This window comes from Candidatus Enterococcus courvalinii (assembly GCF_017315945.1).
Taxonomy (GTDB): Bacteria; Bacillota; Bacilli; order Lactobacillales; family Enterococcaceae; genus Enterococcus_B; species Enterococcus_B courvalinii.
Genome location: NZ_JAFLWI010000002.1, coordinates 115,344 through 173,014 on the forward strand (window position 1 = coordinate 115,344; position 57,671 = coordinate 173,014).

Consider the following 57,671-nt stretch of genomic DNA (forward strand, 5'->3'; position numbering starts at 1 on the left):
GAGATTTTTATTATTGGATTTGGTTACCCTTTTGAGGATTTAAAAACGTCTGAAATAAAAATTATCCATTATTCGTATAGAAAATAGTAAGTCTATATTGCAAAGAGTCTCGTTCTTGCCGTGCAATTGGGATGTTCAGACTCAATTTAATGGAATCCAAATTTGAACAAATAGCCCACATATCATTTTGATATACTGGGCTATTTTTGTTTACGCTAAAGTGTAGATAGAATGACATGCAATCAAGTATGAAAGTCTTCAATAGAAAATGAGTTGAATCTAGAAAATTTAATAAAAGAAAATATACTATTAACAGATTCTTCACTGAGTACTATATTTTATCTTCTATGAGTTATCATTTTTTAATTATCACCCATTTTTTCAAGGAATTTCTTTTGAATCAAGGTCATAAGATCGAGCCATCTACTTGAATTGTTAACTGAATCTAAGTAGAAAAGTATCTGATGTTCTGATTGCTTTTCTAAACTGTCTGTAATAATGATGTCTGCTTGAGAAAAATCATTCGTGAAAATGATATTTTTTGAGTTAAAAACCGCTTGGATACGTTTTTCTATTATATATACATTTGTAAAAACCTTAGACATTTGAATGTACAACTTTAAGGTGGTCTCTTTTTTAGAAGATGAAATAGTGTAAAGTAATCCAGCAATATATTTTTCTAACTCTTTATCCTCAAAAAGTAAATGAATTTCAGTTTTGATAATATTCATATAATCATCATTTTTAGTAATATTCAAGTAGGGAATAGGAAGCATCAAATCAAGAAAAAGCCGATATTTGTCTCCGATAATTGAATAAAGGACATTAAAAATAGTTAAGTAGTATAAATATATTTCCTTTTCTGTAGAACCAGCGGAATCACAAGAAACATTTGAAAATCTTGAATATATCTCGTTTGAAAATCGACAAGCAGGATGATTAAAATATTCAAATTTTCTCCCTAATCTTAACTTTGCCTCGGATGGAATTAAGTCGGAAAGAAAAATTCTTGTGAAAAAATTGAAATATATTTTTTCTGATTTCGCTATATTTTGTGGGAGGGATACAAAAAAATTCTTTTTTAATGTTTCTGATACATCGTAATTATCTTGAATTAATTCCATTAGGCTATAAAGGGAGGAATTCGGCTTAATAATTAGATATTTACTATTTGAAAAGCGTTGCTTTGTTATTTCACTTAGTAAGTAGAAGGCATGATTTTTAGTTAGAGAAACGGAAGATTCACTATTATCAAAATTTATCTTCGGAGTTTCTGAGTCAAAAGGCCACTCAATACCTTGGAAGAAATCTTGTAGGACTATATATGAAAATAATCGTAAACAGATTTCATCTCCTTCTAGTTTGAAGATTTGATTGGAACTGTGAACGGATAAATTGAACGGTGCAATACAATCATTCAATTGCGAGCATAACTTGAATAAATATGTTTCTGAGATGAAAAGATTATCGATAATTTGCTGCTTTGAAATACTATAATTTGTAAGGAATAACACGCAAAGCCTAAATAAACTTGAGTTATTAGAAAGGAACAACTTTAATTGATAAAAATAAGTAATAGCATTGTCTACAAATATTGAGTTTATTGTTATGAATCCTTGATTACTTGAAATGATGAGATCATTTTTATTATTCGTACACTCAAGAAAATAAGCATTTAGTTTAAGAATATCACCTTTAATTGTTAATTTTGGAATACCCATTTCATCTGACAGGATAGCTAGGGTAGTGGGATGGTTAGTAATTATTTGATGTAGTACATTTAGTTCTCTTTCATAGTGGTTTGAAATTATCATATTGTTTGAAACCTCTTTTCTAAGTTACTAAAGTATTGTTGATAAGTATAAATTATGGAATATATATATAAGAATAGATATATTTTGTATAGTGAAAAAATCGTTTATAAGTGATACCATGGCGATAAATTTCAAATGAGTATCTTTAAAATATCTGGTGCCAATCAGATAAATAATCTAAAATCTTAAAAATTATCAGTAGGATGTGAACTAAAATGTTTTTTAATATTTTTATTGGAGTTATTTTAACTATCTTAGTCTTTGTTTTCATTAAACCCATAATTTTTATAGTTCGGTGGATTTTGTATATATTGGAATTTTTGCTTTCTTTTTTATAGAATAGTAAAATCTTTAACTTTATTTCAAACGCTTGATGGGACATGGAAAAATGATTTATTTGCTTACCTTGTTAAGGGGTAATTGTGGAACTATCAGCTCAGAATTTAGCCTATCTAGGAGTTCATTTTGAATTGTTTTGACGAGTTCATACCATCTTTTTTTATTACTTATATTGTCTAGGTAAAAGAGAACTTGTTTATCTATCTTTTTTTCAAAACTGTCAGTTATGATTATGTCTGCTTCTGAGTAATCATCTGTAAATACAATATTTTTTTGATTAAAAATATCACGTAATCTTTCTTGTATTACATAAACTGAAGTAAATACCTTTGTCATTTGGATATATATTTTCAATTTAGAGGTTTTATGGAAATGGCATAGTGTGCAAAGAATAGTAACAATGTAGTTCAGCTCTTCCTTGTCAATATATAGATCATCAAGTTCGCGTTTTATAGAATTTAAATAAATGCTTTTTTCACTAATATCTAAATAAGTTGTGGGGACTAATAAACTTAAAAAATCAAAGTATTTATTGCCAATGGTCTGATATAAAATTAAACAGATATTAATATAGTATAAAAAAATATAATTAGTTTCAGTACATCCAGAAGCCGATAAGATTCTGGAAAATTTCTCATAGGTCTTACGGGATTTTATACAAGTTTGATGATTGTAAGATTCGAATATGCGCCCGAGTTCTACTTTCTTTTTTATGGGGATAATGTCTGAAAGAAAAATTCTTTCAAAAAAATTAACATATAGTCTTTCACTTTCCTTAGTCGAAGAATCTAAATTATCAAAAGAATCATTTTTTAGAAGCAAACTACCATCATAATTGTCCATTATCATTTTAAAGAGATCAAAGTTGGGATTTGTAGAATTAATTGAAAGAAACTTTTTATATTTAAAACGTTGTGTCAATATTTGATTAAAAAGTTGAATTGAAAAATCTTTTGTTAAAGAGTTTTTGCTGAATTCATCTTCTAAATTACTATTTGGTTTATATGAATCAAAAGGCCACTTAATTCCTTGAAATGAATCCTGTAATAATAGGTAGGTAAAAATCCGATAGCAAATTTCATTTCCCTCTATAGAATAGATGGAATTTTCTTTTTTTAAAAACAAATCAAAAACTGAAAGATACTTATTTAATTGCTGCCGAAGCTTTACCAAATAATGAGTAGATATATATAGACGTTCAATAAGATGATTTTGATGGATTTCTCCGTTGGTAACTAAAAGTATGCACAATTGGTAAAGAATTGATTCGTTTAAAAGATAAAACTTCAAATGATAATAATAAGAAATAGGATCATCTGAAAATGGAGAATTAATTTTAATAGAACCACTTGTATTAGTTAAAATTATTTTTCTTTTGTAATCAAATTGTTGATGGAAAATACTGTTTATTTTAGTAATGTCTTCTCCTATTGTTCTTTTTGATATCTTCATTTCTTTTGAGAGAATATCAAAAGAGGTTTTTTTACTAGTCATAATTAGATGAAGCAATGTTAATTCTCTTTTGGTTTTGTTTGAAATAAGCATCAGAAGTCACCTCGAATATTATTTGTCTTTGAGTATCATTACAATTCTATTCTCTGTGAACTCCTTGTCGATATACTATCTTTGTATAAATATATACGTTATCTGTACATTTACGAAAGTCATAGAAGAGTCTTCTCGTTTTTTTTTGAGAAAAAATAAATGGGAATTCATATTATATCGTTATTTTATTTGAATAAAATCTAACTTTTTTTATTTGAAAAGAATTAGAGAAAATATTGCTATTTGAAAAATTAATTGGTTCCAATTTTAGTCTACTAAGTAAAAATCCTTATGAATACTGACTTATTTATGGAATAAATCATAAAGTAAGGTAGAAAAACAATCATTTTGTCGCCATTTTATTCTAATGTTTATCTGTAACATAATGATACTCCAGTTTTACAGACATCGTCTAGCTAAAAAATAGTTTTATTATTTTTAAGATTCAATGATTTAAAAAATATTTGTCGGTATATTTTTGGCGGGAGGCAGAATATACAAATCTGGTATATTGCTATACCCAATTTGTATTGTCACATTGAATGAGAAAGATGCTAATATACTTTCTGCAACCAAAAAGTTACTTTCTGTGAAATAGTTAAATTCAGTCTAGAATTATTTGGAAGATAAATATTTGTACTGGTGGACTAATTTTGCAGAATAGTAATTTAAGTGGAAGCTGTAAAAACGAAAGAAAAGAGGAGATTCAAAATGATCAAAAAATTATTGGTAAGTGCAGTAGTTCTGGGAGGAGTTGTTGCGTTGGCTCCAACAAGTGCAAGTGCATGGACAGGTGGGGATGCTGATCCCAACGATACACCTCACACTGTAACAGGTTCTGAAACTGGAGATTTTGCTGTAAACGGGTGGATTGGGGAATGGGATGATACTGATCCTGGCTCACCTACTGATCCCATTGATCCATCAGTAATCGATATCACTATCCCATCAAAAGTTTTATATGCTAACAGTGTAGATGATACCGGAGCTCCTACAGCTAGTATTATTTCACCAGTCTATAAACTTGAGAATAATTCTTCAACAAATGGTATAAAGGTCGCAGTCGAAAAGTTTGCATTAAAAAATTCTGTATCAATTACACAAGATCTTTCTATTAAAAGCTCTACCGGAGTTGAAGTTCCATTACAAAAGAAAAGTGGTCAGATGTTATCAAGTCAAAAATATTTGACATCGATTGATCCTAGCTCAGTTGATACCTTTACATTAACAGGTTCAATTGACCCAAACGTTTTTCCGGCTTCTGGGGATGCAGCATTGCGTCCGGAGTATCAGGTGAATTTGCATTTTACCGCTGTAAAGTAAGAGTTCAAATGAATTTACATTTCACAACTATATAAATGAAATAGTTCCAAAAACGTATTTTCAGAAAGTTTAAATAAGAGGGGAAGGGAAAACCTCCCTTCCTTCTTTTATTCATCGTGTAAGGAGATCTATAAATGAATAGTATGGAAAGCCAAGAAGAAAAGAAAAAAAAGAAGAAGTTAATTATACTATTACTCTTACTACTACTTATTCTTGGATCAGGAGTAACGGCCTTTATTTTGAGAGATAAATTTTTCTCAGAACCTAAAGTAGTTAGTGGTCTTCCTGAATTGGAATCTGACTTGGAAGTTATGACTGATGAGCAGATGTTAAAATTCATGCAATCAGAAATTGATAAGGATAAAGTAAATATTAATCTGAAACATGAGATAGCAGTTTCTAAAGAAACAAATGTTGCTCAATTTGAAATAAAAAATAAGCCCACGAACGCATACAACATTCAAGTTCAGTACTTGTTAAAAAAGGGGAATAAGCAGATATATAAGTCTGGCTTAATTCCTCCAAATAGGCAATTAATGGAAGCAAAGCTAGAGAAAGAATTGTTAGAAGGCAGCTACGATATCAGTATTGTTTATACAGTTTTTGATAATGAAAAAGAAATAAATCAGGCAACGATTGATGGAGTGCTGTATGTTAGTTAAAAAAGTTCTATTTTGTATGCTTTAAGGATGGTGGGGTGAGCCTGAGAACAAGAGGATGAGGTAACTATGAAAAAAAAGTTTAAATTTATTGTCTGTCTAACTTTAGCATTGATGTTTTCTTCTGAAATTGCTCAGACATGTAGTGCTGGTCAACAAGTTGTCTGGGCACAAGAAGAATCAACAAGTAATAGTGAATTAACCATTCAAAGTAAGGAGTCAATATTTGATACAGAAGTTTCAGATAAGCAAGAAAGTATCGAGAATACTTCTGAGAATGATTCAAGTTCTCAGAACACAGTAGCATCTAGCACAGAGATTCAAGATACTTACGGAAGTGGTATTGATAATTCTTCTACGTCAAAAAATCAGATTGATGAAGTATCACCTACCCAAGTAACTGAAATAACGAATAATAGTCAAGCCTCTACATCAACAAGCACGCAGGACAAAGAGATACCTACTCCTCTCGCTTATGAAAATGATACACAAGCAAAAGCAGCAGCAGCGGCTATTACAGCGTATAAAAAGAAAATTGCAGAAGCCTATTCTAATGCACAGTCAAAAACGTTAGGGAATTATAAAGGAGCAAGTGTTTCTAGTAACTTAACAATAGCCAAAAACGCTGCTCCGTCAACTGAAGCAATTAATGGTAGTTATAAGTGGGTATATACTTCAAAAATAACAATAACAATGTTTGACTATAGTGGAAGTGTTGGAGATAACTCGTTTTCAACTTCTGTAAGTAATACATCAACAAATAATGTATTAACTATTGATATCTCTCGTGATAGAGCAAATCATGAAGTAGCACAATTAAATAAACAAATCCCATTGAGTTATACAATAGAATTGATAGAAACGGAATGGGCTAAGAACCCAATCACAGGTAACTGGGACGAAACTAGAGAGAAAAAATTTACTAACAATGTAGGTGGTGCCTATACCGGCACTTTTAAGTACAGCAATGTAGATGGTGATGGTATCCCTTCAAATTTTCAAAAGGAGTATGCTGTCTGGCGTCAAAAAGCAGCAACATCTCTTGTGCAATCAAGTGGTGCTGCTATTGCATCAGCTTATGAAAAATTAGGATCAGCAGTCGGGGATACCACGACTTTCACGGTTCCTCTACAAACAGAAGCAACCACTAGCGGTAGTACGGCGAATATCTTCAAAGGTCGCTATATTGCTGATGCTTCCAAGTTTTCTTTGGTTCTTTCTAATGATTTAGCTTCTTGTTTTTCAATTACAAAAACGGGTAACACAAGTGATACCATGACTTTTTCTATGAAACGATTAAAAAAGGAGGATCCGACTGGATCACCGTCAATTAGTCTTTCTGTTAGTCATGATAAAAGTGGTCAAACGATTACTGTTAGTTCATTTAAATATGCTCTACCAATGGAAGCCGCTAATATAAAAACTGATAAAGTTTCTACAAGTATAGGTATCGATAATAGAACAATTACTGCAACGCCCATTGAGCAAGATATTTTAATCGGTACTCAAGAAGAGGATCTTCCAGCTGCCAGCGACATGATTACGGATGTTCGCTTAAATGATGGAGTGACAGTAAATCCAAGTGGCTATACTGCTGAGATTATATCGGTTCCAACGTTCGATACCCTGGAAGTAACCGATACAATCGAAGTAAAGTTAACACGTCGAAAAACAGGCGTTAGTACAACAATAAAAGTACCCGTAAAAATGAAATGGAATGGGACAATTCAATTAAAGGGAAATGGAGATCGTTCTGCAGGAGCATACACCTTACACAAAGTGAACGGAAAGTATTTCATTCGTGCTTCTTATGGGTTTGCAGCAAGCAAAAGCGAGCTGATTCATTCTTACTATAATAGTACGTACTATTCTCTTGAAGTTTTAACGGGCGATGGTCGTCTTGATAATTTAGCAGTCGATTATACGTATAATGTGAAAGGAACGTCCAAAGTACCTGATGTAATCAAGGCCTTTGGGACAGGTGGAGAATACGAGGTTCAGCTCGGCGATATTGTCAAAATTTTTCACGAAGAACCCAAGAATCGTCATAAATATGTGGATGATACACAAAAAGAAATTACACCACCACTTGGAGATGATCAAACGGTTTACTATCTGGTGACTGCGGATGGTTTTGTTCCGTATCGTTTGAATGCCTTATCTGCTAATGAAATGTCAATTACTACGGCTACTTCCGATAAAGAGCTAGATGAATTAATCGATGAAATGATTAATTTTAATGGGTATACAGGAAATGGGTTAAGTGTTTCTAAAATAACTAAGTATCCTGATCGCTCAACAGCTGGAAAAACGACTGGAACTGTCGAAGTAAAAGAAACCATTGATGGGGTCACACATACATTTGAATATGAAGTTCCTTTTATTGTAGATCAAGAATGGGAAATTCAGGCAGATGTCATTGAGCAAGAAGTACTCCTTGGTACCAAAACCGATGAGCTTCCAGATGTTAACAAAATGTTTGAAAATGTAACGCTAAACGATCCGGACCAAACACCAGTAAATCCTGATGGTTATACCGCTGAGATTCTATCTGTTCCAACGTTTGATAACATGGAAGTAACCGATACAATCGAAGTAAAGTTAACACGTCGAAAAACAGGTCTAAGTACAACTTTACACGTCCCTGTAAAAATGAAATGGAATGGGACAATTCAATTAAAAGGAAACGGAGACCGATCTGCTGGAGCTTACACTTTACACAACGTGAACGGAAAATACTTCATTCGTACTTCATATGGTTTTAAAGTTAATGATTCCTATGCCATCCATGATTATTATCCCGGTACGTATTATTCCCTTGAACTTTTAACGGGTGATGGTCTTCTTGATAATTTAGCAGTTGACTATACGTATAACGTGAAAGGAACATCCAAAGTACCTGATGTAATCAATAACTTTGGGACAGGTGGGGAATATGAAGTTCAGCTTGGCGATATTGTCAAAATCTTTCACGAAGAACCCAAAAATCGTCATAAATATGTTGATGATACACAAAAAGAAATCACACCACCACTTGGAGATGATCAAACGGTTTACTATTTGGTGACTGCAGATGGGTTTGTTCCGTATCACTTGAACGTTCTATCGGCAAACAAAATGACTGTTGATATCTTAACGACGGAAAAAGAACTCGATCAATTAGCGAATGAAATGATTGATTTCAAAGGCTATACCGCAAATGATTTGAAAATTTCAAAAATTACTACGTATCCAGATTGTTCAGCAGTTGGAGAAGCTACAGGGAAAGTTTTAGTGGAAGAGACGATTGCAGGTGTTACGCACACAACTGAATATAGTGTGCCATTTACTATCGTGGATCAAAGAAAAGTACAAGCAGATCCTATTCCTCAAGATATCCTAATTGGTACTAAAGAATCGGAGCTGCCAGATGTTAGTGACATGTTTGAAAATGTTACTTTAGATGATGGAACAGCAATTAATCCTGATGGTTATACAGCAAAAATTACCTCAGTTCCCTCGTTTGATAGTTTAGCAGAAACCGATACAATCCAAGTGGAATTAACTCGTAGAAAAAATGGTAGTACTACTATTATTGAAGTTCCTGTGAATATGAAATGGAATGGAACGATTCAGTTAAAAGGCTTATCGGATAAAACTGCTGGAGCATATACACTGCACCACGTATCTAGTAAATATGTGATTCGATCATCTTTTGGAGTTTCAAAAGAATTGAACAAGGATATGCAAGTTCATAGTTCCTATGATAGTACGTATTATACCCTCTCAGTTTTATCAGGTACTGGTCAGTTAGATAAACTATCTGTTGATTATATGTATGATGTCAAAGGAACAGATAAGGTGTCTGATGTAATCAATAACTTTGGGACAGGTGGGGAATATGAAGTTCAGCTTGGCGATATTGTCAAAATCTTTCACGAAGAACCCAAAAATCGTCATAAATATGTTGATGATACACAAAAAGAAATCACACCACCACTTGGAGATGATCAAACGGTTTACTATTTGGTGACTGCAGATGGGTTCGTTCCGTATCATTTGAACGTTTTGTCATCCAACGATATGACCATAGCAGCTGCAACTACTGATAAAGAATTAGATGCATTAACAAATGAAATGATTAATTTCAAAGGTTATAACGAAAATAATTTAAAAGTAGCTAAAATTACTGAATATCCAGATCGCTCAGCAGCCGGAAAAACTTCAGGAAAAGTTTTAGTGGAAGAAACAATTAATGGAGAAACACATAATCTTGAATATGAAGTAGCATTTACTGTCGTAGATAATCTAAGTGCTACAGGAAAACAAATGGCAGACTTACCGCTTGGGATCACAATTTCGTCGAAACCAAGTGACTATGTTACGGTAGCTACTACTCCAGAAGATGAGGCTAAGTTAACTTTTGAATGGGTAGATACTCCGATTGAGACAACGGTTATTGGGAAACATCAAGCGACCGTTCGAATCACTAGTCAAACGTTTAACCAAACGATTGATGTTCCAATTGATTACACAGTAATCTATGGTAAGACTATTGTTTTAGGTGACACACCAATGGTTGGATTTAGCTTATTTGATAATTCAGGAACACCACGTCTTGTCAGTACAGGGTTGGATTTGACTCCAAATGTCAATCTTGCACTAAGACCGCAGACGTCAATCTACAGACAATCTACTTCAAATAAAATTTTCAACTTTACAACACAAACGGTATATCAAAGACCAAGTGCTTGGGCAAATGGGTGGAATGAATCTTTAGCACTTTCTACAACTGATTTAACTTATGGGGATGTTCTTGCTATTCAAACTTTTCATCAGGCATATCCGGGGACTTCCTTAAACGGTAGCCAAACCTACGTGGCTAGAAATGAAACCCTGGTTAAAGAAGCAGAAGGGTTTATGGAAGCAATGTACGAATTAACCCCGGCGGGATACAATCTATTGTCTGTTAATCGCTTAACACCTACACTTCAAGAAATTGAAAAAGGGACGACAAAAGAAGAACTTGCTAAACGTGTCGAAGACTTCTTGTCAGTAGAAAATCATCCAGAACTCAAGGTGAAAGAATTTGAAAGCTATCCAGATACCTCTAAAACTGGTCTTACTGAGGCCACTATTAGAGTTACCGAAACTCTAAGTAGCGGCAACACCTTTGATTATGATTATGTAGTTAAGTTTAATGTTATTGATCCGAAATTAGTACTAACAAGCGACTTAAAAGTTGCTAACTTATCTAGAAATGAAGAAGAAACAAATGTTGGCGATGAACTTTTGTATGTATATACGCTAACAAATAGTAGCCCATTAGGAAAACTCAAATCAGGAAGTTTATCCATTGAGCTACCAAAAGAGTTGAATCCTGTTGGAACATTTAAGCAAGATGTTACAGTTCCTCAATTAGGAATAGGTGAAACCTTTACTTATCAAGTAAAGGTCAAGGTAACCGAGCAAGCAATAAATCAAAATCCAGTGGTTAGAGTTACAGGCAAGGCAACTAATGAGTCTGATATTGAACAGGATATTCCTGAAGCAAAAATCGAAGTTCCTGGAGGAGTAGTTGGTAAAATTGATACTTCAGAAATAAATATAACGATTCCTAGCAAGATGAACTTTGGCGCTGATGAGGATACTATTATCTCACCTGTCTATAAAATAGAAAATAATTCTCAAGTTCCTGTGGAAGTCAAAGTTGATCAATTTGATGCAGATGTAAATCTAAAAGGAAAAGATTTGGTTCTTAATCTAGTATCGGATGATAAAAATGTAGTTTTATTTAAAGATGATAAAGGTCTACACCAAGCTGAGTCTTTAGGAATTCTAAATTATAATGAAGTAGAGATTATTGAGTTTTCTGGATCTGTAAAGAGCCAAAAAGAAGTATCGAAATCTTCATCAATAATGCGGTTTAGATTTAAACCTACTCCATGAGTTAATTATTGAATTCTAGGGTTGGTAAAGATTTTTCATTTCAGGAAAGTGAATTACATCCATTAGTAGCAAACCAAGAATTGGAAATTTTAAATTCTCAATCTGATGGTGGATTTAAAATTAAGGGAGCATGTTACGAAAAATATAAAATACAACATATAAATGACCTTCAAATTTGAAGCGATTTAATAGAGCTAACTAGGGTGGTCCCCTAGTTGGCTAATACATAGATTTCAAGAGTAATGAGGCGATGGATTATGCAAAAAAAATATGGTCATCTGATAATTTTGGATGAATTAATTCAAAATGGATATAAAATGTATCACTGTCTTTGTGATTGTGGACAAGAAACACTTGTTTACCATTCTAATTTAGTTTCCGGTCGAACAAAAAGTTGCGGGTGTGGAAATGTTAAAAACAGACATAAATATAAGGATTTATCCAACAAAAAATATGGTGAACTCCTTGCACTTACCCCAACAGAAAAACGTAGTGAAGGAACTGTTGTGTGGAAATGCCAGTGTTCATGTGGCAATGAAATATTAGCTTCGGCAAAACGATTGCAACGAGGAGAAATCAGGAGTTGTGGATGTCTTAAGGAAAAACAGTTTCACATTGAAACACAAATATTTGGTAAGCTGACCGTCATTGAACCATTAAATAAGAAGTTAGATTGGAAAACAAAATGGAGATGTAAGTGTAGCTGCGGTCAATTATGTGAAGTAAGCTATGGCAACTTATCATCTGGTCACACAAAAAGTTGTGGTTGTTTGAAAGGAGTTGAAAGTAGAACTTGTGTAAAAGGAACAATTGTCGAATGTTTGAAAGCTAAATTGGCAAAAAACAATACTAGTGGCGTAAAAGGGGTTTACCGTTGTCGGGGAATGTGGGTGGCCTATATTACTTTCCGTGGAAAACGACACTATCTGGGTATGTATGACGATTTAAGTGAAGCAGCGCTGGCGAGAAAAAGAGCCGAAGATAAATATTTTTTGCCGTTGTTAAAACAATTTTCGAGCTGATAGCCAAATTTCCTGATTGCTTTTATTTAAACCATTGAAAAAGGAAAAGAAATATAGATTTTAGTAATAGTAAATACTGAATGTGAGATTGTTAGAATCAACGATGAAAATAGGAGGATAGTATAATGTGGCAGGCCAGCCTTAGACATCTATTTAAGAAGAAAAGGTTTCAAGACGTTCGACTTCAAGAGTATTCAGAGAACATTTTGAGAGAGTTTGATTTTCTTATAGAAAATATTTCGCCAGATAATCTCAGAACAACAATCACAAAAATTAATGTAATACAGGAAAAAGCTAGTTTACTAATGTTTTTTCTAGAGATAAATGAGGAAGAACAATTAACGAGTGATAGAATTATTGAATTAATAGAAAAGGGGTATCGAGATACATTTCTGGAAAAGATATCTTTTGGAAATGATTTAACTAATAGGTATTCGTTACTCGAAATACTGGAGTGATAATTATGATGTATTTGTGGGATATAAATTTTGTGAAATATGCAATTGAAAAAAGAAAAATTTCAGAGAAAGAATTAAAGTCACAACACATTGTCGTTCTTGAACAATTCGAGCGTATAAAAAAACAGGCAGAACTGTTAGTAAAAGAAGTAAATAGTAGTAATTTTGAAAATATACTTATACAATTACAAGTTTTAGATTTGAAATGCCAAGCGATCTTGAATTATATTGGGATACCACAAAATGGGTATAAAACTGATGAAGACTTTTTACAACATTTAACAGAAGAGGCTTTGGGAACATTGAAGGATAAGTATATTAACGATGGACAAGACGTTTATTTTACCTCATTTATTAAGGAAGTTCTTATTAGAGAATTGCAAGATATTAAAAAGGAGTGGACCTTTCAAGAAGAAAAGGGAAATTAAATTTCAAAAATCAAATAACATCTTTTGAAGTAGCAATTGCGAGCTAAGATCAGAGGATAATATTTTTTACTAATAATTTAAAACAATTTTCGATTTAATGTCCAGTTTTGTGTTCCCTTTTTGTTTTTAGTAGTGAAAGGGGAAGAAAGAATATGGATATTCGTGATGAAAAATGTCGAGTGTACGAACAACTGAGACTATTGATGGAGGAAAGAAGGGAGCTTTCAAAACAGTATTTTGATCTAAAAGAATACTTGATCCATTTAGAAGATAATCAAGTCACGACAAATTCTGTTAAAGCAATACATCGTGAAGTGGAGCCAATGAATTTAGAAAATGAAAAGGAGCTCCAAGATTACTTTACTCAGCGAAAAGCAATCGACAACCATCATCGATCTTACAAAGATTACGGGTTTATTATTGCATCAATCTTGAAAGAGTCAGGAAAACCACTATCCGCCAAACAAATTTATCACAAGTGGACGGAGTCATATGAAATTTTTCCGGATTATCGCAATTTTGTAAATAATATTCTTCCAAAAATTAATCGAGATGAATCAATCCCTGTTGAACGTGCTATGAGAGGATATTGGCAATATAGACTTAAAACCTAATTTGTCCGTATATCTTTTTCCTTTCGAATTTTCAAAGGAAGAAGTGACAGTGATGAATCAGAATTTTGATTTTGCAAATGATGATGCACAAATTATTAGCTATATTCAAAAAACAGTTCACAATACGGCAATTAATTATTTTGCTAAAAATAGCAAAATAAAAGATACTGAATTTGTTCCTGGACAAAAGACACTAGATTATTTTATCGAGGAGCAAGTTATGTATCCACAAGAAACTGTTACGGTGGTATCTGAAAATTTTCCGCTAGATTTCTCTAATTGTGCTTTAGCCACTGAATTCCAAAAACTATCTGATAAAGATCAATCTCTACTGATTCAAAAATATATTTTTGGATATTCAGACTATGAAATTTCCATTCAACTATCGATGACAAGGCAAGGTGCAACAAAAAAGCGCCAACGTATTCTAGGAAAAATTCGAAAACATCTCCTTCCTTAATTTTAAAAAACTATATGATTCGTGCTCCTCCCTGAAGCACTGGCCATGGAAAATCAGTGCTAAAAATGGAGGATGCGTGAAATGAAGTCATTGGCAGAACTCGTTATTCTTGTTCAAAAGGATGATGAAGAGGCGTTTTCTCAAATTGTGAACAGTTTTAAACCATTGCTGATTAAAGAATCTTGTCGTAATGGAAGCTTTGATGAAGATTGCTATCAAGAGTGTATGATCAGACTATATTTAGCTCTTAAAAAAATTGATATTACAGAATAATTACTTTTAAAGATAATTGTGTAGTCAATTTCTTATAGTAGTTCAGAAAGGTAGGGACATAGTTATTGACCTACCTTTCTTTGATGAAAATAAATATTTTTAAGGAGAGATGTTTATGATTTTATTTTTATTGGGCTTGTTTATAGGGGGGATAAGTGGAGTTGTTGTAATGAGTTGCTTAGTCATAGGAAAATTTGATGATATAACCTCCGGAAGAGAGTAGATTTTACAGTGATATAAGTAATGATGATAGCTGCATTTTGCAGAGGTGGGAGTAAAAATGAAACGAAAATATATTGTGCTTACTTTGTTTGTATTATTTTTATTGGTAGTATATTCTCTTTTGACACCCTTTTCTAAGGATGTTGTAAACATGGTGATAGTAATAGTTGGAGCTGTTTTGATAGTCATAACGGTATGCTATATCGTTTTTCAAAAGTCAATTAAATAAAAAGAGACAAATTTTGGTTCATGGAATCAATAATATTTAGTAAGATTATTATGCGAAGATGCATAATAAAAAAATGAGTACACATATACAAGTACCCAGTAATATGATATTCGCTATTCTTAGTGAAGATAGTAACAAATAAACGAAAATGGAGAGCAAAAATGTTAAAAGAATCTAACGAGTTACTAAAGTTTATGGCTAAGGGAAATGTTTTGTTTGTTTTAGATAGTTCTGCAATTTTAGATATTTATAAACATGATCAAGCTTATTCGTATAATTTACTAAAAGCATATCAAGTATATTCTGAAAATCTTTGGATACCAAAACAAGTCAAAAAGGAAGTAGAAAAAAATCATTACTGTGTTAAGGAATCTAGAAAAAAAGAGATAGAAAAACTCCCTCAAAATATAAAACGTGCCCTCAGTAAATTAGAATCTAGTATCTTATCATGTATGAAAAACCCAAAAAAATATAATTATCCTGGAACTGTGAAACTTGAGAACGATATTAGTTCTAAGATATCAGAACTTGAAAAAATAGTTGATGAGTATAAGTGCGAAATTGATACCTTTCCAGAAGAAGATCAACCAGATGTGATAAATAATCTTTTAAGAGAACTAGAACAGTCAAATAAAATCGGTGAAGGTTATGATAAATTTGACAAATTAAACATTTATATTGAGGGAAACGTGCGTTATGGTTTAGGAATACCTCCTGGTTTTGAAGATGCCAAACTTAAAGACAAAAAAGATCCAAATGGAATTCAGAAATTTGGTGATTTAATTATTTGGAAGGAAATACTTGATAAAGTCAGTTCAGAAAAAACTTCTCTTCTTTTTATAACAAGTGATGTTAAAGAAGATTGGTGGAAGCTAAATAATGATAATAAAATTGAAGACAAACATCCAATGTTGAATCTTGAATTTGAAAAGCGAACAGGTCTTCTTAAGAATCAATTTGAAATGCTATATACAGGAACTTTTTTTAGTTTAATGTTGGGAACGGACGAGTTTCTAAATAAAAGTTACGATGACTCGGTAAAACTTATTGCTACTGACTATTCTCTAAATTCTATAGATAAACTTGAATCAATTATAACGATAAATAATATTGAAGGAAAAATAATTGACGAGCTTAATCTTTATTATGAATTTATAAATGGAGATTTTTCATTACAAGTTGAAAATTCTTTAAATGATATAGAATTTAATGAAATCATTAATACTGAGATTTTAGATACTGAAGTATCGATTAAAAGTAACTGTTTAGTGATGGAGATAGAACTAAATTCTACTTGTTGTGTTACTGCTGAATCAATTATTTATGATAATTCAGTTGAATTTGAATACGATGTTACTCTATCTTATTTTTTGATAGTTTCTATCCCGTTAATTGATAGGAAGAAAATTAAACAAGACACAAAAATCCCAGAATACAATGAAGAGAATCTACTTGATTTCAGTGATATTGAAACAGAGTATGCCTTTGGAGAAATAATAGAGGTAGTCAATACTAGTTCTCCTTTTGATGAAATGACTGAATTATGTGTAAAATGCCAGATGAGAGAAGGAGTATATGCGATATCTAATGGAGATTTAGTTTGTTCCAGTTGTTCAGAAAGTATGTCCCTTTGCCCAGATTGCGGTCGCTTTTTCCCACAAGGCTCGATTGGTGCTTTTTGTGATGACTGTACGAGTAACCATTAAAAAAATGAGATAAAACAAATAATTGATAACTATTAAGTTGAAGATATCTGCTAATTTATTAAGGAGGCTTTAGCCTTATGTATGAAGGATATATTTATAAAGTTTACAAAAATTTTGGAGTATTAAAGGCAGAAATTAATAATAAGAATGTAAAACTTCTGTTCTATATCTACCCTGATATGGTCAATGGAAAAGGCTTTAGGATTACTCGAAAGGTGACATTCGACCTGACTGTTACTCAAGTAAGAGGCATAAAAATGCAACTTGCATATAATTTGAAATCAATAAAGAGCTTGAAGATGCACAACTTTAAATTTAATGACTATGAATCAATAAAAATTGATGATTATCATAATTTTATTTACAAAAGATTTTATAAGGAAGATGGAGAAATTCTTAATGAACTCATTGAAAAAGATAAAAGATTTAAAGAAAGTATCTTGAAGTGGGTACTTTTTCTAGAGCAGAATTTGAAAGATGTGATTATTGCTTCCGTCTTTAAATATAAGATTGATCGAAAAAAAATTTATAAAGAATTAGCAGAGAATTTTTCAACTAAAAAGCTACATAATAATATTATGAAGAAGTTGAAAAAAATTATATGTTTAGAAAAGAGTTTGAGTTATTGTCCATTGATCGTAGCAACAATGGTGATATCAAGAACTTTGAGATAAAAGATGCTCCACTCGCTTTGTATTTGGAAAATACTACGGTGGATGAATTAGGAAAATTATTAAATGTAATATCAGATAAATTTTTTTGTCATAGTACAGTATATGATGATGAGAAAATAATTTTTATGGAGCAGATTAAAGAAATGTTTCCAGAATTATCTTTGATCAGGAATGCATGTGCTCACGGTAATCCTTTTGTACCATTGATATTAGATGACAATTATAGTCCAAGCTATCTTTACGATTTATCGTCTGTTGATCCACATTTCAATTCTGGAGATAGTGCAACAGATTGGAAACTTTTTGAACCTTTAAGATGGACAATGCGACAATTAACAAAACGTGGAATGGCTCCTTTCTACAAAGGAGGATTACAGGTTACGGGTTTATACACAGCAAAATATATTCTAATTAATCCAGCCAGAAGGTCGTTCTTTTCATTTCTATATATTATAGAGTTTTATTTTAGATACGTAGATGTAGCAAAGAAAAATGATTTTATCATAGATTTGAAGGATTTTATTCTTATCTTTGGAGAAGATGAAAACATAGAAAGTAATATGTTTAACAATTATCCAAAAGAAAATCCTGTTTTTCATCAAATACTTAAGTTTATTTACCCTCTGTATTTTGAAGATGCTTTTTGGATATTAGCTCACGAATTATAAAAGTATTGTTTAAGTATAAATTGACAAATATAACGAATAGCGTTTCTATTAACGATGAGAAATTGGAATTTATATGATTGAAAAAGGCAGAGCATAGATAAAGTTACAGCACCTATTTTCAAACGAATAGATTTCGATTTCAAAATGTTTCTAGTTAGAGACACCATAATAAATAGTCTTGAAATTAAAATTTATAGAAAGTTCAACACTCAAAAGGAATGCTGGACTTATTTTACAATTAAATTTTATTTCATTTTTGAAAAGCAAGTAAATCAGTATTACGTTCGTTATTGCGGATTTTATTACAAAAATACAAAATTACAGATGCTCATCAAATTCGCAATAATACAATCAACTGGAACCCTTTATTGAGAACATTCTAGAACTATTTATTCTTACTACCTATATAGTATAATTATTTTATATAAGCACGGTGAAAGGATGTTGGTTATGTATATATCATCTATATCTTTAAAAAATTTCCGAATATTTGGCGATCAAAAAACTAAAATAAATTTTAATAAAGGGCTAACACTCCTCGTTGGGGAGAATGATTCAGGAAAATCAGCAGTTATTGATGCATTTAAAATCGTATTGGGCACAACTGATTTAAATTGGTATAGAATAAAAGATTCTGACTTTAATAACGAAGATATCACTAAAGAAATTGAAATAGTGTGTAAGTTCTCTGATTTAACAAATGTAGAATGTGCTGCCTTCCTTGAATATTTAACTTATGAAAAATCTTCGGATACTGAGGATATTCCAGTGCTCTATGTAAATTGGAGTTGCAAAATGTTGCTTAATTTGACCCCGTTCAGACCAATCACTCGTATTACAACAGGAATAAATAGTGATGGCCCTACTTTATCTCAAGAGGCAAAAGAACTACTTAGGGTGACACATCTTAGAGCGTTACGAGACGCATATAGTGATATGCAGTCGGGTAGAAATTCGAGATTGTCTCAAGTTATGCAAAATATTCCTAATTTGAATGCAGGCAGAGATACATACACGGAAGATAGTGAACTTAATGAACTATCGTTAACTGGCATTTTCAATCTTTCCAACCAACTCCTATCAGATTATGTTCCATTAAAAAGAGCAAGCCAAAAAATGTCTGATATACTCGATAAAAAAATGTTACTAAAAAACGATGACATTAAAGTAAGCTTAAATGTTTCGGGTGTGGAAAAGACAGAATCAAAAAAGATTGTTTCTCTGTTAGAAAAGTTGGATCTAACAATAGATAAAGATACTTCTAGTCTAAAGGGATTGCCAGGTTTAGGTACTAGTAACATTATGAGTATGGCCTGTGAACTTTTGTTAAAAGAAAATAGTCAGGAGTCTAGTCAATTTTTACTGATTGAGGAACCTGAGTCACATATCCACGCACAAAGGCAACTTAAACTAATAAAATCATTACAAAATGAAACTGAGCAGGTAAATCAGCAAATTATCCTGACAACACATTCTCCTTTACTTGCATCTGTCGTGAAACTTGAAAATATTATCATAATAAAAAGTGGGACTTCTTATCCACTAGCGAAAGGTTATACAAGACTGGATAATGAAGATTATACTTTTTTAGAAAAGTATATTGATGCTACAAAGGCCAATTTGTTCTTTTCTCGTTCTGTAATTGTTGTAGAAGGACCCGGAGAAGCATTATTGTTGCCTACACTTGCTACATTATTGAATAGAGATTTTACAGATTATGGTGTTTCACTAGTGGATGTTCGCGGAACTGGGTTAAGAAGGTATTCGAAAATATTCCAAAGAGAGAATGAAAATGTCGAACCACTTAATATAAAGGTTGCTTGCGTAACAGATCGTGATGTGATGCCAAATTGTGCTCCAAGAATTGTCCTTGATAAATCTTTTCTAGATGATGGGTCAAATTGGCCAATAAAAAGTACTAGAAATTGGACTGCAGAGAGAGAGTTTGAGTCAAAAATAGATAAAGAAGAGCATCTAGATAAAATAAAGCAAAAGGCCGATGGTCAACTAGTTAAAACTTTCGTCTCGAACTATTGGACTTTAGAATATGACTTACTGTTATCTAGTTTAGGTAGCGAAAAGTTGAAGGATATCATGATTGATTCTGTAATTAAGACATCCTATAAGCCTAAAAATCATGACAAGAAGAAAAAAGAATTGGAAGAGTTGTTAAGAGAAGCTTCAAGTGATGAAGAGAAGGCCGCATACTTTTATAGTTATTTCACATCGGGTAAAACATCAAAGGCAGATTTTGCTCAACAATTAGCAGTAGAGCTGGAAAGTAATTATAAGGTAGGATCCACAGAATTAGCTGATAGTCTGCCAAGCTATTTGAAAGAAGCAATTTATTATGTCACTGAGAAAAGTGAAGTGATTGCATGAATATATTGGATGAAATAGTTATTACTGATGAGGATATTGATTGGGTAGAGTCAATAATGGAAGGTAATATATCTTTCGATAAAGAAAGAAGAAATATCATTAAAGATTTGAGATCAATAGATATTCAAGCGTTTCCAGGCAGCGGGAAAACCACTGTACTAGTTGCTAAACTTGCAATATTAGCGAATAAGTGGACTTCAACTTCATCAGGAATATGTGTCCTTTCACATACTAATGTGGCTAGGGAGGAAATAGAGAAAAGAATTGGAGGAACTAGTGTAGGGGGGAAACTTTTGAATTATCCGCATTTTATTGGTACCGTGCATTCTTTTTTTACCACGTACGTAGCTCTCCCCTGGATGCGATCAAATAAAAAGAAAATTGAAGTTATTGAAACAGATTTTACGATCGACTACAGATGGAATAGGGTGCCTAAATGGTATAAAGATAATATCTTTGAACCCCAATTTATCTCAAAATCATCGTGTTGTTATGTAGAAAAGTTAGGAAATTTAAAATTAAGAAAATATACACCAACTAGCGAGCCTTATAATATTATTGAATCAGTAATAAATGAATCGCACCAAAAAGGATATTATACTTTTGATGAAGTATTACTTTATGCAAAAGATGCTTTAGAAAATAATACATCTATCTCAGAAATTTGTTCAACGAGATTCCCTTTAGTTTTTATTGATGAAGCACAAGACACCAATGCTTCTCAATACGAAATGATTCAAAAGTGTTTTGTAAAGTCTGTTCAGCAAGGGTTTGGAGACGAAAATCAAGCAATTTATGGTTATATTGGAGAAGTTAGTAACTTAAATTTTCCAAGATCAAACCCTTTAGTGCTCTCTCAAAGTAAAAGGTTTTCAAACAGTGTTGCCAGCTTAGCCAATCCATTGGCCATTTCAAAATCTACTATGGAGGGTGTGAATAAAGAATTTGAAAATAAGCAACATGCAATTTTCATTTTCAAAAAAGAAGAAATTGGAAAAGTACTAGATGCTTATGGAAAGTATATTTTAGATACTTTTACTGATGAAGAAATTCTTAAATACAAAAATGATGGGTGTTATGCCGTTGGATTAATTCATAATAAAAATGGTGAAACAAAAGAAAAACAAATACCAAGAGGGGTTTTCGATTATTATCCTCAATACGAAGCAAAGTCTATAACTAAAGGATATACGAAAAAGTATCTAATTGATTATTTTAGAGCTGGTGAACAAAGATTTATAGAAACGAATGCTACTTATGAGCAAATTGAATTGATTTTATTAGGCTTTAAACAAGTTGTACTTAGTGATCCATCTGAAAAAAAAATAGGGAATACGAAGAATTTAATAAAGTTTTTTTCTGAATATCTTGTAGAGAGAGAAAAGATTTTACAATTCAGAAAAAAACTCACCCTCTTAAGGGAGTATAATTTAGATTCAGAAAATGAATGGAAGAGATGTTTGGTAATAGCGAATGAGATATTTAATCTTTTAGAGGTTCAACTTACTGATAAAAATTTTTTAAAGTGGATTCCGACTGCAAATGTATCAACACCAGAGTTTCGTAGTGGTCATGAAACCAAAAGTAGTCAGAATGAATATCGCTATGAATTGGATGGAAGAACTGTCAATATTAAGTTGAATAGCATACATGGTGTTAAAGGTAAAACACATCTGTCCACCCTTGTATTAGAGACATATCATAAAAGCCATCGATTAAAACAAATTTTGCCCTATATTTATGGAAAAAAACATACGCCAAAAAGCGAAAGCGAAAATAAAAATCTTAAATGTCATTATGTTGCTATGACAAGGGCTAGAGGGTTACTATGTTTAGCAATTCCAGAAGGAGAGTTGACTGTAACTGAACTAAAAAAGCTAGAAAGTAAGGGAATGAAGATTATATATTTGTAGAAGTATTTTTCAAAAAAGAAGTTTGACTCTATTTAATAGTGTTGATGACTATTCCTCTTTGTGATTAAGATTTACGCTAAGTTAGTGAGGAAGATAAGATGGATTTTCTCACTTATCAAGATAGAAATATAGTTCCAAAATTTCCAAAACTATATGAAGGAAAAGCTGGATCGGCTTATACTTTACAAATACTAACTTATTTCTTGTTCTGCTAAGTGGATTTTCTTAGAATTTGACACTGGCAATATAGATTTCTCAGTTAAATATGTATTTTGAGGGACTCTAAGATGAAAAAATTGAAAACCAAAAATCATTTTGTACCAAAAATTTACCTCAAGCAATGGGCAACTATAAATAGAATATATGAGTACAAATTACTGGTGTCTCATGAGCAAGTTCCAAAATGGAACAGCGTATCTATAACAAATACGTCCACTGTTGATTCATTATATTTATATGTAGAAGAAGGAGAACTGAGTGATGAGATGGAGGATTACTTTTCAAATGAGTTTGAAATGAAATTCGGAAGTTTTGTTGATCATGTGAACCGTAAGAAGCTAATTTCAGAGCTTGATCATGATTATATTTCAAAATTAGTTGTTGGCCAGTATCTTCGAACTTTAAGAGGATACCAATGGGCACAAAATATTGTGATAAAACAATATCCTAAAATTATTGAGGAACTTAGTCAAAAAATGAATCATGAATTAGCGAACAAAGGTGAGATTCCTAAGAGGAAAATAGACAAATACGACATGTTGCTTCCTCTAAAAATGGATATTAATCCAGCTGATGGAGATAAGTCTTTATTGAAAATAGAATCCTATGCAGGAAAATCTACATGGATAATGGGTATCAAGCATGTGCTTAATTCAACATACAAGGCTCTAAATTCAGCTAGTTGGACTATATACGAAGCTCCATTAAATTTTTACTGGACTACATCTGATGATCCAGTTATTTTTCTCAATTTCTATGGAAAAGATGACTATGATTTTAATGGTGGCTTCGGCAATCCGGGAACAGAAATTATCTTTCCAATTTCGCCACAAAAACTACTTTATACCAAGATTGGAGTTAAGTCCGAGGAAGAATATTTAGTGGCTACATACAAAGTGGCCGAATTATTTCAAAAGTTGATAGTCGAGCACGCATTTACCAAAGTCTATTCTCAAGACAAAAACCATAGAGTTACCAAAATTAGAAAAAGAACTGTAGACAAAGACAAGTATTCTGATGTCGAACAATCACTTAAAAATTTTCATCGAAGTTATATGGAGAATGAAGTACCTTACCTAGAGTTGAATTTAGAAAATTATAGCACTAGCAAAGACTTAACCTAATTTTACGTAGAACTTTTTTGGATATTCCTGTTTTTTTGAGGTTACTTGGCTGTAAAATAATATGTAGATTAGTAGTCACCAGTGTATCTGTATCCAATTACATCATAGACATCATAGAGGAGAACGGTGACTTTTTTTATTATCATAAATACTTAACAAATTAGGGGTTAAAACTGGTTATTTGTTTTAAATGATTCGATGATAAAATGTAGATGATTACAATGAAATATGCATAATTTCTAACTAGAAGGGTCAGGTTTCTAATGACATTAAAGCCACAAATACAGTTATTGTTTGATCAAAATTCAAATTATAATGAACCGGGTCAGGCGGTGAACCTAGCGAGTTCTCTTGAAACATTGTCAGGTGATTTATATACTGATTCAAATCGGTTTATTTATGAACTTCTTCAAAACGCGGATGATTCCTATAAAAATGGAGAACCAATAAGGGTATGGATAAAACTATTCGACAATAAACTAGTAGTCGCTCATAGTGGATCAGTGTTTTCAGATAAAGATTTACGGGGAATTTGCAATATTAATAACGGAACAAAGAGAAGTGACATGTCGAAGACAGGCTATAAAGGAATAGGATTCAAAGCTGTTTTTGGCCATTCTCAGAAAGTTATCATTTATAGCGATGGAGAGTATTTTTCTTTTGATGCAGCATACAATCACCCTTGGAGATGGAAAGGCAATCGACAAAACTGGGAGTTATTTAATGATCGACAATTTGTAATGCCATGGCAGATTATCCCAATATGGACAGAGAATAATAGCATTGAATCAGACATCAGCCTTTATATTAAAAATATTCGTGCTAACGTTGCTACAATAATTGAACTGTCAAATGTAGTTGAAACGTTAGAAGCATTGGACTTAATTGCAAATAATGCCAATATTTTTCTTTTTTTAAAAAATGTTTGTGAGATAACATTCGAATTAGATAAAAAAGATGTCATTTCAGTAAGTCGTGACAGAGATATTATTACTATTCAAAAAAACTCACAAAAGCCTTATAAATGGCTAGTAACTGAAAGACAAATATCAGTTCCAGAGAGTGTCCGGACTCTCTTAACTGATGAAAAAAATATTCCAGACAAGTTGCTACAAACTACGGAAATTACAATTTCTCTCGGAGCAAAGATTGGTGACGATGGACTTTCAAAGTTAAAAGATACGGATCAACGAATTTTTGCATATCTTCCAACAGAAGAAAGAAAATATGATATTCCTGTTCTCGTAAACACTAATTTCCTAACATCTGCTAACAGGGAAAGCTTACATGTTGATTCAAAATGGAATCAATGGATATTCAGTGAAGTTGCGAAGGCTATTTTTGAGTGGATATCCGACCTAGTTCAAGGTGAATACGGAGCGCAGGCATACTTTTTATTACCTGAACATATTAATGGAAATAGCTTGGGTTCTAGTTTTAATAGAGGGTATGATGAAGCGCTTAAGAATACACCTTTTGTGCTTACCGAAGAAAGAACTGTGAAAAAAATTGACGAAATAATAGTTGATTTTACTAACATTTCCAAAGAAGACTTTATTGATGGATTCTGTATTAAAAGATATGTTGAACAAAAAGCTGATACGAGGATTACGGGAAAGAGGTCGTTCTCTTTATTTTCTCAATTCAATCGTGAATTAAAAAAAATGGGAGCAGCTAGTTTGTCTTGGAACGATTTGGATTCTCTCTTCTCATCGAATGACTTTATGAATACTCATTCTCCTGAAGATAATATACAATTGATCAATTTTTTTAAAGAGTGTTTTGATGATCCAAAAATTCAGGAAGTTACCAATCAATATCTAAGGAAGCTATCCTTTGTATTATCACATAAAAATAGCATGTTACCACCCGAACAAGTTTGTTTCCCAGAAATATCAGATCAGAGATGGGATAAAACTCAGAGTGAACTTTCCTTTATTAATTTCGTTTTGTTGGAACAACTTCGATCTGATATTGCCACTAGGCATTGGCTTGAATCGCTCGGTGTTACTGAAAAAACTGATATTACGTACATTATTCAAAATTTGATCCCGTTCATTGATACTTACGTAACCATTGAAAATGCGGTATCGGTTATCTCTGATATATTTAATCTCTACCTAAAAGGGGAACTTCCTGATGAATTATTCACTAAACTAAGCCCAATTAGATTATTAACTACCAGAGGAACGCTCGTTCCCGCTAGAGATTGTTACCTTTCAGATTATTATGGTCCCAGATTGATTATCGAAAACATTATAGAGAAAGATATTTTTGTCAATGATTCCTACTTTACAGGAAGTAAGGGAGATAAGGATAACTGGAAGGTCTTTTTTAGTAAGCTAGGTGTAAAATGTGGAATTGAAATAGTTCATGATCCTTTATTTATAGATCTTAGAAAAGATTTTCTGGAAGCAGAAGATAAGTACTTTAGGCCATTTCTTTCAAGTTTCCTAATTGATAAGTATAAAGGGCTAACCAGTCTTAGCTTCTTAGAGGATACAGAGAACAACTTTCCTTTTGCAAAAGTGTTCTGGGGGGACGTTGTTCATAATGTCGATATAGATAAGCTAACTATGTCGGCAACGGGATATTGGGGAAAAACTGGGTATCCTGGGAGAATATCAGGAAACCAAGTAAGTAACTATCTTCCGTGGTTCATAAAGAATATCTCTTGTGTTCCTACTACGCTGAAAACGTGTTTGACAGCAAATAATGTATTTTTAAACTCTGAAGAAATTCTAAAAATTTCTGGTCCTTATTTGCCAATATTTGAAGGTGAAGATTTAACGCCAGATTGGAAATCATTTTTTTCCTTTAAGACATCTTTTTCCTTATCGGATTATTTAGAGATTTTAACAAAAATTTCTCAGGACACCGATGATGGAAAAGTAAAAAAAGAAAATATTGAAAGAATACAGATAGTATACTCAAAAATTCTTGATTTAACAGCTAATTTAAGTAGTGACGAGATTCTAGAAGTTAAAGAATGGAGTTTGAATAGTTCGCTTCTAACCACAACGGGTAAATTTGAAGAATGTGGGAAAATAAAATTCTTTATCGATGGAAATGAGTCCATTTTTCAGGAGCAATTCCAATTTCTTGAACTGAATTCTGAAAATAAGCAGCATCCATACTTGAGAACATTACTTGGGCACTTTGATGTTAGAATTTTAGAACAAAATCAATTTATAGTAGAGGCGGTCAATGAAGAATATTGTAGTGGATTAGAGAACAAACTAATTGCAGTGGTACCTGCACTGACTGAGTGGATATCCTTTGAAGAAAGTCAAAATGTTAAAATTTTAGATACAAATGAATTAATCAGATCCATAGAAGAACTAACTATTTTTGAAGCCGATAAATTAGAAATAACCTATGAGGGTATTGATTTTATAAAGAATGTGAATACACATTTTGATGGGAAAATACTATATGTAACTAAGCCTTGGTATAGTAATAGCGTGTTACTTTACCTCAGTGATTTGCTTGCAAGATACTTTGGATTATTTGGTCAAAATAAAAAAGTTGATTTTCTCCTTCGTTCTACTTATGAAGAAATAGTTGAATACTTTAATCAAGAGGGTGTTCCTCTTTCAGATCAAATAATAAGTAAAATGAAAAATTCAAAAACTGAGACAAGTCCAAAGTCTTTTGCGGAAGTTGAGGGAAGAGTAAAAAAGGGGGTTACATCACCTCAGAATTATCACATCTCAGATCCAGATTACAAAAAGCTATTATACGTACAAAAGATGATAGATAGATCTGTCAAAAATGTTTTAGACTATCTTGAATTATTGCCTGAATATGACTGTTCTGGTCAGTTTCAAATTGCTCCAAGTATTATTGGAGGTATTACTAAGAATGGCAATGATTTAACGATTGTGGCCCGACCATCAGACAATAATCAAGTGATTTTATTTTATACATCAGAGTTTGATGTACTCAAGTATGTTGATGCAGAACTATGGTATGAAGATGGAATAAATGTACCCAAAAAAATGTCTATAGGACAATTACTTGAAAAAACTGGTGTAAATCGAATACCTATCCATACTATAGAAATTACTGATGAAGAAGTTGTTGAACTAGCTAGGCAAAAAAATTCAGAGACATTTGAATGTTCTCCAGTGCCATTTGCACCTCAAAAGCTTGCACAAATAATTTCATCTTTTGCCAATTTAGCTGGCGGTAAGATCATATTTGGTATTAAAGAAAATCATATTGAAAAAAATGATATTATCGGATTAAGTTCTGATTATCAGATTCAACGAATAATAGAGAAAGTAGCATCTTCTTTTAATATTGTTCCTGATTTCAAATTTGACTGGATATGGTTTCAAGACAAGAGATTATTAGTAATTGAAGTAGAGGAATCAGATGATGAAATATTATGTGATGGTTCAAAATATATTCGAGTTGGGACTCAAACATTATTGGAAAGTGGTACAATAATACATCAGCAAAAGCTGTTACATGCTGATTTTGATCGAACAAAGGCTATCATTATAGCAATTGAGGAATATTACCCAAGTCCAAGAAATAGAATGCCCAGTGTAAGATATGCGAAAGCAGATGCCTTTTCTTTCAAAAATATGCTTCAGAATACGATGGATGTAAAAGACGAGGACATTCTGATGTTCGTAAATGAGGAAGCATTTCAAAATGTACTAGAGAATGAAATTAGTTCATTTGTCAAAATGTTAAAAGAAAAGGATAGATTAATCTTTTATTATGCTGGTCATGGATTCCATGATGGGTTAACAAATTATTTATCAACATATGATACTTACCCCACCAATATATTTGAAACATCTGTTTCTTTGGATCAAGTGTTGTTAACTCCGTTGAAGAAATCTGAATGTAAAAATGCTTTACTATTTATAGATGCATGTGCGCAAAAACTAAATTCGGGTATCGAAAGATCGGTGATTTCTGATTTACAAGATGATGAATTCAAAGTATTGACAACTTCATTCCCGTACTATGGTGTGTTCTTATCGTGTCAGGTTGGAGAAACATCTTATGCAAGTAATTTGTTAGCTCATGGAATTTGGACCTATCATTTAGTGGATGCATTGAGTGGTAAACATAAGGAGATACTACGAGATGGAAAATATTTAACTGATACTACGCTCCTCCATTTTCTTTCTGATACTGTGCCGGATTACACTTTGAAAGAGTTGGGGAAAAGGCAGAACCCTAAAACAATTTTAGACTCTACTCGAGAAAATATCATTATTAATTTTGACAAAGAGACTTTTGAACAATAGGACACTAATTCAACTATTAAAATCAAGGAGTTGGAGTAACTCTTCTTGCTAGTATTTTGTAAGTGTCTTGGTATCAAACTCTATAAAATGATGTCAAAGATGTTGGGACAAAGATTAATTCAGGAAACTATAAATTTAGTGAGAACTATAAAGAATTGGGAATGCTGTTCAAGTTTATCTTGCTGAAAAAATGAGTCGTCGAATCATTAGATTTTTATTGGAGCAACCAGAATTATTAGATTAAACTAATTAAGGAAAGCCTACACTGTTGATGTACTTTAATAATGATGATCATTTAAAAAAAGCAACTTTCTTTCAAAGAGAGTTGCTTTTTTGCATTCGCAATTGTCTTTATTAGTGTAAAGAAAAATGACCTTTGAAAATTGAATACAAAATCTATCAGTACTTTCCATTTGCAGGAGCATTTCTCAATTACGTCATGATGAGTAATCGGAGCGATAAATAATTGAGAGAAGAATCGTCAAATTCGAGCCATGATCTGCAAATGCAATAATGATACTTCCGTAATCAAATTGGCTCGCCATCACTGGGGAGAGGTGAAAATCCTATGTGCTTTTTGACATGAGCAGCTGGTAGATAAATAAATGTTTTTTATAATTTGTAACTTATGTTTTTTCGTGAGGCGCTGACGTAGGAAAGAGAAGGCGGTAGAATGAAGACAGCCACTCGGCAAGATATTATCAAGTTGGGATTTTCACGGTATTACGCTGACAAGATCTTCAGGGAATGCAAAGCTCTTTTAGTCACTAATGGGTATTCTTTTTATCGCAATAGCAAGATTAAAAGAATACCCGTGAGTGTCATTGAAGAGGTCTTACACATTTCTTGGGAGGATGAATACTGATGAGAAGAGTTGCAAATGTGTACAAAGACGAGAAGAGAGGAACGTGGTATTTTTCATTAACTTTGGGTTATGATCGTTTCGGAAAGAGAATTCAACCCACTAGAAGAGGATTTAAATCGCAAAAAGAAGCAAAAGATGCGATGGAGGAATTGAAAAAGAATTATTCTGATTCTCAAGAAATTTATTTACAAGGGATTACTTTTCGTGAGTTTTATAAGAAGTATTTTTTTCCATGGTATAAACTTGGGACGATTGAGAAAACTTACGTAAAAACCGATAAGACTTTAAAACGTGCTTTAGCCTATTTTGGAAACATGCAAATGGAAAAAATTCGACCAATTCATATTCAAGAGTTTCAACAATTTCTCGTTCAAGAATGTTCTGTCACGAATAAAGAAGGAAAAATACGTCCGCTTTCGAACAATTATATTAAACAGATCTTTAATAAGTTACGGATTATTTTTAAACGTGCGGTAGTTTTGGAAGTCATTGATGAGAATCCGGTAGATACTATTGGGAAAATCAGAACCCAGCGATCGGTTGTGGCATTTTGGACTGTTGATGAATTTAAGAAAGTATACAATTGTTCATATCGATGTGATTTCCAAGAAGAATTTTATAAACGAATGATGCGCTTTTTATTCGTGACTGGACTTAGAAGTGAAGAACTTTTTGCGTTACAGTGGCCAGATATTGATTTTCGTAAAGGAACTTGTAGTGTGAGTAAGTCACTCTATATCCGAACAAGAACGGATTATGATTTCTCAGATACTAAAAATACTTCAAGTATCCGAACGATTACCCTAGACAAGCAAACGATAGAAGACTTAAGGGAATGGAAAGAATCTCAAAAAACGATTGGGGATGACTTGGGCTTCATTTTTACCTTTGATGGTTTGCCGCCATCTCCAAAGACATTTTTAGGTCGAGTAAAAAAATTAGCTGAAGTTGCTGGTGTCAAACCGATTCACTTACATGGATTACGTCATTCTCATGTGGCATTTTTGATTGAGCATAATAACAATATCTATGCCGTTTCAAAGCGTTTGGGGCATTCTTCTGTTAAGACAACTTTAGATAAGTATGGGCATCTTTATCCCGATACCAATCAAACTTTAGCAGATGAATTTACTAAATTTGAAGTGTAATTTTTTTTGCGATTTGCTGCTGTCAAATTACTGTCACGAGCCGTTTTTAGCCGGTTTTTGAATTTTCGGTGTTGATATACCGGGCTTTAGAGGCTAGTTGTCGGAATCGAAAATGGATGAGGATGAACCGAAGAAGTAGCAAGGGTTTCATCGTTTTTGATAGCTTGAAAGTTTGTGAAATTTAAAAATATTCGCCCTATGTTCGCCCAAGTTTTTATTTGGGCGAACATAGGGCGTTTTAGTCCATAGACCTTTTTAAACGTTGGGCGAAAATATCTACAGCTTCATTTCTCATTTTCTTTGTAACGTGAACATATTTATCCATAGTGGTTGAGATACGTGAATGTCCCAGACGTTCTTGAACAATTTTCGGTTTTACACCATCTTCTAACAACATAGTTGCGTGTGTATGACGCAGTGAGTGGAAATTAAACTCTATGTTCAAATCTTTCTTTATTTTGCTTGCAGACCATTTAATAGAATTTGGTGTTACTGGTTCGCCGTTTTCTTTTGTGCATACAAAATTACTTTCATAGTAATGATTTCCGTATCTTAATCTATTTTCCATTTGTCTTTTTTTTTGCTTTTTTTAGTTCGTCAACGAGCATATCGTCAATGCTAATTGTACGATAGCTAGCTTGTGTTTTAGGTGTACCGATTTGAATGCCATTTTTATCTTGTAGCATAATTCTGATTACAGATAAAGTTTGATCGCTGAATGAGATATCATCCCAAGTTAAACCACAAACTTCATCACGTCTTAAACCAGTATGGAAGGCAATGACTAAAGGAACATGGAAGTCCGAGTGACGAGTAACCGATTCGAAAGTGATGAAGTTTGGGTCGAGGTTACTGAAGCTTTTGGATGGAAAGAAGTAGACAAAAAATATCTTATGCAATCCACAGGGTTGAAAGACAAGAACGGGTTGAGATTTTTGAGGGGGATATTGTGCAAGTTCTTGATTCGGTACAAGTAAACGAAATAGACCAAGGTGGAACATTTGTAGATACTCATTTCGATGAATTGAATGAAGTGGACTGCGTTGTTTTTTGGGACGGTGAAATTGAACGTGTCAAGTCGTTCAGAGATAAAGCGAAAGCTGATGCAGTTGCACTTTTAGTGGATGGAGCGGTAGTAGAAGGATGAGTAAATTTATTATTACACGTATTCAAATGATCAGAACTGGTTAGACTCTTTTAATAGTTGGGCTGGACATACTTGTCTAATGAATCAGGAAGGAAAACAAGAACATTTGGACTATACAGAAGCGAACATTCATTGTTTTAACAATGAAATGGCGTGTGGTCCTGCGATTGAGTTAATGGATGAAGCAGAATGATTATTGTAGGCGGCCAGAGGGGTTAATAAAAAAAGAACAGCAAAAATGCTGTTCTAGTTGAATATATTTGAAATGAAATCTGAAAAAATTTCGAATGGTGCAGCTAATAAGTTGCATAATCCTTCAAACATATAATCACATCCTATCTGGAATTAAACTTATCAAATAAATATTAAGAAACGTCTTGTATGACAAAAATGTTAGTCTGCAATTGCATGACAGCTGAATCTTGGAAGGAAGCAGAATGAACGAATACAAACGGCAACACATTATCAAACATGCTGTAGAAATGTATATTTCTACTTTAGCGAACCGGAAGCAGTGCTTGATTTTGAAATAAGAGGAGCTTACAAAAATCTGTTTGCTAACTAATTTCCATAAAATACTATGTAGCTAGTAATAGAGCAGAGAAGCTAAATTCTATCACAGATTAAATCACTTGGATGACTAGCACTTTTTTGCAGTAACGAAGGAAACTAGTACCGATTGGTTTTGAAGGAAACCAAAGTAAAAAATTTAGTTAGAGAAAATGAGGGACTGATGTTTTGCAAAAACATCTGAATTGAATGCTAGATTGAATCCAATTGATTTGTCTTATCCGTATACTTAAAGAATCCCTAAAGGAAATTATTAAAATCAAGGAGTTAGAAAATGGATAAGAAACGATTCCAACAAATTTTTGTTACAGCCGCAACTGTCACACTTTTCGCACCAATGGTTTTACAACCGCTACAAGTTTTCGCGGTAGTAGAAAGTCAAGAAATGACTGAAAGTAGCGATCAAGTAAATCCCATTAAAGAGCTATTGGAAGATTCTCCAGAAAAGAAAGATGCTACTAACGAGAAAACAACGGAAGAATCAGCAGAAACAATGGATTCTTCTGATAAAAAGGCGGATACGGTTAAGACAGAAACTGAGATCACTGCTGCTTTTGAGGTGACGCCTTACATGGAAGGAACTGGGAGGGTAACTGTTAAGTTTCCAAAAGGTACGACTGCTATTCAATTAAAACTAGCCAGTGAGGATTGGAGCGTTGGGCGAATTATTCGTGTCGATGAAACTAGTGAAGCAACCCAAATTGATCTGACAGCCGATGAGTTTAATCGTTTTGCTGCACCAGCGACGCTAAGTTTTCGCCGTTACGAAGGAGAAAATCCTGTCGAAGAAAAACAAAGTGCTATCCAGAAATATAATCAGTCCATAGTTAATTATGAATCTTATATTGCGGGTAGTGGGGAACTGGTTATCTATCACCCAGCTAACACGACTGATTTGCAAATTCAATTAAAAGACGATTACTCTTCAAATCATATTTATAATATTCAAACTGGGAATACTCGAACAGTAGTCCAATTAGTAGATTTTCAAGTTTATTTATTTACACTTGGAAAAACTACAAAGATTCGACACTTGATGGGGAGCACGATTCCTTCAAGTTGGACAGAAAAAATAATTAAGGCTGACCCACATCGCAATGAACGACGAATGGTCAGAGAATTATTTCGAACAGAGGCTTATGATGCATTAGTCGAAGGTCTTTTGAACGAACAAATCACTGCGGCCGCTAATGCCGTCAATCAAATGGAAGCAAGTTCAGTTAAAACAGAATTACAAGGATTAGTTACTCGTGCCCAAGAATTTTTTGATGCTAAAGTGGCAGTAGACGGATTATTTACGGATGATACAGATCGTACATTAGCCGATGGTGTGGGTCAAACCGAAATTGATGAAGTAAAACGAATAGTTGACAGCTTAATGAACAGCACTTGGAAAACCGAACAGTATGCACGGATTCAAAAAGCGCAAGATCTACTAACTGATGAAGCAGGAAAAGAGCAAGAAGCCCAAATGAGCGTGGATGCTTTGTTCCGTAGTGAGATTAAAGATGCTTTAGCTGATGGCGTTGTTCAAAATCAGATTGATGAGGCTACAGAAAAAGTAACCGCATTACAAGATGGTACAAAGAAAACGGAACTAACAGAATTGATCCTTCGAGCTCAAAACTTCTTCGATGCAAAAGGGCAAGTGGATGCCTTATTTACAGATGACACAGATAATGAATTAGCTCTAGGTGTTGACCAAGCTAAAATCGATGCTGCTAAAGCAGTAATTGATAAGTTGATGGATGGTTCTTGGAAAACGGAACAAACTGCTCGAATCCAAAAAGCGCAAGAATTACTTGACCAAGCTTCAGAAGGTGAGAAGGAACAAGAAGCTCAGATAAGTGTTGATGCTTTGTTCCGTAATAGTACCAAGGATGCTTTGGCCACTGGTGTAACGGAAACTCAAATCGATGAAGCAGTTGAGAAAGTCGCTGCTTTAAGAGATGGAGAAAAGAAAACAGAATTGACAGGATTGGTTATCCGTGCCCAAGGGTTCTTAGCAGCAAAAATAGAAGTCGATGCATTATTTACTGACGAAACAGATAGTGAACTGGCTTCAGGGGTGGATCAAGCCAAAATCAATGCAGCTAAAGTAACGACAGAGGGTTTAATGAACGGTGCTTGGAAAGCGGAATTGACTGTGCGTATCCAAAAAGCAGAAGCGTTATTGAATAAAGGAATTGGAACAATTACAGTTGATCCGTTTAAATTAGGAACGCCGAATATCACTGGAAGCTACACTGGCGATGTCGTCAAAGCCCGCCTGTATGTGAATGATAATTTAATCGTAACTGGTGGTACTTTTGCGAGCGGTCAATTTACCTTCTATGCAGTTGGTCGTTTTAACAAAAATGATAAAGTAGAATTGGCAGGAATCGATAAATTTGGTAACGAATTGGATAGAAAAGAAGTCACCTTTGCTCAAGCGACTGGAACGATCACGATTGATCCCTATCGCTTAGGAACTTCAGAGATTACAGGAACTTACACGGGGGACACTGCAAAAGCCAGCCTATATGTGAATGATCAGTTAATTGTAACTGGTGGAAACTTTAGTGATGGTGATTTTAGATTTTATGCAGCAGGCCGTTTCAGAGCTGGAGACAAAGTAGAATTAGCAGCTTTAGATTTAGCCGGGAATGAATTGGATCGTAAGGAAGTTCCAATTTTAAGTGCGTCAGGCACAATTTCGCCAGATAAATATAAAATAGGAACAGCAAATATTACTGGAACATACGAGGGAAGTATCGTCAAAGCTCGTTTATATGTGAATGGGCTACAAAATGTTCAAGGTGGTACCTTTGAAAATGGCCACTTTACGATGTATGCCTACAACCGTTTTTCAGCAAGTGATACCGTTGAAGTTGCCGGCTTAGATAAAGACGGAAAAGAATTGGATCGCAAAGCATTAGAGATTGAATAAATTTGTTAGACTAGTTCGCGAAAAGTGAGCTGGTCTTTCTTTATTTAAAGGCTTGAAAATTCAGTTCATCAATTGTTTATGGGAATCAAACAAATTTTAGCTGATGGAATCAAGGAAAAAAGCATTGGCACATCAGCGCAGTTAGTGAATGAATTGCTGGGTAGTGAAAAAACAATAGCTGGTGCAATGAATCAAGTAAAAGAGTGCTTCAGTGAAAGAACAGACGAATGACTTGCTGATAAATAGATTCAAGATTGGCAACAGTAGGATTATCGGAAATTTTGCAGGAACTCGTTTAGTTGCATCGCTTAAAAGTAGTCGACAAATTCAAGCTGGTTGATTTAGATACAACTGTTTTGGCTCAGAAGCTGATACTTTTTGCTATTTCAGCCAAAAAGATTGCTCCTTCAACAAAAATAGAATGCTAGCCAACGTACAATATACACAACGTATACAAAGAAAAGAGTGATGCAAAATGAAGATTTGTTTGATTGCCTCATCAGGTGGTCATTATGAGCAACTGCTGATGCTGAAAAAATTAGCAGATGAGCATGAAGTTTTTTATGTGACCGAAAAGACGGACTATCATCAGAATGAAAAAAATACATATTTTTTGCAACAAGTGAATCGCAGAGAATGGTTCTTTCTTTTTTACATCCTGAAGATTTTTATCAAATCAGGATGGATCTTTTTTAAGGAACGTCCAGATACGATCATATCCACTGGTGTTTTGGCAGCTATTCCAATGATGATACTGGGGAAATTATTTCGCAAAAAAATCATTTACATTGAAAGTTTCGCCAAAATCTCTGATCCCACCCAAACAGGAAAGCTAATCTATAAATTTGCGGATACTTTCGTGATTCAGTGGGAAAGCTTGAAAAAATATTATCCAAATGCTATTTATCTGGGCAGTCTGTATTAAGGGGGATACGATGATTTTTATTACATTAGGGTCACAAAAATTTCAATTTAATCGTCTATTAGAGGCAGTTGATAAATTAATTGAACAAGGATGGATCACTGACCCCGTCTTTGCACAGATTGGTGCTAGTGATTATCAGCCGAAAAATTTCGAATTTCAGCCATTTTTGACACGCAAACTTTTCCAATCAATGATCCACGAAGCCTCAGTCATTCTAACTCATGGTGGTAGCGGAGCAATCGTTAGTGGCCTGAAAGCACATAAGAAAGTTATCGCCGTACCACGTCTACAGTGCTATGGCGAACATATAGATAATCATCAGATCCAAATCGTTGAGTCTTTTGCGAAAACTGGTTACATCATCGCCGTAACAGAGTTATCTGAGCTAGCTGCTACAATTACTGCAATTGAAGAACAAAAGCTAAAGACTTTTCAATCAAATAACGAACATTTTATTCAAAATCTTTCAATGCTATTGGAGGACAATCATGCATAAAAATTTTATCCAACTGATGCTGTTTTTCAAGAAAAATGGTCAAAGCCGAGCAGAATATTTAAAGCGTCACGTTCCTTTCAAAAAATTTGGCACCTATGTCACTTGGCGTCCACTCTTGATCCCAAGTGAACCAGAACAAGTTTCGATTGGCTCAAATGTTCATATCGCCGCCAATGTTCGCTTCATTACACATGATATGTTTCACCTCATGTTTAATGCCATGGATAAGGATGAAATATTACAGAAGCATGTCGGTGAAATACAAATTGGAAATAATGTCGCAATTGGTGCCAATGTTACATTAGTCTATGGGACAAAATTAGGAGACGATACGATTGTTGCCGCTGGAGCTGTCGTAACTAAACCTTTTCCAGCTGGTGTGATTCTTGGAGGAAATCCTGCTCAAGTGATCGGCCGTTTTGATGAGCTTAAACAAAAACGTTATAACAACAGGAGAATAGAATGAATAAAATAAAAATGTATCACGCAGAATTACCCAATATGGGTGATTTATTAAATGTTTTATTAATGGAAGAGTATTTCAAATTCCCAATGGAAAGAAAGACACCCTTGACCGCTGAATTAAGTGGAATTGGCAGTGGCTTAGGTCAATTTACTGTTGACAAAAACAACTTACCCTTGGCAATAGTTAAACAAATATTCGGAAAAATGTACCCTACCGTTCATATTTGGGGTACAGGATTTATTGAAGATAAAGATTGGGGGCCTTTTTATCGGAAAAAGATGGTTTTCCACGCACTTCGTGGGAAATTAACGAAACAAAAAGTTGAAAAGATTCTCGGTCATGAGGTCGATATTCCTTTAGGAGATGGCGGCATTTTAGCACCTTATTTAGTAGAATCCGGGATCGAACAGCAAAAACGGTATCGTGTGGGAATCATTCCTCATTTCAAAGAACAAGACCATCCAATTTTCCAAGAGCTGATCAATCAATTTCCAGATTCAAAATTGATTGATCTAAAAGAGGAGCCTCACCAAGTAATTCGCGAGATTGCACAATGTGAAGTTGTTATTTCCAGTAGTTTACATGGATTGATCGTAGCCGATGCTTTTTATGTACCGAATATCCATATTGTAGTAACAGATAACTTATTAGGGGACGGCTTCAAATTTGATGATTATTATTCAGCTTACGATTTGGCACATCACTCGATCAATGTGCTGGATGAAGGGATCGATTGGTTGACTGAGGCGTTTATCAAGCAAGAATACCGAGTGACTCGTACGATGGTGGATCAAGCCAAGCAACGTATGAGCGATGCTTTTCCATACAAACGGTGGGAAGTATGAAATATTTGATTATTCTAAACAAGAAATTTCCCTTTCAAACAGGTGAGTCCTTTTTAGAAAATGAGATGAAGGAGATTCCCCAAGATTTTGATCGAATTTTATTGTTTCCGATCCATGCGGTGCGTGGCGAAGAACCAACGCGTAAGATTACAAGAAAAAATGTCACGTTTTTTTCCGTTAATCAACGGGAATTTCAGTACAGAAAAATCAAGATTGGTCTGAAAGCAGGGTTCAAGACACCTTTTTCAAAAATCAAGCAACGAACTTGGTCTCAGAAATTCGATCAGCTTGTGGATGATCTCATCGTTCAAGAAGTGACACCGAAAATCATTAGTCAGCTAGCGGCATTTTCCATTAAATCAGAAGACGAGATCGTTATTTATAGTTATTGGCTGCATACGACTGCTTCGATTGCGGTGAAATTAAAGGAGTACTTTTCCCGTGAAGGTTGTAAAAATTTAGCAATCTCCAGAGCGCATGGCTTTGATATTTATCAAGAGCGCAAAAAAAATCAATTCTTACCTTCTCGTGAGTATCTGATGGAAAATTTGGACTTCGTTCTGCCAATCTCAGAAAATGGTGCGACCTATCTAAAGCAACGGTTTACTAATCAGCAACAAAAAATCTTCGTTTCTAAGCTAGGAACCTACCATCAGGGGCTGAACGTCCCTTCGACAGATCAACGGTTCCGTATTCTAACAGTTTCTCGAATGATCCCGTTGAAACGTTTGGAACTGTTGATTGACGCTCTGAGCAGATGGCAAGTAACAAATGTGAGCTGGACGCATATTGGTGATGGTCCGGAAAGGAAAAAGATTGAAGCACGTGCACAAGAAAAGCTCGCACAAATTGATTTTGAATGTTTAGGCTATCGAGCAAATCAGGAAGTTTATCAGTATTATCAAAACAATCCAGTGGATGTCTTCATCAACATAAGTTCTACGGAAGGAATTCCGGTCTCAATCATGGAGGCGATCTCCTTTGGGGTTCCAGTGGTTGCTACGGATGTCGGGGGAACTAGCGAAGTAGTGATCAATCAAGAGAATGGCTATCTGATTCCCAGCAATTTTTCAAGCGATATTTTGCTACAATGCTTAGAAAGAATCAAGAATCAATCAGTCACTGATCAGCAAAGATTGCGAACAGCAGCAAAACTTTTTTGGCAAAAAAATTATCAAGCGCAAACCAATTACCATCATTTCTATCAAAAAATAGCGAAGGAACTAGCAGATGCATAAAAATCATACAATTAATACGTTTTATCCGCTTCTAGTTTTTTTATTTATCTTTCAGTCTTTTTTCTCGGAGTTTCCCAATGGAGTGGTTCGAACCGTTTTTGGACTATTCGATGAATTGTTTACCTTGTTTTCAGTTTTATTCGCGTTGCTAATTCTTTTACAGCAAAAAACCAAGAAAAGCGATTATCGTGAATTAAAGATTTTGATTGTTTTTCAAATGATCGGTTTAATTGGAAGTTTGATCTATCAATTGCAGCCAGCTAAAGTGGTAGTCTTGGATCTAATGGCTACTTCAAAATTCGTCTTGATTTTTTGGAGCAGTTTATTGATTTTTCGCGAGTTGGATATCCATGAGTTGCTAGAAAAAATCAAAAAATTTGCCAAAGTCCTTGCAACTGTATTCTTTGTCAGTAGCTTTTCTTCTTTTCTGAGATTTCCTGCTATTTTTTTAGCCAGTGAAACCCGCTTTGGTTTGCGTGCCTTCAAATTTATTTTCTTCCATCCGTTTGTTTTAGCAATGGCAGTCGTCAGTACACTGAGTATTTTATTGTTAACCTCAAACCAATTAAAAGAAAATCGCTTGTATAGTTGGCTGCTGCTCTTACCGTTACTGCTGACGCTTCGTTCTCGCTCTTTCGGATTCGTCTTGATTTTCTTACTAATCTATCTTTATCTAAAAACTGGGATAAAAATTGGGCGAATTGGACTGTTTGTTTCAGGCGCAATTGCACTGAGTGGTTTATTTTTGCTGATCCAGTTGACTGGCTCCTTTGACAAATATTACGGTGGTGGGGTCGAATCTGCACGCGGAATTTTAACAGAGGACGCATTTGCTATCGCTAAAGAAACATTTCCAATTGGAAAAGGGCTGGCAACTTTTGGCACGTTTACCGCTAGAACATACTACTCACCCTTGTACAGCGATTTAGGTTATCGCCAGGTCTATGGTTTAGGTTATATCCATACCCAGTATTTGACTGATTCTTTTTGGCCGGCAATCTTAGGACAGTACGGTTATCTTGGTTTGGGCACTTACGTTGGTTTGCTAGCTAGTCTGTGTACGCGTGGGGTTCGATTATTGAAACAAAATGGTGCTTTCGGTTTAGCATTTTGTTTGCCACTGATTCATCTAGTCATTTCCAGTACGTCGTCCAATAGCTTCTTTAATCCGATGGCGGTCGGTTATGCGTTCATAATGGCTTTGGCAACCAAGCTGTCTGCCGATTTCCCTAGACAATGATTCAAAAGAGCCTCTCTTAATAAAATAAGAGGGCTTTTTTATTTGCTAAATCGGCTGAAAGCTATGCTAAAAATGATTTTTCAAAAGTGGGAGTTTTGTATACTTTTGGTATATCGTCGAAAGACATACAAAGGAGTGCAACTATGCAAAAAAATTTTTTTAAATTGTACGATGGTGTTTTCAATAATGCCGGTGGCAAAGCAAAACAAGATGCAGAATTTTTGTTTGAAAAACGAGGGTATCAGAATCGGTTGCATTTACCCTCAAGGGTGTATCAAAATTTGTATTTAAATACACTGTTTACCCCAGTGATTAGCTTGTTCGGTCTTTTAAAAAGCAAAAAACGAAGTACATACATTTTTCATTATCCAACTTTTTTTCTAAGAGGCGTTTTTTTGCTACATATTTTCGAAGGAGTGAATCGTTGGCGGAAAAATAAAAAGATCGTTTTGATCCATGATATCGAAGAGCTACGTAAAGAAGTGCTGAATGACAAAAAAACTAATTTCGTCACGAAATTCAGTCGGATTGCCTATTTAAAACAGGCAGATGTAGTCATTGTGCATAATAAAATGATGAAAAACTGGCTAATCAAACAAGGCTTGCCCGCCGATAAGCTTCTTACGCTTGAGTTGTTTGATTATTTGACGGAGAGTTCTCATTCAGGCGGGGAGTTCGGTAATCAAGTAATTATGGCCGGTAATCTTGACAGCAAGAAAGTCCAAGCTTTAGAAAAAATCGATCAGTTAGTCGGGATACAATTCAATCTATATGGCTCGGCTTTAGCAAAAAGAATCTCTGACTACGAAAATGTTACTTATTTTGGCAGCTATCCGGCAGATCAGATCGCAAATGTTATGAAAGGTTCATATGGTTTAGTTTGGGATAGCCGTGATTTTACTGGGGGCAATGGCGCGTATGCCAATTATCAACGATATAACAGTCCCCATAAGGTTTCGCTTTATTTAGCTGCCGGTTTCCCGGTGATTGTTTGGAAAGAAGCGGCAATCGCTTCTTTCATTATAGAAAATAAGCTAGGTCTAGTGATTGAGGATTTAAATGAGCTACCCGAAAAAATTGCCTCCGTTACTGAAACAGAGTATCAACACATGAAAGAAAAAATCCAAGTAGTCAGCGAACAGATTCGTTCGGGCTACTATTTGACACAAGCATTAAGAGTAGCAGAAAAAATGATTGGAGTGGAAAACAATGAAATATAATACGAGGAATTATGATTATTTGATTGTTGGAGCTGGACCTTTTGGCTCAGTCTTCGCCCATGAAGCTGCCAAACGTGGCAAACGGATCCTGATTCTTGAAAAACGTGCACATATTGGAGGAAATATGCACACGCATAAAGAACATGGAATCAATGTCCATGATTATGGTGCGCATATTTTTCATACCAATAATCAAGAAATCTGGAACTATATCAATCAATTCAGTGAGTTTAACGGTTATATCAATCAAGTCGTCGCAAACTATCAAGGGGAATTGTACAATCTCCCTTTTAACATGAATACCTTTTATCAAATATGGGGGGTGAAGACGCCTACTGAAGCAGCCCAAAAAATAGAAGAACAAAAGAAACAAGTCGGAAGTAAAGGTGCACCACAGAATCTCGAAGAACAAGCTATCCATTTGATTGGTACAGACATCTATCAGAAATTAATCAAAGGGTATACCGAGAAACAATGGGGACGAGCAGCCACCGAGCTGCCACCATTTATCATTCGACGGTTGCCCGTTCGTTTTACTTATGACAACAATTATTTTAACCATCGCTATCAAGGAATCCCTGTTGACGGCTACACGAAGATTTTTGAAAAAATGTTAGCTAGTGAAAAAATTGATATCCAGTTAGATACAGATTTTTTTGCCGATCAAACGGGCTATTTAACTGAATTTCCGCGAATTATCTACACGGGAATGATCGATCGCTTTTTTGATTATAAATATGGTGAGTTAGAATACCGTTCCTTACGGTTTGAAACACAAATAGTGGATGTTGATAATGTGCAAGGAAACGCTGTGATCAATTATACAGATAGTGAAACACCTTATACGCGGATCATGGAGTGGAAGCATTTTGATCAACAAGGTGAAAGTGGCAAATCAGTCCTTACTACAGAATATCCGCAAGCTTGGGATCGCAAAAAAGAGGCGTATTATCCAGTTAATGATGCTCGCAATATGACGTTGTTTAAACGTTATCGCAAAGCAGCCAATCAATTAGAAAAGGTTATATTTGGTGGCCGCTTGGGAAATTACCAATATTATGATATGGATCAAGTAATCCATGCAGCGTTACAACTAGTGAAAAAGGAATTTGCTTGTGAAGGTTATTAAAAATTATTTACTGAATAGTTCCTATCAGCTTTTGATGATCCTACTCCCTGTGATCACGATTCCCTATATTTCTCGCGTATTAGGTCCGACTGGTGTGGGGTTAAATACTTATACTCATACGATTATTCAATATTTCATCTTAGCTGGTTCTGTTGGAATCGCTACGTATGGTAATCGTGAGGTAGCATATAACCAAAAAAATAAAGCTGAACTTAGCCAGATTTTTTGTGAAATCATATTGCTGCGGTTTTTAACGATTAGCGGAGCTGTGGCTGCTTTCTGTGTTTTCTTATTTTTCCAACAGCAAAATGTTCAGCTGTATTTATTTCAGGGAATCGCACTTGTTGCTGCCGCATTTGATATTTCTTGGTATTTTATGGGAAAGGAAAATTTTAAACGAATCGTTGGCCGAAATTTCTTAGTCTCCCTGACATCGCTATTTTGTGTTTTCTTTTTTGTAAAAACGCCGGCAGATCTATCAAAATATATCATGATTGTTACTGGAAGCACCTTATTCGGGAATCTTTCGCTGTGGCCGTTTATGAAAAATGAGCTTCAGAGACCGGCTCGAAAACTAAATATCGGTCGACATTTACGACCAACGTTTATGCTGTTTTTACCGCAAATCGCTATCCAGCTTTATCTGCTGTTGAACAAAAATATGATTGGCATATTTGATTCAATCTCAGCAGTTGGCTTTTTCGGTCAGTCAGATTCAATCATCAAACTTACATTGACTTTAGTTACGTCGTTAGGAACGGTGATGCTGCCTCGTGTCTCAAGCTTGTATGCTAATGGGAATCATCGTGGCGTTTTGACGATTATACGCAACTCCTTTAATGGTATGACTGCATTAGCGGTACCAATCATGTTTGGAATCATGGGGATCTCATTGAATTTTGCGCCATTCTTTTTTGGTGAGAAGTTCGCCGAAGTTGGTTTGCTAATGCTGATACAAGCACCAGTGATCGTTTTTATCGCTTGGTCTAATGTATTTGGTGTCCAATATTTATTACCCTTAAACAAGCTGCGTCCTTACACTTTATCGGTCGTCGCAGGTGCTATTGTAAATATTATTAGTAATCTACTACTGATTCCGGTTTTTGGCGTTTTTGGAGCAATGATTTCGACATCGATTGCCGAAGGGACCGTGACGGGTTATCAATTTTTAATGATTCGCAAGGAACTTGCGGAAGTAGAATTGTTTCGCGGGATTTGGAAGTATTTCCTTGCTGGGTTTTTAATGTTCGTTGTTGTCATTTATTTGAACCAGCGGATGGCTATGACTTTTTTGAATTTAGTGATTCAAATCATCTTTGGCGGGGGCTGCTACATCGCTCTGAATATCTTATTACGCTCAAAAATGTGGCTTGACGTCCGCTTATTTTTTAAAGCTAAGACAAGTTCTTGACAGAAATATCCAGTTTCAAAAAAATCAGGGGAATAAACCGAAAATATCTGTGCTTACTCAGTTTGTTTCTGGGGAAGCCATTACTGGAACATTGTTTCCAGAAGAAAGAGGACCTGTGACAGGCGTTTGGTCACAGGTCCATTTTTTATAGAAAATGTAGCGTAATCAGGAGAAGGGCAGCTAGAGGATGAGTATCAAGACCTGCGCGGTTTAACAATTGATTATGATCTGCCAAAACGCACAAAAGCTGCGCTGAAAAGAAAAAAAGGCAAGCATGGCTGACGTATACTTCCGGTATATCTTAAAAGTATTTGTTGTCTCTTGGACAATCAAAGAAATAGAAAGGAATGTTATATGAAAATTTCAGTTGTCGGACTAGGCTACGTTGGTCTATCCAATGCGTTACTTCTTAGTCAAAAAGAACAGGTTTTAGCTTATGACATCATAGAGACAAAAGTCCAACAATTGCAGCAGGGGCGATCACCTATCAAAGATCAGGAAATCCAGCAATTTTTGGGCAATAAAAACCAGTTGAACCTTGGCTTTACTACGGACTTTAAAACGGCTGTCGCTTTTGCCGAGTGCCTGCTGATTGCGACACCGACTGATTACGATGAGCAAAAAAATTCATTTGATACGACTACAGTTGAAGAAGTGATCGAACAAGCATTAGCATTGCGACCCGAACTTTTGATTATCATCAAATCGACCGTGCCAGTTGGTTTTACCTTGGAGATGAAGCATAAATTCGCGACAGAGAACATTCTTTTTTCACCAGAATTTTTAAGAGAAGGAAAAGCACTCTACGACAATCTTTATCCTACACGGATCGTTATTGGCGAACGTTCTAAACGAGGAAAGCAACTTGGAGAAATGTTCTTACGAGGAACAGCGACACAGTCCGCTGAAATACTGTTGACCGATCCGACAGAAGCAGAAGCAATCAAATTATTTTCTAACAGTTTTTTAGCCTTAAGGATTGCGTACATCAACGAATTAGATACCTACGCTGAACTTCGCAACTTAGATTCGAAGCAGATCATTGAAGGAATCGGTTTGGATCCGAGGATTGGCACCCATTATAACAATCCCTCCTTTGGTTATGGCGGCTATTGTCTGCCCAAAGACACTAAGCAATTACGAGCGAATTACACGGATATTCCTAGTGATTTGGTGCATGCCATCGTGGAAGCAAATGCAACCAGAAAAGCTTTTATCGCTAAGCAAGTTCTAGCTCGAAAACCAGAAACAGTCGGGATCTATCGATTAACGATGAAAAGTGGCTCCGATAATTTCCGTTACTCATCGATTCAAGGAGTGATGGAGCATCTGAAAGCAGTGAATGTTGACATGGTCATTTATGAGCCTAGTAGCCAAGCAGCAGAATTTGCAGGTGTAAGGATTGTCAACGATCTCGCGAACTTCAAAAAAATCAGTGATCTGATTCTCGCCAACCGATTGGATCAGGAATTGTCTGATGTTGGAGCTAAGGTCTATAGCCGCGACCTATTCGGCAATGATTAAGAGTGAAGTTGATTTGCTAAATCGGACGATAAGAACGCTGAAATAAAAAAAAGAATGGAAGAAAGAACGTATACTTTCGGTATGTGTTAGACAAGCAAAGGAGAATTTACATGAAAAAAATAATTTATCTAATTGGTTCACTGATGATGTTAGTCAGTCTGCTAGTCGCTTGCGGAACAAATGAATCAACTAAAAACGATTCTTCCATCAAAGAAAAAAAACAAACTTCCGTTGCCGAGGGAATTCGTTTTACCATTTCGCAACCTAAAAAAGAAAAGAAACAAGAGCTAGGCAAAGAAAAGATCTTATACACCTTCCAAGTCAAAGGAGAAAATGTCTCTTCTAATTCTAAAGGATTAGGATCAATCGATTTCGTACTAGAAACTACGGATAGAAAAGAAGTGGATATCGACCCTACAATGGCAACTTTTGGTGATGAGCTTAAACCAACCAAAAGCCTATCAGGACCAGTTACATTTTCATTGAACAAAACAGAAAAACCTAAGAAGCTGATCTATAAATTAGGCGACAAGAAAACAGCGGAATGGGACGTAAAAGAATAGCGTTAATTTTACTAGCCATTCATGCAGCTGGTTATTATTACTCAATTGGATGTTTGTAAGTTTAAAAAAATGGAGAGAAATCTATGGAAAAAAATATTATTCTCAGTACGAACAAATTTGAGAAAAAACTACATGATACCATCTGGCGGGTCTTAGATATTATAGGTGCAATATCGGCTATTTCCATTTCGCTACCACTACTGGTTGTTGTAGCACTTTGTATCAAAATAGAAGATTTCAACGCCCCAGTCATTTTTAAACAAAAACGAGTAGGGAAGAATGGCAAATATTTCAATATGTACAAATTCCGATCTATGACAGTCGATGCGGAACATTTATTAGCGGAGTTGAAAGAACAAAATGAGATGCAGGGACTGATGTTCAAAATGAAAGAAGATCCTCGGATCACCAGAGTCGGTAAGTGGATTCGTAAAACCAGCGTTGATGAATTTCCTCAATTTATTAATATTTTAAAAGGGGAAATGTCCTTTGTTGGACCGCGCCCTCCATTGTTGAATGAGTACGCAGAATATAATGCTTATCACAAACAACGGTTAGAAGTCACACCTGGTTGCACAGGCTTATGGCAGATCAGCGGAAGAAATCAGTTGACTTTTGAACAGATGGTGGCCTTGGATCTGGAATACATAAGAAAAAGAAGCATCTTTTTCAATATCAAGATAATTTTACTGACCTTTAGAGAATTATCGAATAAAGGCGGTGGTATGTAGTGGTTCATTCTATTAAGAAAATCTGCCACATATGCTAGACGTCAAAGAGAGTGGAGATTTGAATGGATTCTTTAAGTAAAAAAGCCTATCAACAGTTCTTACAAGATTTGGGGGAGAAGAAGTTTCCTGAGGAATATCATATCGTTGATGCGGAATTAGCCAAGCGCTATGGCATGAGTCGTACGCCAATCCGTAGCGCGATTCAACAATTAGAGAGCGAGGGGATCTTAAAGCGCTATGGAAAATCTCTGATTCTGCAGAACTTGCAGCTTAGCAAAAATCGCTTTAAGCAATTTTTGCTGTTACGACGGGAATACTACTTGATTTTGGGCAAGTATCTTGATCCAATCAAGTTTAAATTACAAGAACCTCTAATTGAATCAGCTCTCACGGCTATGGAAAGGGATGAATTTGGTGCATTTCCGTTCAAGCAATTATTAGCGATTGATCAGCTCTTTTTTTCTGGAATGAAGGACAGCTTGCGAGCGAACGATCTGTTAGATTCATTAGAAAAATATGAACACTGCGATATCCCAGTAGGCTACTTTCCGCTATTGAAAGAAGAACTGTTCCATTTAAACGTCATTTTTGATTTGTTGAAAGCAAACCAAGCAGAGCAACTGGAAAACTATCTTATTTCAGTAATTGAAACAATTGATAAGTGAGACAGAAAAAATTCTGTTCTACTTTTTTGCTAAATCGCAAAAAATGACTGCTGAAATGGACGAAAAATCAAGGGAGAATTTGTATACTCTCTGTATACAATGTAAATGAACTAAGGAGCGAAATGATGGAATACGATTTTCAAAAGATAGGATTAAAATTGTTAAGCTACAAATGGTTGATACTGTTTTTTAGTGTGGCCGGTCTGGTGATTTCGTTGATGGTGTCGACCTTTTTTATAAAGCCTCAATATCAAATGGCTTCGCAAGTATTGGTGATCCCTAACAATCAGAAGCAAGAAACGGTGACTCAAATGATCAATACTTATAATGCATTGATCAAAAGTCCCAGAGTGTTAAATGAAGTCAACACAAACTTAGATGGGCGTTATACCTTGAATGAGCTGAAAAACCAAATTACCCCAATGACAGAAGAAAATTCGCAAATCATCAATATCGTAGTTACGGGCGCGACTGCTCGGGAGGCCGCAGAGATCGCCAATCAAGTGGCAGATCAATTTATCAAGACAGCCGCTGAAATCATGTCGACCAGTCAGTTAAAGTTACTGGATAAAGCGATCTTGGATTCCAGTACAGCACCGATTTCTCCTAAAAAAATCAATTTTGCTATGATGGAATTGATTGGCGGTTTGGCTTTCAGCTTAGTGATTATTGCTCTACATTTATCTTTATCGACAAAGATTAAATCAGAGAATGATTTTTCCAATCTCAAAGTTCCCATCTTAGGGACAATTGGTGCTATTGATGATTATGAACCTGGAAGTGAAGGAGCGTAAGGAATGAAGAAAAATATGAAAAAAAATCTTTCCCAGAAAAATGTAGCGCTTCGTGACCCGTCTTCTGTACAAGCCGAATATTTTCGGACAGTAAAAAACAATCTCGACCTGTTGCATATTGGTCGTCCAATTCGCAGTTTAGTCATCACTTCACCAACGCAAAATAATGGAAAAACTTTGATCTCCAGCAATTTAGCAGCAACTTATGCCCAATATAACAAAAAGACGTTGCTGATTGATTTAGATTTGCGTAAGCCGTCAATGGGCGATGCTTTTCCAGAGTCGAAACAATCTTTGGGACTATCGGGCTTGCTAGATGCTAATTGTGAAGATACTTTAAAAAAAATGGTGGTTTCAATCAACAATGATTTTTCTGTCTTACCAGTAGGTCGACACTTTTCTTTGCCTCATGTGACTATTAATTCTGAGGAACTCAGACAAGTCATTCGGCAGGCAAAGGAACAGTTTGAGATGGTAATCATTGATGCCCCTCCGATTTTATCGGTAACCGACGCATTGATCTTAGGCGAACAAGCAGATGGTTGTCTAATGGTCGTAAAAAATAACTACACTAAAAAGCAAGAACTACAAAAGGGGAACGAACTGCTATCAGTATTGAAAGACAAGTATCTCGGCATCATTTATAATGCCCCCAGATAAAAAAGCAGGTAACTACTATTAGGGTGGATCAAAGGATAGTGTCTTTTCTTGGAACTTACGGTTGCTGAGGCAGACACTATTTTTAAGCGTCCAGTTAGGCTGAAACTAGCAGTTTTTGTATAATAGATAGTAGTTAGTGTCTGGAGGAGAAGCAACATGGAAAAAGAATTGATTTATAGCGGAGCAGTCATTTTACTGAATTATTTGTATATGATGCTTTTTTTTGATAAACGGGTATTAACGTTGCGGTATTTTTTCAACTATCTTGTCGCTTTTTTGGGCGCGGGAGCTTTATTTTTTTTGTTGAGAATACCAGTGGCTTTTTTGGGCTTTTATTTTATCGTGTTAAACTTATGTCTGTCGCTTTTTTTGATGCATAATTTTTTGATTTCAACTTTGTTTACTTCTTTTTCTTACTCAATTTATCATATTGTTTGGTATCTGACTTTTTACCGTTATTATCAATTATCTGGTTTAAATTTAGCTTACCCATTTTTAGCGATTGATACTCGTCATTTTTATTTATTATTAGGTGCGGTATTGCTTATTCATTTGATTCTTATGTGGGGGATTGATTCTCTTGTAAAAAAATATAGGTTGACATCGGTTTTACAGCAATACAAAATTCCGCGAAAATCCTACATTCTATTCGTATTTTTCTTTCTCTTCCTATTTGTGATTGGTGCTTTGTTATTTTTATTATGGCAGACAGAGTATTATGAAGTGATTTTACTCTTGTTGCTGGTTTCCCATGTGGTCGTTTTACTGTTTGTTTCCTTAACAATCTTTTTTATTACGAAGAACCAACTACATCAAGATTTGCTAGCAAAACAAGTTCAACAAACCGAACATTTAGCTGCTGAGAATTATCAAGTTCAGTTATTTCGCCATGACTATAAAAATATCCTAATGACAATTGAAATATTTTTGGAGCAAGATGATTTGGCCGGTTTGAAAAAATATTTTTATCAAAATTTAAAAGGCTCAACACCCAAACTATCATTGACTGCTCATTCACCTGATTTGCAAAATCTACAACTCTTACCACTGCGAGGACTACTGGAACAAAAACTTCACCTGGCTCAAACTCAGAATATTCCAGTTGAAGTGACAGTTTTGAACCCAATTCGAGAAGTTCCAGTTCCGTTAATCGATTTAGTGCGATGTCTAGGAATTTTACTAGATAATGCGTTAGATGAGTCACGTAAGCTACCAGAACCCAAAATAATACTTCGGTTTGCAGAGAATCAAGCAGGAATATCTTTTTCAGTTGCTAATAAGGCTGTCGATCCTCAGACAATTCAATTAGCAAAACTTACCCAAAAAGGCTATTCGACAAAAGGTGATGATCGCGGTAAAGGTTTATATAGCTTGAATAAACTAGTGGACTCGTGGGAAATTGCGTTTTTTGATATTTATCTTGAAGATGACTATATTTATTGTGATCTAACAATAGGCAAGGAGTGAGCGTGTGAATATCTATGTAATTGAAGACAACCCTTTTTTTCGAACTAAAATGATGAAAGTGATTCAGCAGGTTATCGCTGAAAGCGGCTATGTCTACCATATGAAGGAACAAGTAGTTACAGCAAAAGAAATGCTTGCAGAAGATTTGAGTGAAGGTCCTCATATCTACTTGTTAGATATTGAATTGCAGGAACAATATAATGGAATCGATTTAGGCAGAGAAATCCGAAAAATTGATACACAAGGGTATATTCTCTACATTACAAGTTTGGAAAATAAGCTAATAACGATCATCGATGAACATATTGCTCCGTTAGCGTTTCTTTCAAAAAAAATTGATGAACAAGTCATCAAAGAAAATATTCAAAGTGCATTTGAAAAAATCAAGCAGCGTGAAGAACAACGAAGTGACAATCATTTCTTTACCCTACAACGGGCAGGAAACCAAGCAAGAATCGCCTATAAAGAACTATTGTATTTTGAAAAGGTTCCGCGTTCTAAAAAAGTCATGCTTTATACGACAAATGGCGTTTATGCGATTAACCACTACTTATCCAGTATCAAAGAAAAGCTAGTTGAATCGCAGTTTATTTTTCTCAATTCCTTTATTATTCATAAGAGTTCCATCCAGAAATTAGACGCTAAAGAAGATGCCGTTACCTTTAAAGACGGTTCAGAACTATTCGTTGGCAAACATACTTTTCGGAAAATCAAAGCACAATTTCAATCTTAAAAGAATTTATGACTTTGTGTGTAAAATGTTTATGTATAGTAGACGAAGTAAGAAAAATAGAAGATGGAAGATATCTTCTAATAGGTACTTATGGTTTTACTAAAAAACAGCGGCAATTTGATAGCTTTTTTATTTTAGAAGGGCCAGTTAGGGACTATCGTGGGGATATTGGGAAAGAACGAAAAATAAACCTATCCAGAGAAATTCCGGCATTAAACGGTCATAAAGTAAAAGAATTAATTTAAGAAAGAAAAGTTGCAAACAGTAGCTAGAACACAGGGCATCTCCTTATTATTTTGATCTTGGAAAGAAATTTTCCGTTGGGTTTTTAGGAGGGGGAGTCAGTCTTTTCGGACTCTTTGGATTAGTTATCCGTAATAAACGGAATAATAAGGAACGTTAGTAGAGTTTTTCTAAAAGTTTTTTAGAAAACAACTAAGAGGTTGTTTAAAAGTTTTTTAAAAGATGAAAAGGACCTGAATTCAACTCAGGTCCTTTTCTTGTTCTTCTTCAATTATCGAGAAATGCACTATTTCATCAAACTTCTACTTTAATTGAATATTCAAAATGGGTAGCTGTTTTGGTTCTTTTTTTATACAAAACTAACTTGCAGGATCAAACTTTTTTTAGCTGATAGTAAATAGCAATTCCATGTCTAACAAATAGATATTTTGAAAAAAAGTTTGCTATTCTTCTGAGGGCAAGACTTGAGCTAAAACTCGACTCAAATCATCGGCGCTAGTTCCGTCATCGTTGGTCAACCATTCATCCACTGTACCTAGAACACCGCGGACAAAATAAGTGAAATAATATTCGAGCAATCGTGGATCGTCTTCGTGGTAGCGAGCGGCAAAACTTTCAATGGCTATCTCGTGTACCTCTTGAAAAATAGTTTTGATTAAGTGACTGTCCTGGTAATTACGGGTCAAAATAGAAGAAAGAGGTTGTGCTTCTTTTAAAATAGCAATCAGTCGACTCAACCATGAGGCTAACTCTTCGTCACTGTCGATTTTGATTAAGGGAAGAATTCTTTCGATAAGTTGCGCTTCGATTTGGTGGAACAGGTCCATGGTATCTGTATAGTAATTGTAGAAAGTTCCACGATTGACATCGGCTAATTTACATATATCTGTAACAGTTATTTTTTGGAGCTCCTTTTCAGACAACAAATTTAAAAAAGCTTCTTTGATTATTTTTTTTGTATAAATGGTTCGACGATTATTTTTGATACCAGCCATGAGTGCGCTTCCTTTCATTTAATGAACAGATTAATGAACTTTGTCTACTCAATGACAACTCCAAGTTCTTTGCATATTGTCATGAGTTATTGAAACGATTATACTAACAACAGAGTATATAATCAACAGCGTGTTGAAAACATGACGAGGTGAATAAACATGAGCTATATTGAAGTGAAAAATGAGTTTAAACGATATCAAATGGGTGATACAACCATTACAGCTAATAACGACATCAGCTTCTCAGTTGAAGAAGGGGAGCTAGCCGTGATTTTAGGTCCTAGTGGTGCTGGTAAATCAACAGTATTGAATATCTTGGGTGGAATGGACACTCCTGATGAAGGGCAGATTATCATTGATGGGGTGGATATTGCAACTTTCAATAACCGACAATTAACGGAATTTCGGCGGACGGATGTAGGATTTGTTTTTCAATTTTATAATCTAGTTCCTAACTTGACTGCAAAAGAAAATGTGGAATTAGCCACTGCTGTATCCCCGGATGCCTTAGACGTGGAGGAAACTTTACGTCAAGTTGGTCTTGGTGAACGGATGAAGAACTTTCCTGCTCAGCTTTCTGGTGGGGAACAACAACGAGTGGCAATTGCCCGTGCACTAGCAAAAAATCCTAAAATTTTACTCTGCGATGAACCGACAGGAGCGCTGGATTACGAAACGGGAAAACAAGTCTTAACGTTGTTACAAAATGTAGCAAAAAAAGATGGACGAACCGTACTATTGATTACTCACAATTCGGCAATCGCACCAATGGCAGATCGGATCATCCGCATCAATGATGCCAAAGTGCGTTCTGTGGAAATCAACAAGACCCCATTGCCTGTGGCAGAGATTGAGTGGTGAGGGAATAAAAATGAAAAATCTCTATATTCGTAGTACATTTCGCGATATTCGACAAAGTTTAGGCCGATTTATCGCAATCATTTTAATTATCTTCATGGGTGTTTTATTATTTGTAGGAATCAAATCCATTGGACCCAATCTCGAAAAAACTGTCCAAGAATTTGTTACTAGCCACAACGTTTCAGATTTACAAATTCAAGGAACTGCTGGACTGACAAATGAGGATTTGGCTATTGCTGAAAAAGTAGCTGGTGCCAAGGGAGAACTAGGCTATAGTTTTCCTTATGTGGAAGAGCAACAAAATCGTAATTTACAAATTTATTCTTATGCTGAGGATAAAAAGCAAAATAAACTGACATTGCTACAAGGAAGTTATCCAAAAAATAATCAGCAGTTGTTGATAGATGAGAGTTTAAAAGAACAATACCCCATCAACAGTAAAATCACCATTAAAGATAGTCAATTGAAAGGGGAGAAATTTACAGTCACGGGTTATGTTTCTTCCCCCATATATGTTGATAAAAAAGAGCGTGGCGTGACGACTGTGGGAGATGGGACAATAGACGGGTATGCCTACTTGCCTGAAACGGCTTTTGGTAGTGAAACCTATTCTATTTTATATTTACGTTTCTCTGATTTAAAAGAGAAAGATATTATGTCTGATGTCTACAAAGATCAGATGATCGTTAATGAGGAAAAATTACAAAAACTTTTTGATGCGCGCAAAGAGCAACGAAAAACGGAGTTACAAGCGATAGCTAATCAAGAAATCGCCAAAGGAGAACAGGAATTACAAGAAAACCAACAAAAGCTGAGTGATGGGCAGAATGAACTGAACGCAGCGAAAGAACAATTGACCAGTCAACAACAACAGTTGGAACAACAAAAAGCGCAACTTGAGACGGTTTACGGTCCAACTATCGCTAATGAACAGTTGGCGTCAGCGCAAAGTGAGTTGGAAAAAGCGACCACAGTGCTTGCTGAAAAACAAACGGAGCTCATGGAAAACCAACAAACGTTAACGGAAGCGCAAGCGAAGCTTGGACAATCAAAAAAAAATGTCGCAGCCATCAAAACGCCAAATTATCTTCTGACACAGAGAAGTTCAAATCCTGGTTTTACAGAATTTACTAGTCTATCAGATAGAATCGATGCAATTGGGAACGTCTTTCCAGTTTTTTTCTTTTTGATTGGAATATTGATTACATTTACTACCATTACACGTATGGTTGAAGAAGATCGAAAAGAGATTGGTACATTGAAAGCATTGGGCTACCGAAACAGTGAAATCGCTCAAAAATATCTATTGTATGCTTTATTGACAGGGACTGTCGGAACCATTTTTGGAGTTATTGTGGGAACGAAAGGACTGCCACCTGTAGTTTTTACCATGCTGAAGAAAAATTATGTTTTTGAAAACTACCCAACTGATTTTTGGTTTTGGCCGATTTTTATGGCAATACTTGCGGCACTTTTTGCAACTGTTGCGGCCACTATTTATATCTTGGTTAAAGATTTACGGGAAAAACCGATGGCGCTTTTGATGCCTAAAGCGCCAAAACCCGGAAAAAGAATCCTTTTAGAATACATTACACCTTTATGGAGCCGTTTGAGTTTTAACCAAAAAGTGACATACAGAAATCTTTTCCGCTATAAAGCTCGAGCAATTTTGACGATTCTTGGGATAGCAGGCTGTATGGGCTTAATGGTGGCTGGATTCGGGTTACAAGATTCCATTGGTGGGGTGGTTGATGTTCAGTTCAAGCAATTGAATCACTTTCAAGGAATCGTTACGTTAAAAGATGAGGCAGATGTCCAAAAGGCGGATGAAGTGCTGAGCGCTCATGACCAAGTCAAAGGGAGCATGAATGTTTTTGCTGATCAAGTGAAGTTCAAAAAAGAAGGGGTAAGTGATTTAAGTGCATCGTTGTATGCTTTTAAGGATACAGATAGTGCTAAAGATTATTTCACCTTGAAAAAAACAGACAAAAAAACAACTGTAGAGATCACCAAGGATGGAGCAGTTATCACGGAAGGTATAGCGAAAGCATACAATGCTAAGGTCGGAAGTAGTCTGACGATTCAAGATAACGAGGGTAAAAAAATAAAGCTAAAGATTAGTGGAATCGTTGAAAATTACTTAGGTAATACAATTTTTATGGATCAAAATTACTATCAACAAGTCACGGATAAAGACTTCACCGAAAATACTATCTTGTTCAAGAGTCATGAAATGTCTTCTCAAGAAGAAGCGAAATTAGCGAGTCAATTACAAGCTACCAATCAAGTGACAACAACGACTTTTATGAGTACTCAAGCAAGCAAACAAGCTTTTGCTAGTGATAATTTACGTCCAGTCGTTTTGATTTTTATCGTTTTGTCAGGCACGTTAGCCTTTGTCGTTTTGTTTAATCTGACGAATATCAATGTGTCAGAGCGGGAACGAGAATTAGCGACAATCAAAGTTTTAGGTTTCTTTGACGGGGAAGTCACGATGTATATCATTCGGGAAAACGTCATCTTTACTTTAGTGGGAATCTTATTGGGCTGTGGCGTTGGTAAGGTCTTGACATGGTTCATTATTACGATGGCTAGCGCCGATAATATGGCTTTTCCACTTTTGATTCCGGAAATGGGCTATTTAGTTTCGGGCGCTTTGACGCTTGTCTTTTCTGCTATCGTGATGTTCATCACTCATAGAAAGTTAAAAGAAATTGATATGATTAGTGCTTTGAAATCGAATGAATAAAACAAAAAAGTTTTGTATGTCGCTGTTAAGTGACGTACAAAACTTTTTTTAAGTTAGAGTTGAATGTAATGACCTAGTTCGTAAAAAGATTACAAGATTAGCTATAGTCTGATGGCGAGGTAAGAATAGACCTGTGTCTTTTTACATAAACAGGATTGTTCAACAAACCGTTAGTATTATTTACTATCACTTCTGATTTTTCTGGCTTATTTTTGGCCAAATATAAATTTTTTCTAAATGATTTCATAAGCAACTCTAAAGAAAATTCGTTTTTTTACGATTTATTTTGATATTTCTTGAGAAAAAAAGTAATATTTTTATGAAATTAAATATAAGTAAACTTGTTAGGTGAGGCTCCTAAACAAACACAGGCTATTGCGCAGAAACGTCGAAAGACGCCAATGTGTAAAATAGGAATTGTCGGATTAAGGCTTTTCATAAAATAGCTAAGAGTAATTCTTTACGTTGTTTAGTGCTAAAACTCAGACGATGAGATTAATTGTGTGGGACACCAGATTTGTTAGTTTTTTAGCTAACGTTTGGTGTCCTTTTTTTGAGGCTATTTACTGTTTCTCTCCCGTCTTAAACAGGTGCTTAAAAAGGAGAGAGAACATTGTGAGAAAAAGAAAAACGATCGACTGGCTATTATTATTACCATATTTAGGAGTAAGCGTAGTTGGTCTCTTGCTTGTATTTAGCGCAAGTTCGTACAGACTGACAGCTGAGGGTCAGAATGCACTATCGCTGTTTTATAAGCAAGCCGTTTTTATGGGAATGAGTTGGT

46 protein-coding genes, 1 pseudogene and 1 riboswitch (1 of these 48 only partly in view) are annotated in these 57,671 nt (G+C 34.8%); of the genes and pseudogenes, 42 read left to right on the forward strand and 5 right to left on the reverse strand.

Annotation, left to right across the window (positions count from 1 at the left end; translation table 11 throughout):
• Positions 1–362: 362 nt before the first annotated feature.
• Together JZO71_RS01430 and JZO71_RS01435 are read right to left on the reverse strand one after the other, a co-directional pair.
• Complete coding sequence (locus JZO71_RS01430; RefSeq protein ID WP_206897820.1) at positions 363–1,814, reverse strand: helix-turn-helix domain-containing protein; 1,452 nt, start codon at positions 1,812–1,814, stop codon at positions 363–365.
• A gap of 393 nt (positions 1,815–2,207) precedes the next feature.
• On the reverse strand, positions 2,208–3,698 hold the full coding sequence (locus JZO71_RS01435; protein ID WP_206897821.1) for a helix-turn-helix domain-containing protein: 1,491 nt from the start codon (positions 3,696–3,698) through the stop codon (positions 2,208–2,210).
• A 762-nt stretch (positions 3,699–4,460) separates the two neighbouring features.
• Here JZO71_RS01435 and JZO71_RS01440 point away from each other — a divergent pair.
• The 18 genes from JZO71_RS01440 (at position 4,461) to JZO71_RS01525 (ending at position 31,286) form a co-directional block, all read left to right on the forward strand.
• On the forward strand, positions 4,461–5,021 hold the full coding sequence (locus JZO71_RS01440; RefSeq protein WP_206897822.1) for a hypothetical protein: 561 nt from the start codon (positions 4,461–4,463) through the stop codon (positions 5,019–5,021).
• Positions 5,022–5,155: 134 nt separating this feature from the next.
• Entirely contained in the window at positions 5,156–5,683 is a 528-nt protein-coding gene (locus JZO71_RS01445; protein ID WP_206897823.1) for a hypothetical protein, read from the forward strand.
• A 66-nt stretch (positions 5,684–5,749) separates the two neighbouring features.
• Positions 5,750–11,608: a putative mucin/carbohydrate-binding domain-containing protein gene (locus JZO71_RS01450; RefSeq protein WP_206897824.1), complete on the forward strand. Its 5,859-nt coding sequence runs from the start codon at positions 5,750–5,752 to the stop codon at positions 11,606–11,608.
• Between the two features lie 257 nt (positions 11,609–11,865).
• Positions 11,866–12,630 (forward strand): AP2 domain-containing protein, encoded by a 765-nt coding sequence (locus tag JZO71_RS01455; protein WP_206897825.1) that lies wholly within the window; start codon positions 11,866–11,868, stop codon positions 12,628–12,630.
• Positions 12,631–12,755: 125 nt separating this feature from the next.
• A complete protein-coding gene (locus JZO71_RS01460) occupies positions 12,756–13,088 on the forward strand; it encodes a DUF7006 family protein (protein WP_206897826.1) in 333 nt (110 codons plus the stop codon).
• 5 nt (positions 13,089–13,093) lie between these two features.
• Complete coding sequence (locus tag JZO71_RS01465) at positions 13,094–13,516, forward strand: hypothetical protein (protein WP_206897827.1); 423 nt, start codon at positions 13,094–13,096, stop codon at positions 13,514–13,516.
• Between the two features lie 152 nt (positions 13,517–13,668).
• A complete protein-coding gene (locus JZO71_RS01470; RefSeq protein WP_206897828.1) occupies positions 13,669–14,130 on the forward strand; it encodes a hypothetical protein in 462 nt (153 codons plus the stop codon).
• A 52-nt stretch (positions 14,131–14,182) separates the two neighbouring features.
• Entirely contained in the window at positions 14,183–14,590 is a 408-nt protein-coding gene (locus tag JZO71_RS01475; protein ID WP_206898061.1) for a sigma-70 family RNA polymerase sigma factor, read from the forward strand.
• A gap of 81 nt (positions 14,591–14,671) precedes the next feature.
• The gene (locus JZO71_RS01480) at positions 14,672–14,863 is read left to right on the forward strand and encodes a helix-turn-helix domain-containing protein (RefSeq protein ID WP_081123249.1); all 192 of its coding nucleotides are present in this window, start codon (positions 14,672–14,674) and stop codon (positions 14,861–14,863) included.
• Between the two features lie 612 nt (positions 14,864–15,475).
• Entirely contained in the window at positions 15,476–17,020 is a 1,545-nt protein-coding gene (locus JZO71_RS01485; RefSeq protein ID WP_206897829.1) for a PIN-like domain-containing protein, read from the forward strand.
• A gap of 77 nt (positions 17,021–17,097) precedes the next feature.
• Positions 17,098–17,694, forward strand: coding sequence for a hypothetical protein (locus JZO71_RS01490; RefSeq protein WP_206897830.1), 597 nt, complete (start codon positions 17,098–17,100; stop codon positions 17,692–17,694).
• Positions 17,646–18,362, forward strand: a complete 717-nt coding sequence (locus tag JZO71_RS01495; RefSeq protein WP_206897831.1) for a hypothetical protein — start codon at positions 17,646–17,648, stop codon at positions 18,360–18,362. Before JZO71_RS01490 ends, JZO71_RS01495 begins: the two co-directional genes overlap by 49 nt.
• Positions 18,363–18,812: 450 nt before the next feature.
• Positions 18,813–20,744: an ATP-dependent nuclease gene (locus JZO71_RS01500; protein WP_206897832.1), complete on the forward strand. Its 1,932-nt coding sequence runs from the start codon at positions 18,813–18,815 to the stop codon at positions 20,742–20,744.
• Positions 20,741–22,657: a UvrD-helicase domain-containing protein gene (locus tag JZO71_RS01505; protein ID WP_206897833.1), complete on the forward strand. Its 1,917-nt coding sequence runs from the start codon at positions 20,741–20,743 to the stop codon at positions 22,655–22,657. The genes JZO71_RS01500 and JZO71_RS01505 overlap by 4 nt, the downstream gene beginning before the upstream one ends.
• A 287-nt stretch (positions 22,658–22,944) precedes the next feature.
• Positions 22,945–24,000, forward strand: a complete 1,056-nt coding sequence (locus JZO71_RS01510) for a DUF4238 domain-containing protein (RefSeq protein ID WP_206897834.1) — start codon at positions 22,945–22,947, stop codon at positions 23,998–24,000.
• A gap of 263 nt (positions 24,001–24,263) precedes the next feature.
• Positions 24,264–29,273: a sacsin N-terminal ATP-binding-like domain-containing protein gene (locus JZO71_RS01515; protein ID WP_206897835.1), complete on the forward strand. Its 5,010-nt coding sequence runs from the start codon at positions 24,264–24,266 to the stop codon at positions 29,271–29,273.
• A gap of 673 nt (positions 29,274–29,946) precedes the next feature.
• Positions 29,947–30,138, forward strand: a complete 192-nt coding sequence (locus tag JZO71_RS01520; RefSeq protein ID WP_016171849.1) for a DUF3173 domain-containing protein — start codon at positions 29,947–29,949, stop codon at positions 30,136–30,138.
• A complete protein-coding gene (locus JZO71_RS01525) occupies positions 30,138–31,286 on the forward strand; it encodes a site-specific integrase (protein WP_206897836.1) in 1,149 nt (382 codons plus the stop codon). The genes JZO71_RS01520 and JZO71_RS01525 overlap by 1 nt, the downstream gene beginning before the upstream one ends.
• 238 nt (positions 31,287–31,524) lie before the next feature.
• On the opposite strand, the gene JZO71_RS12405 is transcribed toward JZO71_RS01525, so the two are convergent.
• Both JZO71_RS12405 and JZO71_RS12595 read right to left on the reverse strand, forming a co-directional pair.
• Positions 31,525–31,854 (reverse strand): tyrosine-type recombinase/integrase, encoded by a 330-nt coding sequence (locus JZO71_RS12405; protein WP_242590339.1) that lies wholly within the window; start codon positions 31,852–31,854, stop codon positions 31,525–31,527.
• Positions 31,844–31,972: a hypothetical protein gene (locus JZO71_RS12595; RefSeq protein ID WP_430733273.1), complete on the reverse strand. Its 129-nt coding sequence runs from the start codon at positions 31,970–31,972 to the stop codon at positions 31,844–31,846. The genes JZO71_RS12405 and JZO71_RS12595 overlap by 11 nt, the downstream gene beginning before the upstream one ends.
• A 108-nt stretch (positions 31,973–32,080) precedes the next feature.
• On the opposite strand from JZO71_RS12595, the pseudogene JZO71_RS12600 reads away from it, so the two are divergent.
• The 21 genes and pseudogenes from JZO71_RS12600 to JZO71_RS01635 form a co-directional block, all read left to right on the forward strand.
• Positions 32,081–32,238 (forward strand): annotated as a pseudogene (locus JZO71_RS12600) (YopX family protein); the annotation flags it as partial.
• The gene (locus tag JZO71_RS12605) at positions 32,236–32,433 is read left to right on the forward strand and encodes a hypothetical protein (RefSeq protein ID WP_206898071.1); all 198 of its coding nucleotides are present in this window, start codon (positions 32,236–32,238) and stop codon (positions 32,431–32,433) included. The pseudogene JZO71_RS12600 and the gene JZO71_RS12605, both read left to right, overlap by 3 nt.
• A gap of 844 nt (positions 32,434–33,277) precedes the next feature.
• Entirely contained in the window at positions 33,278–35,932 is a 2,655-nt protein-coding gene (locus JZO71_RS01545) for a toxin Cry1Ac domain D-VI-related protein (RefSeq protein WP_206897837.1), read from the forward strand.
• 78 nt (positions 35,933–36,010) lie between these two features.
• Entirely contained in the window at positions 36,011–36,163 is a 153-nt protein-coding gene (locus JZO71_RS01550; protein ID WP_206897838.1) for a hypothetical protein, read from the forward strand.
• A gap of 244 nt (positions 36,164–36,407) precedes the next feature.
• Positions 36,408–36,857, forward strand: a complete 450-nt coding sequence (pssD, locus tag JZO71_RS01555; RefSeq protein WP_206897839.1) for a PssD/Cps14F family polysaccharide biosynthesis glycosyltransferase — start codon at positions 36,408–36,410, stop codon at positions 36,855–36,857.
• Positions 36,858–36,867: 10 nt separating this feature from the next.
• Positions 36,868–37,353 (forward strand): PssE/Cps14G family polysaccharide biosynthesis glycosyltransferase, encoded by a 486-nt coding sequence (gene pssE, locus JZO71_RS01560; RefSeq protein WP_206897840.1) that lies wholly within the window; start codon positions 36,868–36,870, stop codon positions 37,351–37,353.
• Positions 37,346–37,819, forward strand: a complete 474-nt coding sequence (locus JZO71_RS01565; protein WP_206897841.1) for an acyltransferase — start codon at positions 37,346–37,348, stop codon at positions 37,817–37,819. Before pssE ends, JZO71_RS01565 begins: the two co-directional genes overlap by 8 nt.
• Positions 37,816–38,664: a polysaccharide pyruvyl transferase family protein gene (locus JZO71_RS01570; RefSeq protein ID WP_206897842.1), complete on the forward strand. Its 849-nt coding sequence runs from the start codon at positions 37,816–37,818 to the stop codon at positions 38,662–38,664. The genes JZO71_RS01565 and JZO71_RS01570 overlap by 4 nt, the downstream gene beginning before the upstream one ends.
• Entirely contained in the window at positions 38,661–39,902 is a 1,242-nt protein-coding gene (locus JZO71_RS01575; protein ID WP_206897843.1) for a glycosyltransferase, read from the forward strand. The genes JZO71_RS01570 and JZO71_RS01575 overlap by 4 nt, the downstream gene beginning before the upstream one ends.
• An 82-nt stretch (positions 39,903–39,984) precedes the next feature.
• On the forward strand, positions 39,985–41,142 hold the full coding sequence (locus JZO71_RS01580; protein ID WP_206897844.1) for a hypothetical protein: 1,158 nt from the start codon (positions 39,985–39,987) through the stop codon (positions 41,140–41,142).
• A gap of 143 nt (positions 41,143–41,285) precedes the next feature.
• Complete coding sequence (locus JZO71_RS01585; protein ID WP_206897845.1) at positions 41,286–42,362, forward strand: glycosyltransferase; 1,077 nt, start codon at positions 41,286–41,288, stop codon at positions 42,360–42,362.
• Positions 42,352–43,491, forward strand: a complete 1,140-nt coding sequence (gene glf / locus JZO71_RS01590; RefSeq protein WP_206897846.1) for a UDP-galactopyranose mutase — start codon at positions 42,352–42,354, stop codon at positions 43,489–43,491. Before JZO71_RS01585 ends, glf begins: the two co-directional genes overlap by 11 nt.
• Positions 43,478–44,902: an oligosaccharide flippase family protein gene (locus JZO71_RS01595; protein ID WP_206897847.1), complete on the forward strand. Its 1,425-nt coding sequence runs from the start codon at positions 43,478–43,480 to the stop codon at positions 44,900–44,902. The genes glf and JZO71_RS01595 overlap by 14 nt, the downstream gene beginning before the upstream one ends.
• 354 nt (positions 44,903–45,256) lie before the next feature.
• Positions 45,257–46,426, forward strand: a complete 1,170-nt coding sequence (locus JZO71_RS01600; RefSeq protein WP_206897848.1) for a nucleotide sugar dehydrogenase — start codon at positions 45,257–45,259, stop codon at positions 46,424–46,426.
• Positions 46,427–46,536: 110 nt separating this feature from the next.
• On the forward strand, positions 46,537–46,989 hold the full coding sequence (locus JZO71_RS01605; RefSeq protein WP_206897849.1) for a DUF4352 domain-containing protein: 453 nt from the start codon (positions 46,537–46,539) through the stop codon (positions 46,987–46,989).
• An 83-nt stretch (positions 46,990–47,072) separates the two neighbouring features.
• The gene (locus JZO71_RS01610) at positions 47,073–47,720 is read left to right on the forward strand and encodes a sugar transferase (RefSeq protein ID WP_206897850.1); all 648 of its coding nucleotides are present in this window, start codon (positions 47,073–47,075) and stop codon (positions 47,718–47,720) included.
• A 62-nt stretch (positions 47,721–47,782) separates the two neighbouring features.
• Complete coding sequence (locus tag JZO71_RS01615; RefSeq protein ID WP_206897851.1) at positions 47,783–48,385, forward strand: GntR family transcriptional regulator; 603 nt, start codon at positions 47,783–47,785, stop codon at positions 48,383–48,385.
• Between the two features lie 125 nt (positions 48,386–48,510).
• Positions 48,511–49,179, forward strand: a complete 669-nt coding sequence (locus JZO71_RS01620; protein WP_206897853.1) for a YveK family protein — start codon at positions 48,511–48,513, stop codon at positions 49,177–49,179.
• A gap of 3 nt (positions 49,180–49,182) precedes the next feature.
• A complete protein-coding gene (locus JZO71_RS01625; RefSeq protein ID WP_206897854.1) occupies positions 49,183–49,839 on the forward strand; it encodes a CpsD/CapB family tyrosine-protein kinase in 657 nt (218 codons plus the stop codon).
• 156 nt (positions 49,840–49,995) lie between these two features.
• Positions 49,996–51,306, forward strand: coding sequence for a GHKL domain-containing protein (locus tag JZO71_RS01630; protein ID WP_206897855.1), 1,311 nt, complete (start codon positions 49,996–49,998; stop codon positions 51,304–51,306).
• Positions 51,307–51,310: 4 nt separating this feature from the next.
• Entirely contained in the window at positions 51,311–52,039 is a 729-nt protein-coding gene (locus tag JZO71_RS01635) for a LytTR family transcriptional regulator DNA-binding domain-containing protein (RefSeq protein WP_206897857.1), read from the forward strand.
• A gap of 686 nt (positions 52,040–52,725) precedes the next feature.
• On the opposite strand, the gene JZO71_RS01640 is transcribed toward JZO71_RS01635, so the two are convergent.
• A complete protein-coding gene (locus tag JZO71_RS01640; protein WP_206897859.1) occupies positions 52,726–53,277 on the reverse strand; it encodes a TetR/AcrR family transcriptional regulator in 552 nt (183 codons plus the stop codon).
• A gap of 159 nt (positions 53,278–53,436) precedes the next feature.
• Between JZO71_RS01640 and JZO71_RS01645 the strand changes: the two genes are divergently transcribed.
• From JZO71_RS01645 to JZO71_RS01655, 3 genes are all read left to right on the forward strand, one after another.
• Positions 53,437–54,138: an ABC transporter ATP-binding protein gene (locus JZO71_RS01645; RefSeq protein WP_206897860.1), complete on the forward strand. Its 702-nt coding sequence runs from the start codon at positions 53,437–53,439 to the stop codon at positions 54,136–54,138.
• A gap of 10 nt (positions 54,139–54,148) precedes the next feature.
• Entirely contained in the window at positions 54,149–56,887 is a 2,739-nt protein-coding gene (locus JZO71_RS01650; RefSeq protein ID WP_206897862.1) for an FtsX-like permease family protein, read from the forward strand.
• A 333-nt stretch (positions 56,888–57,220) separates the two neighbouring features.
• Positions 57,221–57,388: riboswitch (M-box (ykoK) riboswitch) on the forward strand.
• A gap of 114 nt (positions 57,389–57,502) precedes the next feature.
• Positions 57,503–57,671 carry the 5' end (the start) of an FtsW/RodA/SpoVE family cell cycle protein gene (locus JZO71_RS01655; protein WP_347401322.1) on the forward strand. 980 nt of this gene lie beyond the right edge of the window, so only the first 169 of its 1,149 coding nucleotides appear in the window; its start codon is at positions 57,503–57,505; the stop codon falls past the right edge of the window.

Coding starts and splice junctions, on each gene's coding strand:
- JZO71_RS01515 (WP_206897835.1), top strand. CDS start 24,264: ATGACATTAAAGCCACAAATACAGTTATTGTTTGATCAAAATTCAAAT.
- JZO71_RS01505 (WP_206897833.1), top strand. CDS start 20,741: ATGAATATATTGGATGAAATAGTTATTACTGATGAGGATATTGATTGG.
- JZO71_RS01585 (WP_206897845.1), top strand. CDS start 41,286: ATGCAAAAAAATTTTTTTAAATTGTACGATGGTGTTTTCAATAATGCC.
- JZO71_RS01520 (WP_016171849.1), top strand. CDS start 29,947: ATGAAGACAGCCACTCGGCAAGATATTATCAAGTTGGGATTTTCACGG.
- JZO71_RS01455 (WP_206897825.1), top strand. CDS start 11,866: ATGCAAAAAAAATATGGTCATCTGATAATTTTGGATGAATTAATTCAA.
- JZO71_RS01450 (WP_206897824.1), top strand. CDS start 5,750: ATGAAAAAAAAGTTTAAATTTATTGTCTGTCTAACTTTAGCATTGATG.
- JZO71_RS01430 (WP_206897820.1), bottom strand. CDS start 1,814: ATGATAATTTCAAACCACTATGAAAGAGAACTAAATGTACTACATCAA.
- JZO71_RS01490 (WP_206897830.1), top strand. CDS start 17,098: ATGTATGAAGGATATATTTATAAAGTTTACAAAAATTTTGGAGTATTA.
- JZO71_RS01645 (WP_206897860.1), top strand. CDS start 53,437: ATGAGCTATATTGAAGTGAAAAATGAGTTTAAACGATATCAAATGGGT.
- JZO71_RS01460 (WP_206897826.1), top strand. CDS start 12,756: ATGTGGCAGGCCAGCCTTAGACATCTATTTAAGAAGAAAAGGTTTCAA.
- JZO71_RS01630 (WP_206897855.1), top strand. CDS start 49,996: ATGGAAAAAGAATTGATTTATAGCGGAGCAGTCATTTTACTGAATTAT.
- JZO71_RS01465 (WP_206897827.1), top strand. CDS start 13,094: ATGATGTATTTGTGGGATATAAATTTTGTGAAATATGCAATTGAAAAA.
- JZO71_RS01550 (WP_206897838.1), top strand. CDS start 36,011: ATGGGAATCAAACAAATTTTAGCTGATGGAATCAAGGAAAAAAGCATT.
- JZO71_RS01605 (WP_206897849.1), top strand. CDS start 46,537: ATGAAAAAAATAATTTATCTAATTGGTTCACTGATGATGTTAGTCAGT.
- JZO71_RS01610 (WP_206897850.1), top strand. CDS start 47,073: ATGGAAAAAAATATTATTCTCAGTACGAACAAATTTGAGAAAAAACTA.
- JZO71_RS01615 (WP_206897851.1), top strand. CDS start 47,783: ATGGATTCTTTAAGTAAAAAAGCCTATCAACAGTTCTTACAAGATTTG.
- JZO71_RS12595 (WP_430733273.1), bottom strand. CDS start 31,972: ATGCTACAAGATAAAAATGGCATTCAAATCGGTACACCTAAAACACAA.
- JZO71_RS01445 (WP_206897823.1), top strand. CDS start 5,156: ATGAATAGTATGGAAAGCCAAGAAGAAAAGAAAAAAAAGAAGAAGTTA.
- JZO71_RS01575 (WP_206897843.1), top strand. CDS start 38,661: ATGAAATATTTGATTATTCTAAACAAGAAATTTCCCTTTCAAACAGGT.
- JZO71_RS01625 (WP_206897854.1), top strand. CDS start 49,183: ATGAAGAAAAATATGAAAAAAAATCTTTCCCAGAAAAATGTAGCGCTT.
- JZO71_RS01500 (WP_206897832.1), top strand. CDS start 18,813: ATGTATATATCATCTATATCTTTAAAAAATTTCCGAATATTTGGCGAT.
- JZO71_RS01525 (WP_206897836.1), top strand. CDS start 30,138: ATGAGAAGAGTTGCAAATGTGTACAAAGACGAGAAGAGAGGAACGTGG.
- JZO71_RS01475 (WP_206898061.1), top strand. CDS start 14,183: ATGAATCAGAATTTTGATTTTGCAAATGATGATGCACAAATTATTAGC.
- JZO71_RS01480 (WP_081123249.1), top strand. CDS start 14,672: ATGAAGTCATTGGCAGAACTCGTTATTCTTGTTCAAAAGGATGATGAA.
- JZO71_RS01435 (WP_206897821.1), bottom strand. CDS start 3,698: ATGCTTATTTCAAACAAAACCAAAAGAGAATTAACATTGCTTCATCTA.
- JZO71_RS01600 (WP_206897848.1), top strand. CDS start 45,257: ATGAAAATTTCAGTTGTCGGACTAGGCTACGTTGGTCTATCCAATGCG.
- glf (WP_206897846.1), top strand. CDS start 42,352: ATGAAATATAATACGAGGAATTATGATTATTTGATTGTTGGAGCTGGA.
- JZO71_RS01470 (WP_206897828.1), top strand. CDS start 13,669: ATGGATATTCGTGATGAAAAATGTCGAGTGTACGAACAACTGAGACTA.
- JZO71_RS01640 (WP_206897859.1), bottom strand. CDS start 53,277: ATGGCTGGTATCAAAAATAATCGTCGAACCATTTATACAAAAAAAATA.
- JZO71_RS12405 (WP_242590339.1), bottom strand. CDS start 31,854: ATGGAAAATAGATTAAGATACGGAAATCATTACTATGAAAGTAATTTT.
- JZO71_RS01545 (WP_206897837.1), top strand. CDS start 33,278: ATGGATAAGAAACGATTCCAACAAATTTTTGTTACAGCCGCAACTGTC.
- JZO71_RS01620 (WP_206897853.1), top strand. CDS start 48,511: ATGGAATACGATTTTCAAAAGATAGGATTAAAATTGTTAAGCTACAAA.
- pssD (WP_206897839.1), top strand. CDS start 36,408: ATGAAGATTTGTTTGATTGCCTCATCAGGTGGTCATTATGAGCAACTG.
- pssE (WP_206897840.1), top strand. CDS start 36,868: ATGATTTTTATTACATTAGGGTCACAAAAATTTCAATTTAATCGTCTA.
- JZO71_RS01485 (WP_206897829.1), top strand. CDS start 15,476: ATGTTAAAAGAATCTAACGAGTTACTAAAGTTTATGGCTAAGGGAAAT.
- JZO71_RS01650 (WP_206897862.1), top strand. CDS start 54,149: ATGAAAAATCTCTATATTCGTAGTACATTTCGCGATATTCGACAAAGT.
- JZO71_RS01565 (WP_206897841.1), top strand. CDS start 37,346: ATGCATAAAAATTTTATCCAACTGATGCTGTTTTTCAAGAAAAATGGT.
- JZO71_RS01510 (WP_206897834.1), top strand. CDS start 22,945: ATGAAAAAATTGAAAACCAAAAATCATTTTGTACCAAAAATTTACCTC.
- JZO71_RS01570 (WP_206897842.1), top strand. CDS start 37,816: ATGAATAAAATAAAAATGTATCACGCAGAATTACCCAATATGGGTGAT.